This window comes from Microbacterium hominis NBRC 15708 (assembly GCF_001592125.1).
Taxonomy (GTDB): Bacteria; Actinomycetota; Actinomycetes; order Actinomycetales; family Microbacteriaceae; genus Microbacterium; species Microbacterium hominis.
On record NZ_BCWI01000022.1, the window covers coordinates 1 to 55,513 of the forward strand.

General features: G+C 70.0%; 52 protein-coding genes and 1 pseudogene. 16 read left to right on the forward strand and 37 right to left on the reverse strand.

The genetic code is table 11. The features are described 5' to 3' along the window. Positions 1-76: 76 nt before the first annotated feature. Genes MHO01S_RS14235 through MHO01S_RS14245 form a run of 3 tightly spaced genes read right to left on the reverse strand, consistent with a single transcriptional unit; the run spans position 77 to position 2,739 of the window. Positions 77-883, reverse strand: a complete 807-nt coding sequence (locus tag MHO01S_RS14235; protein WP_060960515.1) for an alpha/beta fold hydrolase — start codon at positions 881-883, stop codon at positions 77-79. A 39-nt stretch (positions 884-922) separates the two neighbouring features. Continuing rightward, complete coding sequence (locus tag MHO01S_RS14240; protein WP_060960516.1) at positions 923-1,225, reverse strand: DUF427 domain-containing protein; 303 nt, start codon at positions 1,223-1,225, stop codon at positions 923-925. Then, entirely contained in the window at positions 1,222-2,739 is a 1,518-nt protein-coding gene (locus MHO01S_RS14245; RefSeq protein ID WP_060960517.1) for an MATE family efflux transporter, read from the reverse strand. Before MHO01S_RS14245 ends, MHO01S_RS14240 begins: the two co-directional genes overlap by 4 nt. 142 nt (positions 2,740-2,881) lie before the next feature. Between MHO01S_RS14245 and MHO01S_RS14250 the strand changes: the two genes are divergently transcribed. Then, complete coding sequence (locus MHO01S_RS14250) at positions 2,882-3,802, forward strand: DUF808 domain-containing protein (protein ID WP_061782508.1); 921 nt, start codon at positions 2,882-2,884, stop codon at positions 3,800-3,802. A 144-nt stretch (positions 3,803-3,946) separates the two neighbouring features. Here MHO01S_RS14250 and MHO01S_RS16370 read toward each other — a convergent pair whose 3' ends face one another. Continuing rightward, positions 3,947-6,052 carry an HAD-IA family hydrolase gene (locus MHO01S_RS16370; RefSeq protein ID WP_082808092.1) on the reverse strand — a complete coding sequence of 702 codons (2,106 nt, stop codon included), beginning with the start codon at positions 6,050-6,052 and terminating at the stop codon, positions 3,947-3,949. 69 nt (positions 6,053-6,121) lie between these two features. Between MHO01S_RS16370 and MHO01S_RS14260 the strand changes: the two genes are divergently transcribed. Further along, positions 6,122-7,078, forward strand: a complete 957-nt coding sequence (locus tag MHO01S_RS14260) for a ribokinase (protein WP_061782509.1) — start codon at positions 6,122-6,124, stop codon at positions 7,076-7,078. Positions 7,079-7,084: 6 nt separating this feature from the next. Here MHO01S_RS14260 and MHO01S_RS14265 read toward each other — a convergent pair whose 3' ends face one another. Together MHO01S_RS14265 and MHO01S_RS14270 are read right to left on the reverse strand one after the other, a co-directional pair. Beyond that, entirely contained in the window at positions 7,085-9,982 is a 2,898-nt protein-coding gene (locus MHO01S_RS14265) for an aminotransferase class III-fold pyridoxal phosphate-dependent enzyme (protein WP_061782510.1), read from the reverse strand. A gap of 166 nt (positions 9,983-10,148) precedes the next feature. Beyond that, entirely contained in the window at positions 10,149-11,024 is an 876-nt protein-coding gene (locus MHO01S_RS14270; protein WP_060960138.1) for a LysR family transcriptional regulator, read from the reverse strand. An 82-nt stretch (positions 11,025-11,106) separates the two neighbouring features. On the opposite strand from MHO01S_RS14270, the gene MHO01S_RS14275 reads away from it, so the two are divergent. Beyond that, complete coding sequence (locus MHO01S_RS14275; protein WP_255266106.1) at positions 11,107-12,333, forward strand: MFS transporter; 1,227 nt, start codon at positions 11,107-11,109, stop codon at positions 12,331-12,333. Between the two features lie 30 nt (positions 12,334-12,363). Here MHO01S_RS14275 and helR read toward each other — a convergent pair whose 3' ends face one another. After that, a complete protein-coding gene (gene helR / locus MHO01S_RS14280; protein ID WP_061782512.1) occupies positions 12,364-14,598 on the reverse strand; it encodes an RNA polymerase recycling motor ATPase HelR in 2,235 nt (744 codons plus the stop codon). Between the two features lie 129 nt (positions 14,599-14,727). Between helR and MHO01S_RS14285 the strand changes: the two genes are divergently transcribed. Beyond that, a complete protein-coding gene (locus tag MHO01S_RS14285) occupies positions 14,728-15,777 on the forward strand; it encodes a zinc-binding dehydrogenase (protein WP_197425776.1) in 1,050 nt (349 codons plus the stop codon). On the opposite strand, the gene MHO01S_RS14290 is transcribed toward MHO01S_RS14285, so the two are convergent. Continuing rightward, positions 15,767-16,441 (reverse strand): Type 1 glutamine amidotransferase-like domain-containing protein, encoded by a 675-nt coding sequence (locus MHO01S_RS14290; protein ID WP_060960135.1) that lies wholly within the window; start codon positions 16,439-16,441, stop codon positions 15,767-15,769. The two genes, MHO01S_RS14285 and MHO01S_RS14290, sit on opposite strands and share 11 nt — an antisense overlap. 118 nt (positions 16,442-16,559) lie before the next feature. On the opposite strand from MHO01S_RS14290, the gene MHO01S_RS14295 reads away from it, so the two are divergent. After that, positions 16,560-16,991 (forward strand): NUDIX hydrolase, encoded by a 432-nt coding sequence (locus MHO01S_RS14295; RefSeq protein WP_060960134.1) that lies wholly within the window; start codon positions 16,560-16,562, stop codon positions 16,989-16,991. Positions 16,992-17,015: 24 nt separating this feature from the next. Here the strand turns inward: MHO01S_RS14295 and MHO01S_RS14300 are convergent, their stop codons facing one another. Together MHO01S_RS14300 and MHO01S_RS14305 are read right to left on the reverse strand one after the other, a co-directional pair. After that, positions 17,016-18,536, reverse strand: coding sequence for an SDR family NAD(P)-dependent oxidoreductase (locus MHO01S_RS14300; protein ID WP_082734205.1), 1,521 nt, complete (start codon positions 18,534-18,536; stop codon positions 17,016-17,018). Positions 18,537-18,609: 73 nt separating this feature from the next. Next, positions 18,610-19,284 (reverse strand): hypothetical protein, encoded by a 675-nt coding sequence (locus MHO01S_RS14305; RefSeq protein WP_060960133.1) that lies wholly within the window; start codon positions 19,282-19,284, stop codon positions 18,610-18,612. Between the two features lie 150 nt (positions 19,285-19,434). On the opposite strand from MHO01S_RS14305, the gene MHO01S_RS14310 reads away from it, so the two are divergent. Further along, positions 19,435-19,839: a DUF6855 family protein gene (locus MHO01S_RS14310; RefSeq protein ID WP_060960132.1), complete on the forward strand. Its 405-nt coding sequence runs from the start codon at positions 19,435-19,437 to the stop codon at positions 19,837-19,839. 139 nt (positions 19,840-19,978) lie between these two features. Here the strand turns inward: MHO01S_RS14310 and MHO01S_RS14315 are convergent, their stop codons facing one another. The 4 genes from MHO01S_RS14315 to MHO01S_RS14330 are packed head-to-tail and all read right to left on the reverse strand — an operon-like array spanning position 19,979 to position 24,831. Then, positions 19,979-21,673, reverse strand: coding sequence for a glycoside hydrolase family 13 protein (locus MHO01S_RS14315; RefSeq protein WP_060960131.1), 1,695 nt, complete (start codon positions 21,671-21,673; stop codon positions 19,979-19,981). Positions 21,674-21,713: 40 nt separating this feature from the next. Next, positions 21,714-22,622, reverse strand: a complete 909-nt coding sequence (locus MHO01S_RS14320; RefSeq protein WP_060960130.1) for a carbohydrate ABC transporter permease — start codon at positions 22,620-22,622, stop codon at positions 21,714-21,716. Further along, positions 22,622-23,530 (reverse strand): carbohydrate ABC transporter permease, encoded by a 909-nt coding sequence (locus MHO01S_RS14325; RefSeq protein WP_060960129.1) that lies wholly within the window; start codon positions 23,528-23,530, stop codon positions 22,622-22,624. Before MHO01S_RS14325 ends, MHO01S_RS14320 begins: the two co-directional genes overlap by 1 nt. Beyond that, positions 23,527-24,831 (reverse strand): ABC transporter substrate-binding protein, encoded by a 1,305-nt coding sequence (locus MHO01S_RS14330; RefSeq protein WP_060960128.1) that lies wholly within the window; start codon positions 24,829-24,831, stop codon positions 23,527-23,529. The genes MHO01S_RS14325 and MHO01S_RS14330 overlap by 4 nt, the downstream gene beginning before the upstream one ends. A 119-nt stretch (positions 24,832-24,950) precedes the next feature. On the opposite strand from MHO01S_RS14330, the gene MHO01S_RS14335 reads away from it, so the two are divergent. Next, positions 24,951-26,213, forward strand: a complete 1,263-nt coding sequence (locus MHO01S_RS14335) for an ROK family protein (RefSeq protein ID WP_061782513.1) — start codon at positions 24,951-24,953, stop codon at positions 26,211-26,213. Positions 26,214-26,651: 438 nt separating this feature from the next. Here the strand turns inward: MHO01S_RS14335 and MHO01S_RS14340 are convergent, their stop codons facing one another. Beyond that, positions 26,652-26,987 (reverse strand): DUF6804 family protein, encoded by a 336-nt coding sequence (locus MHO01S_RS14340; protein WP_060961165.1) that lies wholly within the window; start codon positions 26,985-26,987, stop codon positions 26,652-26,654. Beyond that, complete coding sequence (locus MHO01S_RS14345) at positions 26,984-28,045, reverse strand: zinc-binding dehydrogenase (RefSeq protein WP_061782514.1); 1,062 nt, start codon at positions 28,043-28,045, stop codon at positions 26,984-26,986. Before MHO01S_RS14345 ends, MHO01S_RS14340 begins: the two co-directional genes overlap by 4 nt. A 181-nt stretch (positions 28,046-28,226) precedes the next feature. On the opposite strand from MHO01S_RS14345, the gene MHO01S_RS14350 reads away from it, so the two are divergent. Beyond that, complete coding sequence (locus MHO01S_RS14350; protein ID WP_060961163.1) at positions 28,227-29,432, forward strand: ice-binding family protein; 1,206 nt, start codon at positions 28,227-28,229, stop codon at positions 29,430-29,432. 35 nt (positions 29,433-29,467) lie between these two features. Further along, on the forward strand, positions 29,468-29,635 hold the full coding sequence (locus MHO01S_RS16710) for a hypothetical protein (protein WP_167626536.1): 168 nt from the start codon (positions 29,468-29,470) through the stop codon (positions 29,633-29,635). Positions 29,636-29,695: 60 nt separating this feature from the next. Here MHO01S_RS16710 and MHO01S_RS14355 read toward each other — a convergent pair whose 3' ends face one another. The 3 genes from MHO01S_RS14355 to MHO01S_RS14365 form a co-directional block, all read right to left on the reverse strand. Next, positions 29,696-30,847, reverse strand: a complete 1,152-nt coding sequence (locus tag MHO01S_RS14355) for a DUF998 domain-containing protein (protein ID WP_060961162.1) — start codon at positions 30,845-30,847, stop codon at positions 29,696-29,698. 377 nt (positions 30,848-31,224) lie between these two features. Further along, positions 31,225-31,800 carry a dihydrofolate reductase family protein gene (locus MHO01S_RS14360; RefSeq protein ID WP_061782515.1) on the reverse strand — a complete coding sequence of 192 codons (576 nt, stop codon included), beginning with the start codon at positions 31,798-31,800 and terminating at the stop codon, positions 31,225-31,227. Between the two features lie 98 nt (positions 31,801-31,898). Next, positions 31,899-33,170 (reverse strand): alpha-hydroxy acid oxidase, encoded by a 1,272-nt coding sequence (locus MHO01S_RS14365; protein ID WP_060961167.1) that lies wholly within the window; start codon positions 33,168-33,170, stop codon positions 31,899-31,901. Positions 33,171-33,282: 112 nt separating this feature from the next. Here MHO01S_RS14365 and MHO01S_RS14370 point away from each other — a divergent pair, with 112 nt between their 5' ends. Then, on the forward strand, positions 33,283-34,089 hold the full coding sequence (locus MHO01S_RS14370) for a FadR/GntR family transcriptional regulator (protein WP_082734319.1): 807 nt from the start codon (positions 33,283-33,285) through the stop codon (positions 34,087-34,089). A 10-nt stretch (positions 34,090-34,099) separates the two neighbouring features. Further along, complete coding sequence (locus MHO01S_RS14375) at positions 34,100-34,636, forward strand: GNAT family N-acetyltransferase (RefSeq protein ID WP_060961161.1); 537 nt, start codon at positions 34,100-34,102, stop codon at positions 34,634-34,636. A gap of 12 nt (positions 34,637-34,648) precedes the next feature. Here the strand turns inward: MHO01S_RS14375 and MHO01S_RS16375 are convergent, their stop codons facing one another. From MHO01S_RS16375 to MHO01S_RS14405, 6 genes are all read right to left on the reverse strand, one after another. After that, positions 34,649-35,524 (reverse strand): GNAT family N-acetyltransferase, encoded by an 876-nt coding sequence (locus MHO01S_RS16375; RefSeq protein WP_082734318.1) that lies wholly within the window; start codon positions 35,522-35,524, stop codon positions 34,649-34,651. Positions 35,525-35,764: 240 nt separating this feature from the next. After that, positions 35,765-36,658 (reverse strand): lipase family alpha/beta hydrolase, encoded by an 894-nt coding sequence (locus MHO01S_RS14385; protein ID WP_060961160.1) that lies wholly within the window; start codon positions 36,656-36,658, stop codon positions 35,765-35,767. An 82-nt stretch (positions 36,659-36,740) separates the two neighbouring features. Then, a complete protein-coding gene (locus MHO01S_RS14390) occupies positions 36,741-37,733 on the reverse strand; it encodes a TerC/Alx family metal homeostasis membrane protein (protein ID WP_060961159.1) in 993 nt (330 codons plus the stop codon). A 214-nt stretch (positions 37,734-37,947) separates the two neighbouring features. Beyond that, positions 37,948-38,241 carry a DUF2277 domain-containing protein gene (locus tag MHO01S_RS14395; RefSeq protein WP_060961158.1) on the reverse strand — a complete coding sequence of 98 codons (294 nt, stop codon included), beginning with the start codon at positions 38,239-38,241 and terminating at the stop codon, positions 37,948-37,950. A gap of 44 nt (positions 38,242-38,285) precedes the next feature. Continuing rightward, positions 38,286-39,155, reverse strand: coding sequence for an NAD-dependent epimerase/dehydratase family protein (locus MHO01S_RS14400; RefSeq protein WP_060961157.1), 870 nt, complete (start codon positions 39,153-39,155; stop codon positions 38,286-38,288). Positions 39,156-39,213: 58 nt separating this feature from the next. Then, positions 39,214-40,464 (reverse strand): multidrug effflux MFS transporter, encoded by a 1,251-nt coding sequence (locus MHO01S_RS14405; protein WP_060961156.1) that lies wholly within the window; start codon positions 40,462-40,464, stop codon positions 39,214-39,216. Between the two features lie 47 nt (positions 40,465-40,511). On the opposite strand from MHO01S_RS14405, the gene MHO01S_RS14410 reads away from it, so the two are divergent. Further along, positions 40,512-40,967: a MarR family winged helix-turn-helix transcriptional regulator gene (locus MHO01S_RS14410; RefSeq protein ID WP_231735224.1), complete on the forward strand. Its 456-nt coding sequence runs from the start codon at positions 40,512-40,514 to the stop codon at positions 40,965-40,967. A gap of 19 nt (positions 40,968-40,986) precedes the next feature. On the opposite strand, the gene MHO01S_RS14415 is transcribed toward MHO01S_RS14410, so the two are convergent. Beyond that, positions 40,987-41,658 (reverse strand): TetR/AcrR family transcriptional regulator, encoded by a 672-nt coding sequence (locus tag MHO01S_RS14415; RefSeq protein WP_060961155.1) that lies wholly within the window; start codon positions 41,656-41,658, stop codon positions 40,987-40,989. Positions 41,659-41,772: 114 nt separating this feature from the next. Here MHO01S_RS14415 and MHO01S_RS14420 point away from each other — a divergent pair, with 114 nt between their 5' ends. After that, positions 41,773-42,795, forward strand: coding sequence for an NAD(P)-dependent alcohol dehydrogenase (locus MHO01S_RS14420; protein ID WP_197425802.1), 1,023 nt, complete (start codon positions 41,773-41,775; stop codon positions 42,793-42,795). A 43-nt stretch (positions 42,796-42,838) separates the two neighbouring features. Continuing rightward, complete coding sequence (locus MHO01S_RS16715; RefSeq protein ID WP_060961153.1) at positions 42,839-43,303, forward strand: DUF6326 family protein; 465 nt, start codon at positions 42,839-42,841, stop codon at positions 43,301-43,303. Positions 43,304-43,327: 24 nt separating this feature from the next. On the opposite strand, the gene MHO01S_RS16940 is transcribed toward MHO01S_RS16715, so the two are convergent. Next, complete coding sequence (locus tag MHO01S_RS16940; RefSeq protein ID WP_255266107.1) at positions 43,328-43,600, reverse strand: hypothetical protein; 273 nt, start codon at positions 43,598-43,600, stop codon at positions 43,328-43,330. A 71-nt stretch (positions 43,601-43,671) separates the two neighbouring features. Between MHO01S_RS16940 and MHO01S_RS14430 the strand changes: the two genes are divergently transcribed. Then, positions 43,672-44,073 carry a DoxX family protein gene (locus MHO01S_RS14430; protein ID WP_060961152.1) on the forward strand — a complete coding sequence of 134 codons (402 nt, stop codon included), beginning with the start codon at positions 43,672-43,674 and terminating at the stop codon, positions 44,071-44,073. On the opposite strand, the gene MHO01S_RS14435 is transcribed toward MHO01S_RS14430, so the two are convergent. The 7 genes and pseudogenes from MHO01S_RS14435 to MHO01S_RS16950 form a co-directional block, all read right to left on the reverse strand. Continuing rightward, on the reverse strand, positions 44,065-44,772 hold the full coding sequence (locus MHO01S_RS14435) for a GNAT family N-acetyltransferase (protein WP_231735223.1): 708 nt from the start codon (positions 44,770-44,772) through the stop codon (positions 44,065-44,067). The two genes, MHO01S_RS14430 and MHO01S_RS14435, sit on opposite strands and share 9 nt — an antisense overlap. A 166-nt stretch (positions 44,773-44,938) precedes the next feature. Next, on the reverse strand, positions 44,939-45,667 hold the full coding sequence (locus MHO01S_RS14440; protein WP_060961150.1) for an ABC transporter permease: 729 nt from the start codon (positions 45,665-45,667) through the stop codon (positions 44,939-44,941). After that, the gene (locus MHO01S_RS16380; RefSeq protein ID WP_082734317.1) at positions 45,668-46,390 is read right to left on the reverse strand and encodes an ABC transporter ATP-binding protein; all 723 of its coding nucleotides are present in this window, start codon (positions 46,388-46,390) and stop codon (positions 45,668-45,670) included. Positions 46,391-47,250: 860 nt separating this feature from the next. Beyond that, on the reverse strand, positions 47,251-47,874 hold the full coding sequence (locus tag MHO01S_RS16540; protein WP_167626537.1) for a hypothetical protein: 624 nt from the start codon (positions 47,872-47,874) through the stop codon (positions 47,251-47,253). 178 nt (positions 47,875-48,052) lie between these two features. Continuing rightward, positions 48,053-48,808, reverse strand: a complete 756-nt coding sequence (locus MHO01S_RS14445; protein ID WP_060961149.1) for an SAM-dependent methyltransferase — start codon at positions 48,806-48,808, stop codon at positions 48,053-48,055. A 17-nt stretch (positions 48,809-48,825) separates the two neighbouring features. Further along, complete coding sequence (locus tag MHO01S_RS16945) at positions 48,826-48,957, reverse strand: hypothetical protein (RefSeq protein WP_255266108.1); 132 nt, start codon at positions 48,955-48,957, stop codon at positions 48,826-48,828. A gap of 115 nt (positions 48,958-49,072) precedes the next feature. Then, positions 49,073-49,493: pseudogene (locus MHO01S_RS16950) on the reverse strand (DDE-type integrase/transposase/recombinase); the annotation flags it as partial. A 332-nt stretch (positions 49,494-49,825) separates the two neighbouring features. Between MHO01S_RS16950 and MHO01S_RS14450 the strand changes: the two are divergent. Next, entirely contained in the window at positions 49,826-50,092 is a 267-nt protein-coding gene (locus MHO01S_RS14450) for a hypothetical protein (RefSeq protein ID WP_060961148.1), read from the forward strand. Positions 50,093-50,304: 212 nt separating this feature from the next. On the opposite strand, the gene MHO01S_RS14455 is transcribed toward MHO01S_RS14450, so the two are convergent. Genes MHO01S_RS14455 through MHO01S_RS16955 form a run of 3 tightly spaced genes read right to left on the reverse strand, consistent with a single transcriptional unit; the run spans position 50,305 to position 54,287 of the window. After that, positions 50,305-51,330, reverse strand: coding sequence for a PIN domain-containing protein (locus MHO01S_RS14455; protein ID WP_060961147.1), 1,026 nt, complete (start codon positions 51,328-51,330; stop codon positions 50,305-50,307). A 30-nt stretch (positions 51,331-51,360) separates the two neighbouring features. Next, positions 51,361-52,482: a hypothetical protein gene (locus MHO01S_RS14460; RefSeq protein WP_060961146.1), complete on the reverse strand. Its 1,122-nt coding sequence runs from the start codon at positions 52,480-52,482 to the stop codon at positions 51,361-51,363. After that, positions 52,479-54,287 (reverse strand): translation initiation factor IF-2 N-terminal domain-containing protein, encoded by a 1,809-nt coding sequence (locus tag MHO01S_RS16955; protein ID WP_082734316.1) that lies wholly within the window; start codon positions 54,285-54,287, stop codon positions 52,479-52,481. The genes MHO01S_RS14460 and MHO01S_RS16955 overlap by 4 nt, the downstream gene beginning before the upstream one ends. Positions 54,288-55,513 lie beyond the last annotated feature (1,226 nt).

The window sequence follows — 55,513 nt, forward strand, 5'->3', positions numbered from 1 at the left end:
GAGCCGCTACGCGCCGGCCCGCCCGCGGCATGGCGGGTCGCACACGGCGTGGCGGCTCGGCGGGGTGGCGGCGGGGTTACTCGGCCAGGAAATCCAGGGCGGCGGCGCGGAAGACGCGCGAGCCGGGGGCGTTGAAGTGGTGGCGGTCGGGGATCTCGACGAAGCGGCCCTGCGGGCACGCCGCGGCGAGCGCCTTCGAGCCCTCGATGATGCCGTCGAGCGATCCGGTGGCGAACATCACCGGCTGCTGCGGCGCGTGCGCGGGGTCGGGGTCGACGGTCTTGGAGGACCGCATGCCCTCCGCGATCGCCAGCAGCGCGCGCAGGTCGTTGCCCGGCACCCGCTCGGTGAGCGCGATGTAGTTCTGCGTGACGCGATCGGTGACCGGGGTGCCGTCGGCGATGAGGGCGCGCACCTGGGCGAGGTCGAGGCGCGCGAGCGGGATGCCGTCGGGGACCCCGCCGAGGACGGCCCGCGGGATGCGCGGGGCGATGTCCTGCACGACCTCCCACCCCACCCGCGCCCCCAGCGAGTAGCCGACGTAGGACGCCTCGTCGACGAGGTAGGTGTCGAGCATCGTCTCGACGTCGCCGGCGAGCTGGCGGATGTCGTAGGCGCTCGGCTCATGCGGCTTGTCGCTCGCGCCGTGACCGCGCTGGTCGAGCGCGAGCACCCGGTAGCCGGCGGCGGTCAGGTCGCGCACCCACCCGGTCGCGACCCAGTTGTCCTTCGTGCTCGAGGCGAACCCGTGCACGACCACGACGGTCGGCGCGTCCTCGTCACCCCACGAGTACGTCGCGATGCGGTAGCCGTCGCCGACCATGAGGTACTGCGGGTCGGGCATCTGCGTGAGGTTCTGAAGGGGAGCGGTCACGGTATCCATCCTGCCGCCTCTGCGGTCGCCGCGACGCTGCGGTGCGCGTCAGTCCTCGACGCGCACCTCCTTCCAGAACGCGACGTAGCCCGAGAAGTCCTTGCCGACCCGGGCGATGCCGCTCTCGTACGGGTGCGGGTACGCCCAGGCCCGGTCGGCGAGCAGGCCGTCGGCGCCGCGCACCGAGTAGTACTGGCACTCGCCCTTCCACGGGCACGTGTAGGGAGTGGGACTCTCCTCCAGGAGATCCCAGTTCACGCTCGACGGCGGGAAGTACCAGTTGCCCTCGATCGAGATGAGATCGTCGCGGTCGGCCTCGGCCACCGTCGCATCGCCCAGAACTGCCTTCATCGCGTCCTCCGCTTCGCTCGGGTCCCACCCTTCCACCGCCGGGGCCGGGCCGCAACGAGGTCGGCGGCCGGCTGCTGCGGCAGCGGGATGGGCTGGGTGACCACGGCATCCACCACCATCGACCCGTCGGTGGGACCGATGACGGCGATCGGGGTCGTGAGGGTCGGCTCGTCGGGGTCGACCGGCATCCGCTCGAGGGCGCGATGGGCGCGGACGTAGGCGGGGATCAGGATGACCGCGGCGCCGATCCAGGCGAGCGGATTGCTCCACACCACGCCGACGAAACCGAAGAGGTGGCCGAGCACGACGGCGGCGCCGACGCGCATGACGAGCTCGACGAGGCCCGTGACCGTCGGGATGATCGTGCTGCCGAGGCCCTGCAGCGTGCCGCGCAGGATGAACAGCACGCCCAGCGCGGTGTAGCTGGCGCCGTTGATGAGCAGCATGAGCGCCGCGAGCTGCACGACCGTGTCGCTGCCGTCGCCGACGAACAGACGCACGAGCGGCGCACCGAAGGCGATGAGCAGCGCCCCGAGGACCACGGCGGCGATCAGCGCCATCCACACGGCCTGCACGACGCCGCGGCGGATGCGGTCGGGACGGCGCGCACCGAGATTCTGTGCGGCGTACATGGATGCCGCGAGCCCGAGCGACTGCAGGAGCGCGACGGCCAGGCCGTCCACGCGCGACGCTGTCGTGTAGGCGGCGACGGCATCGGCGCCGAGGGTGTTGAGCGCCACCTGCACCGTGAGGGTGCCGATCGCGATGATCGAGGCCTGGAAGCCCATCGGCAGGCCGAGGCGGAGGTGCTCGGTGAGATCGGCGCGGGTCACCCGCCAGTCGAGGCGACGCATGTGCAGCACCGGCAGCCGGCGCCGCACGTACTCGAGGCACAGCAGCACCGACAGCGCCTGGGAGACGACGGTCGCCAGCGCGGCGCCTCCGACGCCGAGCTCCAGCGGGCCGACCATGACGATCACGAGGGCGACGTTGAGGGCGCACGCGATCGTGAGGAACACGAGCGGGGTGCGCGAGTCGCCGATGGCCCGGATGATCGCCGACAGATAGTTGAAGCCCATGATGGCGCCGGCGCCGAGGAAGCTGATCTGGGCGAACACGGTCGCCTGCTCCATCAGCTCGGGCGGGGTCTGCAGCAGGTGCAGCGCCGGGCCGGCGAGCAACGGCGCCGCCACGGTCAGCACGAGCGTCGTGAGGGCGGTGAGGACGGTCCCCGCCGCCACCGAGCGTCGCACCGCGCCGAGGTCGCGCGCGCCGAACGCCTGCGCCGTCGGAATGGCGAACCCGCTCGTGAGGCCCCATGCGAAGCCGAGCAGCAGGAACAGCAGGCTTCCCGTCGCGCCGACGGCGGCGAGGGCGTCGACGCCGAGGTGACGGCCGACGACGATGGCATCGGCGAACTGGTAGAGCTGCTGCACGACGTTGCCGATGAGCAGGGGCACCGCGAAGGCGAGGATGACGCGCCAGGGGCTACCGGTGGTGAGAGAACGTGACATACGACCGGGTTCGAGACGGGGGCGGAAACGGCGAAAGGCGCTCCGGAGGGGAGCGCCGGGTCTCAGGCTATCGAATCGATTCGGAGGATGCAAGCCCCGGCATCCGCGAGCCGGATCGTGCGCGGCCGGTACTGTTGCTGGCATGTCCGTGGGTCTGCTCGCCGTCGTCGATGACATCCTCAGCGCGGCGCTCAAGGCGTCGGCGAAGTCGGCAGGCGTCGTGATCGATGACGCCGCCGTGACGCCGCAGTACGTGCAGGGGCTGTCGCCCGCGCGCGAGCTGCCGGTGGTGGGGCGGATCGCCCTGGGATCGCTCGCGAACAAGTTCCTCATCATCATCCCGATCGCGATGGTGCTCACCGCCTTCGCCCCGTGGGTGCTGCCGTGGCTGCTCATCGTCGGGGGTGCGTACCTCTGCTTCGAGGGCGCCGAGAAGGTGCTCGAGTGGTTCGGCTTCCACCACGGCGGTCACGACGACGAGGGCGGGCGCGACGAGAAGCGCCTGGTCAGAGGTGCGATCCGCACCGACCTCATCCTGTCGACCGAGATCATGCTCATCGGCCTGTCGAACGTCGACCCGGAGCTCGACTTCTGGCTGCGCCTCGCCGTGCTCGCCGTCATCGCGCTCGCCATGACCGCGCTGGTCTACGGGGCCGTCGCGCTGCTGGTCAAGATCGACGACATCGGCCTGAAGATGGCCAAGAGCTCGTCGGCGCGCGTGCGCCACACCGGCATGCGGGTGGTGCGGTCGATGCCGGGCGTCTTCCGCGTCATCTCGATCGTCGGCACCGTCGCGATGCTCTGGGTCGGCGGCCACCTCGTGCTCGCGAACCTCGGCGAGGTCGGCTGGCACGCGCCGGTCGAGCTGCTCCACGCGGTCGAGCACGCGCTCGAGCCCCTCGGGCCCGTGGTGGTCTGGGTCGGCGACACCTTCGTGTCGGCCGTCGCGGGCCTGGCCGTGGGTCTCGTGATCGTCGGCATCGCGCTGATCATCGGCAAGGCGTTCGGCAAGAACCTCAGCTTCAGCGAGGGCCACCGCGCCCCGCACGGCGAGACCGACTGACGGCGCCACCCCGCGGCCGAGCGGTCGCGGGGCGCGGCCGAGAAACCACATCCATCCCGAGAAAACGTCGGCGCCGTGGTTTCTCGGGGCGGATGTGGTTTCTCGCGTGAGCGGGCGCGGCGGGGGCGGGGGCGGCGGGCGGGGTCAGTCGAGGGTGATGAGAGGGTCCGCGCCGTCCGAGCGGGTGACGTGGATGCCGCGGGCGTCCGCGACCGTCCACGTGGGCGCCGCCTCGGCGGCGTGCGGACCGATGCCGATCACGCGCATGCCCGCGGCGAGTCCGGCGGCGATGCCGTTGGCGGAGTCCTCGACCACGATGCAGCGCGCGGCATCCACCCCGAGCGCGGCAGCGCCTGCGAGGAATCCCTCCGGGTCGGGCTTGCTGCGGCTCACGTCGGCGGCGGCGATGACGACGGGCGGCAGCGGCAGCCCGGCCGCCCGCATGCGCGCGGTCGCGAGCTCCGTGGTCGCCGAGGTGACGAGGGCGTAGGGCAGGTCGGCCGCGGCGAGCGCGGCCAGCAGGGCGGCCGCGCCGGGGATCGCAACGACCCCGTCGGTCTGGGCCGTCTCGAGGGCGAGCAGCGCGGCGTTCTCGGCGAGGTTGACCTCGTGCGGGCGATCCGGCAGCAGGAGCGCCATCGAGTCCTGCCCCTGGCGGCCGTGGATGATCGACAGGGTCCGCGCCGGGTCGACGCCGTGATCGAGCGACCACTGCGTCCACAGCCGTTCGACGACGGCGTGCGAGTCGACGAGGGTGCCGTCCATGTCGAGCAGCACGGCCGATGCCGAGGTGTCGATGCGGGGGACGGATGCCGGGACGCGCAGCACCTCCCAACCTCCCCCGAGGGGCGGCACGTGCCAGCCGGCGTCGACGGCGCCGGAAGCGGCACGGCGGATGATGGCGCGGTGGGGGGAGGTCGTGTCGACGACGTGCACGAGGACGCTGCCGTCGTCGCCGCGCTCCCCGCGGGTGGCCAGGCGCAGGTGGGTGGCGCCGGGGGCGCCGTCGGCGGCCGGACCCTCGACCGCGACCTCCTGCCAGAAGGGGGCGACCGGCAGCGTGCCGACGTCGGGCAGCACCAGGCTCCACCCGTCCGCCGTGTCGTCGAGGACGAGCCCCGCGGAGGCGAACGGCTCGGCGCTGACCGCGAGCCGGTCACGCGCGGTCCACGCATCGCGCGGCACGGCACCGGCGGTCGCGGCCGGAGCGGTCCCCGCCGGCGCGCCTGCGCCCGCCCCGGCAGCGGGGGTCGCGGCATCCGCGCCGCCCGCGGCATCCGCGACCTCGACGGCCGCGACGAACGCCCAGAACGCGCGCAGCGTCGCCTGGGTGTCGAGCGTGGCGCCCTGGTAGGCGATGACGAGGTCGTGCTCGGGAAGGACGAGACCGAACTGCCCGGCGGCGCCGTCCAGCCGGAACCCGTGACGGCCGCGCCACACCTGGTAGCCGTAGCCGACCGCCCAGTCGTTGACCTCGCCGTCGGCGGCCACCGGACCGTCGAACGCGGCCGTCTCCGACCAGGGGCGCGACAGCTCCTCGACGTACCAGGCGGGTGCGACCTGCACGCCGTCGAAGACGCCGCCCGCACCCAGCATGATCGCGGTCCGCGCGAGGTCGTCCACCGTGAGGTGGAAGCCGGAAGCGCCGTGCTCGATGCCTCCGTACGGCGACATCCAGCGCTCCCCGATGCCGAGCGGGTCGAGCAGCCGCGGGCGCAGGTAGGTCGTGAGCGGCTCGCCGGTGAGGGCCGTGACGATCGCGGAGAGCGTGTGCGTGGCCGGGGAGTTGTACGCGAAGTGCGTGCCGGGCGCGAACGCCGGAGCCTCCCGGAGAAGCACGAGCGGGTCCGCGCCGATCCGGTCGATCTGCTCCGCGGAGTGCCCGGTGTTCATCGTGAGCAGATGGCGCACCGTGATGCCGTGCGGGTTGTCCTCGCCCACGGCGATGCCGGCCGAGTCGTCCAGTCGCAGCCGGCCCTCGTCGGCGAGGAAGCCGATCGCGAGGGACGTGTACGTCTTGGATGCCGAGTACACGAGCGCCGGCCGCTCCAACCGGTACGGAGCCCACGCGGTCTCGAACGCGACCTCTCCGTGGCGGGCGACGAGAAGCGCGTGCGGGTCGAGGCCCTCGGCCGCGAGCCTCTCCGCGAGCGCCAGCACCGCGGCCTCGGGGATGCCGAGCTCGACAGGGGTACGACGCGGAAGCGGCCGGGACGAGAGGGGGCGACGGGACTGCGGCGAGGAAGTCATCTCCCCCACTCTACGAGCCGCCCCGGACGGGCCGGCCGCCGCGCGGGGCGCTCCCCGTAGAGTCTGAGGATGAGCCGGATCGTCGTCCTCGGCAGCGCCAACATGGACCTCGTCGTGCGACAGCCGCGTCTCGCGCGGCCGGGCGAGACGCTCGCGGGCACGTCCTTCGCCACGGGGCCCGGCGGCAAGGGGCTCAACCAGGCGATCGCCGCGGCGCGGGCCGCCGGGTCCGCGGACACCGTCGCGTTCCTCGGGTGCGTCGGCGACGACGCGTTCGGCCACCGGCTGGTCGCGGCGCTGCGCGCGGCGGGCGTGGATGCCGACGGCATCCGCACCGTGACCGCGCCCGCGGCGGCCGGGTCCACCGGGGTCGCCGCCATCAGCGTGACCGACGACGGCGAGAACGCGATCGTGGTGGTCCCGGGGGCGAACGCCGACGACGCCCTCACCGACGCCGACCGGCGCGCCATCGCGGGAGCGGCGTTCCTCCTCGTGCAGCTGGAGCGCCCGCTGACGCTCGTGCGCGCGGCTCTGGAGCTCGCGCGCGCCGACGGTGTGCGGACGGTGCTCACCCCGGCGCCCGCCGTGCCCGCGGCCGCCGAGCTCGTTCCGCTCGCCGACATCGTCGTCCCGAACGACGGCGAGGCCGCCGTGCTGCTGCGGGCACTGGACCCCGAGGCGGCGGTGCGCGACGACCCCGAGGCGGCGGCCCGCGCGCTCAGCGCCCACGCCGCGGGCGGCGACGGCAGCGGCATCGCCGTCGTCACGCGGGGTGCGGCCGGGGCGATCGTCGCCCGGGGCGGCACCCTCCTCGCGCCCGTCGCCGCCCGCGCCGTGCACGCCGTCGACACCACCGGCGCCGGCGACACGTTCGCGGGAGTGCTGGTCGCGTGGCTCGCCGACGGCGCCGAGCTGACGGACGCCCTCGCGGCGGCGAGTGCCGCGGCATCCCTCGCCGTGACCCGCCCCGGCGCCGCGGCGGGCATGCCCACCCGCGACGAGATCGTCGCGGTCCTGCGGGGCTGAGCGCGCTCAGTCGCCGAGCGTGCTCAAGACGGTGTCGAGGGCGGCGAGGAACCGACGCGCGTCGGGCTCGGTCAGCACCAGCGGCGGCTTGACCTTCAGCACGTTCTGCCGCTCCGACGCCGGCTGCACGATGAAACCGTGCTCGCGCAGCAGGTCGCACACGCGCGCGGCCTCCGCGCGGGCCGGCTCGAGGGTGTCGCGGTCGCGGACCAGCTCGATGCCGAGGTACAGGCCCGTGCCGTGCACCGCGCCGATGAGCGGATGCCGCTCCGCCAGCGCGCGGGCCCCGTCGGCGATCACGCGGCCGACCCGGCGCGCGTTGTCCTGCAGCCCCTCGGCGTCGATGATGTCGAGGATCGCCGATCCCGCGACGGCGCTGACGGGGGTGCCGCCGGCCGACGAGAAGAAGGTCCCCTCCCGCGCGAGCGCGTCGACGATCTCGCGGCGGGTGAGGACGGCTCCCAGCGGGTAGGCGTTGCCGGCGGCCTTGGCCACCGCGACGATGTCGGGGTCGAGCCCCTGCAGCGTGCTCCCCCAGAACGCGTCGCCCAGGCGCCCGTAGCCGACCTGCACCTCGTCGGCGACGACCAGGCCGCCGTGGGCCCGCACGGCGTCGGCGACGGCGGTGAGATAGCCGCGGGGCGGGATGACGCCGCCGGCGTTGCCGAGCACCGGCTCGCAGATGAACGCACCCGCGGGGCGGCCCTCCGCGGCCAGGGAGCGCGCGAGGTCGGCGACCTCGCGCGCGTAGGCGGCCCCGGCATCCGGCCCGCGGTGGCGGCCCCGGTAGGCGTTCGGGGCGTCGACGAGGTGCACCCAGTCGGGTCGCGAGTCGGCGGCGTGCGGATTGTCGAACGCCGACGTGCTGACGGCGTCGGCGGCGCTCGTCCACCCGTGATAGCTCTCGCGCACCGCGATGACATCGCGCCGGCCGGTCGCGACGCGGGCGAGGGTGAGGGCCAGATCGACGGCCTCCGAGCCGCTGTTGACGGGGATCACCGTGTCGAGCGACGCGTCGGGGGCATGGGCGACGAGCCGCGCGGCGAACTCCGCGAACGCGTCGTAGAGGAAGCGCGAGTTGGTGTTGAGCAGGTTCAGCTGGCGGGCGACACGGTCGGCGAACTCGGGGTGGGCGTGACCGATGGCCGAGACGTTGTTGACGAGGTCGACGTACGCGCGGCCCTGCGTGTCGACGAGCAGCGCGCCCCAGCCGCGCTCGATCTGCGGCGGCTCGGCGTAGAACCGTTCCGCGGCGGCGCCGATCGCCTCCTCCCGCACCCGTCGGGCGCGGCGGGTCGCAGCCACCGGGTCGGCCACCCGCGGCACGCCGAGGATCGGCGACGGATCCGCGGCGCCCGGCGTCTGGTCCTCCCCGTCGGCGTCGACGAACGGGGCGGCCGGTGCGGCGTCGCGCAGGCGCCTCGTGATGCGCAGACGCCCGAGGCCCGGCTCGGCCTCGGCGACACGGCCGAGCACGGCCCCGGCCTCCACCGCCTCGCCCGCCGCGACCTCGGCGGCGAGGTCGACCCCCTCGATCCGCAGGACGACGCCCGCGTCGTGGAGCTCCACCGCGCCGGCGCCCACGTCGACCTGCGTGAAGCCGCGGAAGGGCGCGGCGACCGCGGCGCCCGGACGCGTCCACAGCTCGACGCAGCGCGCCCGCGTCGCCGCGGACCGCGTGGTGTCGGTCGACACGCGGCTCAGCCGGCTCTCGCCGTAGCGGAGCACGGCGATCGGCGCATCGTTCAACGCCTCCCTCACGAGCTCCTGCTCGATGCCGGGCACGGTCCAGCGGCCCCGATCGAGAAGCGGACTCCGGATGCCGAGATCCACGGTGGCCGCGGCATCCCCCCGCGCCAGCACGGGCCGGTAGGCGACGCCCCGGCGGTGCGGCCGCCCGGCCGCGAGACGCAGCTGCGCCGTCACCTCGGACGACGGCACGCGCGCCGTCCGCGCGAACACCTGCCACTCGTGCTCGACCCGCTCACGCGCGTAGTCGTTGCCCGGGTCGATGCGCAGCTGGCTCCACCCGCTGACGGCGAGCACGGCACCGCGCAGCACGACGAGGGGCCAGAGGGCCTCGAGCTCGGCGTCGGCGAGGTGCGCGTGCGCATCGAAGCCGGCGACGGCCCGGCCGACGATCGCGAGGTCGTCGGTGCGGCCCATGAGGTCGGCGAGCAGCATCGCGAGCTCGGCGGCCCGCCACGACGTCGCGACGTCGCCGAGGTCGATCACCCAGTGCCGCCCCCGACGGTCGCGCATGACGTTGTCGGCCGTCAGGTCGCCGTGGATCACCTGACGCGGGAGGTCCGCCGCGACACGGTCCAGCTCGGCCGCCGCACGCCGGGCCGCGGTGAGGCACTGCTCGCGCCGATCCTCCGGCAGGTCGTCGATGAGCTGTTCGACGACGGCGAGCGCGTTGCCCAGCTCCCATTGCAGATTGCGGTCGGTGTCGTCGGCATCCAGCCCCGCGAACGCGGTGGTGACCTCCGCGACCAGCGCGCCGAGCTCCTCGGCCTGGGCGCCATCGGCGTCGGTGACGTCGGACAACGGGCGGCCGTCGACGATCTGGAACCCGGCCACGCGGGCGATCTGCCCGTCGGCGCAGACGATCTGCGTCGTGCGGGCGGCGTCTGCCGTCGTGAGCACCTCGGGCGTGAGGAGCCCCTGGGCGCGCAGGCGGTCCGATGCGGCGATGTGCAGCGCGACCGCGGCCGCGTCGACGGTGGGGTGGAAGATCTTGACGAGCAGACCCGCGCCGTCGGCGCCGCGCACCAGGAAGTTGCGATCCTGCTGACTGCCCAGCTCGGTCAGCTCGCCGTCGACGCCGTACTCGCGACAAGCGAGCACCCGCACCTCGTCGAGGTCGACGTCGGGTCGGGCCAGCAACCAGTTCTCGGTCATCGGGAGCACGTCCTTCGGATGAGGGCGGTCGAAACGGATGCCCGTCCATCGCGCGACGGCCGGGCACCACGATTCTGGCGGATGCCGCCGCGTCCGTGTGTCCGGATCGTCGCCCGTCGTCGGTCAGTCGGTCCGCCGCGCGGGGCTCGCGGATCGGGCCGGGTGGCTACGGAGCCGCGAGCGCCGCCACCAGCGCGGTCGCGTAGGGGGCGCCCTGCGCCGTCGGGCTCCACGCGATGCCCAGCGCCCGCACGCGGCGCGGCCGGAGGGGCAGGTAGACGACCCCCGGATCGTCGCGACCCGGGGTGCGCGGGAGGATCGAGACGCCCAGACCGCCGGCGACCAGGCTGCGCATCGTGTCGATCTCGCTGCTCTCGAAGGTCACGTTCACGGCGACGCCCGCCTCGTCGAGGATGCCGGTGACCACCGCGCGCAGCTCGGCGATGCGCGAGAAGCCGATGAAGTCGCGACCGGCGAGGTCGCCGACCTCGACCCCGTCGGCCGCCGCGAGCGGGTGCCCCGCCGGGACGGCGATGCACAACGGCTCCTCGGCGAGGGCGAGCCAGCCGATGTCGTCGGACGCCGCAGACGGCGCGATCGGCGCGGTGCTCAGCGCGACGTCGATCGCATCGAGCGCGAGCCAGCCGTAGAGATCGCGGGCGAAGCCCTGCCGCAGCGAGACGCGCACGTCGGGCCGGAGCGCGCGGAAGCGCTGCACGACGTCGGGCACCATCCACCGTGCGACCGAGTGCAGGAACCCGACGCGCAGCAGCCGCCCCTCCTCCGCGATGAGCTCGGCGTGACGGCGGGCCGCGTCGAAGGCGTCGAGCACACCGGCCGCGTCGGCGCGGAAGGCGAGGCCGCCGGCGTTCAGCTCGAGTCGCTTGCCGTGCCGCGCGAACAGCGGCATCCCCACCTGCGCCTCCAGGCGGGCGAGGGCGCGCGAGACGTTCGACTGGTTCACGCGCAGCTCGGCCGCGGTGTCGCGGGTGTTCTGCGTCTCGGCGAGGGAGAGGAAGATCCGCAGTGCCTGCTCGTCCATGGGCCTCATTATGCGCCAGACGCATCACACGGGCCCGTCAGATCATTTCCGGACACGACACCGGCGGGTCACGATGGAGCCCATGGCCGCCAGCGTGCTCGACCGCACCCCCACCGGCTCGATCGCGCGCCTGGCCGCCGGCACCCCCTCCTACCGCCGGGTCGTCGGCCTGCTGGCCGCCGGCGGCCTCGCGAACTTCGCGATCATCTACTTCCCGCAGCCGCTGCTGCCCGCGATCGCGGCGTCGTTCCGGGTGGATGCCGGAGCGTCCGGGCTCGCGATCTCCGCCACGACCGCGGCCATGCTGCTGGGACTGCTGCTGTCGGGCCCGCTCTCCGACCGCATCGGGCGCGTCACCGCGATGAGCGGCTCGCTCGTGCTCGCCGGAGTCCTGTCCGTCGCCTGCGCCGTCGCGCCCACGTGGGAGCTCTTCCTCGCCCTGCGTGCCGCCGGCGGCCTCGCCCTGGCCGTCCTGCCCGCCGTCGCACTCGCCTACCTCCGCGACGCCGTGCGCGACGACGCGCACGGGCGCGCGAACGCGCTGTACATCTCCGGCACCGCGGTCGGCGGGGCCGTCGGGCGGCTCGCTCCGCTGCCGCTCGCGGCCCTCGGAGGCTGGCAGACGGTGAGCATCGTGCTCGGTGGCGTGAGCGTCGTCGTCGGCGCCCTGGTGTGGATCGCACTGCCCCGCGACGGCGCGGCGCCCCTCCCCCTCCGACTCGGCGACCTGCTCGGCGGCACGGTCGCCTCCCTGCGCGACCCCGTCATCCTGGCGGTGTGCGCCGCCGGTGCGCTCGCGATGGCGACGTTCGTCGGGCTGTACAACGCCGTGCCGTTCCGCCTCGACGGGCCGCCCTTCTCGCTCGGAGCGGCGGAGGTGTTCGTCTACCTCGCCTATCCCCTCGGCATCCTCGCGCCGGGCCTGTTCCACCGGATCTCGCGCCGCCGCGGTCGCGCACTGACATCCCTGCTCGGCGCCGCCGCCACCCTCGGCGCGATCGGCCTGCTCGTCTGGCCGGACGTCGTCGCGGTGTTCGCGGGACTCGGGCTGCTGACCGCGGCGTTCCTGGGCACGCACTCGGTGCTCAGCGGCTGGGTCGTCGCCCGCGCCCAGGCGACCGGGCGCAGCACGTCGCGCGCCTCGAGCGCCTACCTGCTCACCTACTACCTGGGCAGCACCGTGGCGGGGACGGCCTCGACCCACCTGTTCGCCGGCGCCGGCTGGACCGCGGTGATCGTGCTCGCCGCGGCGCTGACCGCGGCATCCGCGGTGCTCTTCCTCGGCCTGCGTCTGCGCCGCGCCGGCTGAGCGTGCCGGCGCTCCCGCGCGCAGCCGGTGTCACGAGAGCACGACGAGGCGCTGGGTCGCGCGGGTCATCGCGACGTACCGGTCGACGGCGCCGGTGATCCCCCCGCCGAACCGGTCGGGATCGACGAGCACGACGAGGTCGAACTCGAGGCCCTTGACCCGCTGCGGATCGAGCGACGCCACCCGCGGTCGTGATGCGAACGCGGGCGCGCCGATCACCACGGCCGTCCCCTCCGCGCGGTCGCGCTCCCACGCGTCCAGCACCGCCTCCAGCTCGTCCCGCGACCCGTAGGCGACCGGAATCCCGGTGCGGCGAATCGACTCCGGGACGTTCGCATCGGGCAGCGCGGCGCGGATGACCGGGCCGGCGACGTCCATCACCTCCTGGGGCGTGCGGTAGTTGACGCTCAGCGACGTGACGTTCGCCCGATCCAGGCCCACCCGCGCGAGCCGCTCACCCCAGGTCTCGGGGAAACCGTGGCGCGCCTGCGCACGATCTCCGACGATCGTCACGCTCCGCGAAGGACACCGGTGCAGCAGCATCCGCCACTGCGCGTCGGTGAGCTCCTGCGCCTCGTCGATGACCAGGTGCGCGAACGGCCCGGCGTACGGGTCGCGCTCGGATGCCGTGGGCTGCGCGAGCGTGCCGCGCAGATCCTGCCCGCGCAGCATCGACATGATCCGCAGGTCGCCGTCGTCGGCCGCGATCAGGTCGCTCACCACGTCGGACATCACCCGGCGCTCTTCGGCGGCCGCACGGCGCGCCCGCCGCTCGCGCACCTCGCTGCGCGGATCTCCGACGCCGCGGCGGGCCGCATCGAGCAGGGGCAGATCGACGTCGGTCCACGCGGGCGGCGCACCGCGCGCGACGAGCACGTCGACGTCCGCGGCCGCCAGCCAGGGTGCGCAGCGTCGCAGCAGCTCGGGCGTCGAGAGAAGCCCGCGCAGCAGCGCCTCGGGATCCAGCAGCGGCCAGGCCCGATCGAACAGCGCCCGCAGCTCCTCGTCGTTCTCCAGCGTCTCGCGGGTCGACTCGTCCTCCTCCCAGCCCGAGCCGTACGCGTCGAAGTCGTCGCGGGGACGGGACGCCTCGCCCCAGCCCTCCCCCCAGGCATCCGCCGACCCGCCACCGCCGTCGCGCAGGTCGTCGTCGATGCGGTCCTCGAGCAGGTCGAGCAGGCGATCCCAGGCCCGCGCGCGGTGCGCGTTGTGCGGCAGCTCGTCGGCGTCGGCGAAGATCTCGGACCACTCCGCGGGCCCCACCACGACGGTCCCCCACGCGGTCTCGATCGCGGTCGCACGCGTCGGCGGGCGCTGCCACCGGCGCACCGCGGCGTCGACGGCGTCGACCACGCGACCGTCGCCGAGCAGGCGCCGGATCTGCGGATCGGCCTCCTCCGCCGCCTCGGCGCCCCCGGCGACGAGATCGTCGACGGCGCAGACCAGCGCGCCGTCCTCCCCGAGGCTCGGCAGCACGTCGTCCACGTAGTCGACGTACGGGCGGTGCGGGCCCACGAAAAGCAGCCCGCCGTGTCCGGCCCGCATCCGCGCATCGTCGTAGAGCAGGTACGCGGCGCGGTGCAGCGCGACGACCGTCTTGCCCGTCCCGGGGCCGCCGTCGACGACGAGCGCGCGCCGGGAGTCGGCGCGGATGATCGCGTCCTGGTCGGCCTGGATCGTCCCGAGCACGTCGCGCATCCGGGGCGAACGGCTCGCGCCGAGGCTCGCGATGAACGCCGACTGGTCGTCGAGCGCGCCGCTGTGGTCCACGCCGTCGTCGGCGAACACCTCGTCCCAGTAGTCGACGATGCGTCCCTCCCGCCAGCGATAGCGGCGCCGGCTCGTGAGACCGAGCGGACGCGCCGCGGTCGCGGCGAAGAACGGGGCGGATGCCGGGGCCCGCCAGTCAGTCAGCAGCCGCTCCTCCGCGGCATCCGCGAGACCGAAGCGCCCGATGTAGGTGACGGTTCCCGCCGCATCGACCATCCGGCCGATGCAGGCATCGAGGCCGAAGCGGCGGAGGATGCGCAGCCGCGCCGTCAGGCTCTGCACCTCGAGGTCGCGTTCGAGCGCCCGCTGGCCGCCGCCGACGGCCTCGCGCTGCAGCGCCGCCGTACGCTCCTCGGTGCGCCGCACGTCGGCGGCGAGGGCCCGGGCGATGGCGGCGAACTGCTGCTCGTCCCGGCCGATGAGCAGCGGATCGGCCTTGCGGTGCAGCCGTGACGGCAGATCGAACACGCTCTCCGAAGTGTTTCCCGTCGGCATCCGAATCCCCTTCTCGCGCCGCAAAAGACGGCGCGACCTGCGATTCTGCCCCACGGAGGGGCCCTTGCGGCAAGCCCCCCTCCGCGCGGGATAATGGAAAGGGCAGGCCGGATGGCGTGAAATGTACTCATGCGAGCAACCGTCATGTTCGGCGCCGGAGACGTCCGCGTCGAGAACGTCCCCGATCCCGTCGTCCAGCAGCCGACCGACGCCGTCGTGCGCATCGTCCGCGCGTGCGTCTGCGGCTCCGATCTGCACCCGTACCATTCGATGGCCGAGTCGTCGAAGGGCCGGCGGATGGGGCACGAGCTCATCGCCGTCGTCGAGGAGACCGGCGCCGAGGTGACGGCGGTGCGCCCGGGCGACTTCGTGATCGTGCCGTTCGTCTACTCCGACAACACGTGCGTCTTCTGCCGGGAGGGCTTCCAGACCTCGTGCCTGCACGGCGGGTTCTACGGCAGCGGGCGCGTCGGCGGCCTCCAGGCCGAACGGGCCCTCATCCCCCAGGCCGACGGCACCTTGGTCGTCGTGCGCGACGTCGATCCGGATGCCGCATCCGACGCGCTGCTCGCCTCGCTGCTGACGCTCTCGGACGTGTACCTCACGGGTTATCACGCCGCGCATCTCGCCCGGGTCCGCGCCGGGCAGACGGTCACCGTGATCGGCGACGGCGCCGTGGGCCTGTCGGCGGTGCTGGCCGCCCGAACCCTCGGGGCCGAGCGGATCATCCTGATGGGTCGGCACACCGACCGCACCGATCTCGGCGTGGAGTTCGGCGCGACCGACGTCGTCGCGGAGCGGGGAGCCGAGGGGATCGCCCGTGTCCGCGACCTCACGAACGGCGAGGGCAGCCACGTCGTCATCGAGGCCGTCGGCCACATGCCCGCGTACGAGCAGGCGTACGGTGTCGTGCGCCCCGGCGGCGTCATCTCCCGCGTCGGCGTGCCGCAGTACGAGAGCGCACCGGTCGGATCGGCGTCGCTGTTCGGCAAGAACATCACGCTGACCGGAGGGGTGGCCCCGGTGCGCGCCTATCTCGACGACACGATCCCGCTGGTGCTCGACGGCACGATCGATCCCGGCCGCGTGTTCGACCGGATCATGACGCTCGACGAGGCGCCCGCCGCCTACGCCGCGATGGACGCGCGCGAGGCGCTGAAGGTGATGCTCACGCGTTGAGCAGCTCCCAGGTGCCCTCGGAGATCACCTCGACCGCGCCGTCGACGACCCGGATGGCCGTCTGGTCGTCGATGGCGTAGGCGCGCGCCCCGAGGGCGGCCGCCCATCGGTGCGCCGCCGCGGTCGTGTTCCCCGTCCAGCCCGGGTAGTCGAGGTGGGGGAAGATCGAGAAGTCGACGAGGCCGAGCGTCTCGTCGGTGCCGCCGGGGTCGCGGTCGACGAACTCCGGGCCCACGCGGGGTGTGAGCGCCATGCTCCCCGCACTGATGCCGACCCAGACGGTGTCCTCGAGCTCGGGCAGCAGATCGCCGAGCCCCGAGGTGCGGATCCACTCGGCGAGGTACACCGCCTCACCCCCGTCGACGAGCAGGGCGTCGGCCTGGCGCACCCACGGCATCCACCGCTCGGGCGCGATCGTCGGCAGTGCGGTGAGCTCGAGCACCCCGACGGAGCGCCATCCGAGTTCGACGGGACTGGGGATGCCGTCCGGCCAGGTGCCCGCCGTGGATCGCCAGACCGTCTCGGGCGAGCACATCGGCTGCCCCCACTGGGCCGTCGGCACGAACAGCGCGGAGCTGTCGGCGATGGGTTTGCCGAGCATCTCCTCGAGGGTGCGGCGGATGCTGTCGTTGGTGACCCCGCCCGAGGTCAGCAGGAGCTTCATACGCCCAGTCAACCGTCTGCGGCGGCGCACGGCCAGGGGCCGCCCTCGCCGGGCGCGCGGGCTCAGCGCACCCGCGACGCCGCGGCGGCACGGGGTCGTCGACTGTTAGCGTTCGAGGGTGACCTCGACACCGGATGCCTCCGCCGCCCCGACCGGATCCGCACGCTCGATCCGCGTCTCCGCCGCCGTGATCACCGACGCGGACGGCCGCCTGCTCCTCGTGCGCAAGGCGGGCACCCGCGCGTTCATGCAGCCGGGCGGCAAGCCCGAGGCCGGTGAGGATGCCGCGCAGACGCTCATCCGCGAGCTCGCCGAGGAGATCGGGCTGCGCCTGACCGGTGCCGACCTCACGCCGCTCGGCGAGTTCACCGCGCCCGCCGCGAACGAGCCGGGCTTCGCCGTCGTCGCCGACGTCTTCCGCGTCGACATCGGCGATCAGCAGCCGGTGACGGATGCCGAGATCGAGGAGCTGCGCTGGGTCGACCGGGCCGCGGCATCCGCTCTGGAGGTCGCGCCGCTCGCGGCGGCCTACTTCCTGCCGGAGCACTGAGCGCGCCGACCGGTCAGCGGCCGGTCACCACGGGCTCTTGCGGTAGTCCTTGAGGAAGATGCCGAACAGGTCTTCGCCCGCCTCGCCCCGCACGATCGGGTCGTAGACGCGGGCCGCGCCGTCGACCAGGTCGAGCGGTGCGTGGAAGCCCTCCTCGGCGAGGCGCACCTTCGTGTAGTGGGGGCGTTCGTCGGTGATCCAGCCGGTGTCGACGGCCGTCATGAGGATGCGGTCGGTCTCGAACATCTCGCGGGCGCTGGTGCGCGTGAGCATGTTCAGCGCCGCCTTGGCCATGTTCGTGTGCGGATGCCCCGGCCCCTTGTATCCGCGGCTGAACACCCCCTCCATGGCCGACACGTTCACGACGTACTTTCGCCGCGCCGGCGACGCCGCCATGGCGGGGCGCAGGCGGGAGACGAGCAGGAACGGCGCGGTCATGTTCGCCAGCTGCACCTCGAGCATCTCCAGCGGCTCGACCTGGTCCACCGACTGGGTCCAGCTGTTGATGTGGTTCTCGTCGGGCACGAGACCGCCCGCGTCGATGGCGGTGCCCGCCGCCAGGCGCTCCAGCGACGACGAGCCCGCCGCCATCGCCTCGGCGGTCAGCTCGTCGGCCGTGCGGGCCGCGGCTGCGAGGATCGGATGGCTCGACACCGACTGCGCGAGCGCGAGGGGATGCGCGTCGTTGGTGTGGCCGAAGGTCAGCAGCTCCGGCAGGGGTCCCGTCGGCAGCGGCGCGAGCTCGGCATCCACGAGCGGCTTGTAGGCCCCGGCGGAGCGGCGCACGGTCTGCGCCGCGTTGTTGATGAGGATGTCGAGCGGTCCGTCGGCGGCCACGGCATCCGCGAGACCGATGACCTGGGCGGGATCGCGCAGGTCGATGCCGACGATCTTGAGCCGGTGAATCCAGTCGGCGCTGTCGGGGAGGGCCGAGAAGCGGCGGACGGCGTCGCGGGGGAAGCGTGTCGTGATCGTCGTGTGCGCGCCGTCGCGCAGCAGCCGCAGAGCGATGTACATGCCGATCTTCGCGCGGCCGCCGGTGAGGAGGGCTCGCCTGCCGGTCAGGTCGGTGCGGGCGTCGCGCTTGGCGTGACTCATCGCCGCGCAGTCGGGGCACAGCTGGTGGTAGAACGCGTCGACGGTCGTGTACAGCTCTTTGCAGATGTAGCAGGCGCGGGGCTTGATCAGCTCGCCGGCGATCGGCGCCGCCGTGCGCGCCGCGAGCGGGATGCCGCGGGTCTCGTCGTCGATGCGGTCGGGGGCGCCCGTGGCGGTGGCGGCGACCACCGCGCGGTCGGCGTCGGCGATGCGCTGGCGCTTCTCCTGACGGGACAGGCGCTTGACGTCCTTGTACATCTTGCCCGTCTGGCGGCGCAGGGCGATGTACGCGGGATCGTCGCGGTCGAGGTGGGATGCCGCGTCGATGACGCGCAACGCGATCTCGAGCTCGGCCGGGTCGATCGTCGGCGCGCTCGGGTCGGTCGTCGGCGGTGCCGAGGCGGAGCTCTCGGGGGTGTTCGCGGGGTCGGCGGGACTTTCGGGCACGCCAGAGTTTACCCGGCCACGGCCGGGTCGGGTGTCGGTGTGCCCGGGCCGGAGGCGGCGCGGCGGTCGAGTGTCAGCCCGCGATGCCGAGGAGCTGCTTCGCGGCGGCGACCGCGGGGCCGCCGGAGATGCGCGGATCCTGGTTGAGGGCACCGGAGGTGATCGCGACGGCGAGCCCCGGCACGTCGACGTTGGTCACGAAGATGCGCAGGTCGCCGGTGTTCTTCGTCAGCCAGGCGATGCCGCCGCGCGCCTCGAGCGCGGCATCCGCGACATACTCGGAGCCGATGGCGGCGATGTCGTCCTTGGCGGCGACGTCGACGGCGCCGTTGTTGGTCGTGACCGTGATGCTGACATTGTTGACGTCGTCGCCGATCGCCGAGATCCAGTCGCACTGCACGGTCTGGCCGTCGTTGTCCGCACCGTTCGGCTCGAGCCCGTCGAGCGCCGAGCCCAGCAGCGACCCCATCGCGGCGCAGTCGGGGTAGCGGCCGAGCACATCGGCGAGCGCCATGGTCGGGACCGACGGTGCGCTGCCCCCGCCCGCGTCACCACCGCCGTCGCCTCCGTCGCCGTCGCCGGGATCGCCGGTGCTGCCGGTGGGCGTCGCGGCTCCGACGGCGCCCGAGCCGGAGACCGACGGCGATGACGCGACGTCGGCCGCGGCGGCGCATCCCGCGAAGCCGAGAGCAGCGGCGCCGAGAAGGAGGACGAGAGCGGTACGGGGTACGAAGCGGGGGGCTGTCACCCCGGCATCCTAGCCAGCGTCACGAACCCGCCACGGAAGTTCTCCACAGCCCCTCGCCTCGGCAACCTGGGCTCGACCGCTGCCGCGATCGTTGACTCGGCGCCGGTGCCGTGCGAGCCTGACGGTCAAGCACGCTCGCGGGAGGCAGCCATGGTCGAAGGCACGAAGCAATCCCCCTGGGATCTGACCACCGCCCCGGGCACATCCCGCTACAGCATCTACCGGGATGATTCCGCCGACCCCCCTGTGCTGTTCTGCCACGTGGGCACCACCTGGCTCACCTACCACGCCCGTGCCGTCGAAGATCTGACGCAGTGGCTCGCGGCTCAGGGGGATTGGGTTCCACTCGGAGCCGCGGATGAGAACAAGCCGGCATCTCCCGGAACGATCGAAGCATGGGCTCGGGAGCCCACGAACCCTGTCGGTGGGTGGTATGGCCTGCGCAAGGGGTATCGAGGACGGTTCGCCATGTACGTTCCTCCGCTCTTGGAGCGGCTGGGTCTGATCGAACTGACGCACGACCCCCGCAACAACAAGGCGCGCGCGATCGTCTGATCGTGCAGGTTCGCGCGGCCCGCCCGCGGCGCCCGAACTGCAAGGGATGCCGGGCGACACGCCGCGGCATCCGCTCACCCGGCGGCGCGCCGCCCGAGAGACCGTGCAGTTCGGGCGCCCCTGAGGTCACCCCGCCGGCTCAGGCCGCGGCGACCCACACGGTCGTCTCCCCCGGCACGACGCCCCCGTCGATCGGCGCGCTCGACAGCACCACACGCTGCCCCGAGGCGAGGGGCAGCGCGAACGGCTCCACGCCGAACACCGTCACGACCTCCCACCCGTTCGGGCGGCGGAAGCGCAGCACGTCGTCCCGGCCGGTCTCGACCCATTCCAGGTGCTCCGGCGCGAGCAGCTCGTGCCGCAGGGCGAGCGCGCGACGGTAGAGCGAGAGCGTGGATGCCGGGTCGCCCTCCTCCGCCTCGACCGCCACGTCCGCGAACCACCACGGCTGCGGCAGGTGCGCGCCGCCCGAACCGAAACCGAACGAGGAGCCCTCGCGGGTCCAGGGCAGCGGCACGCGGCATCCGTCGCGCCCGTACTGCTCCTGGTGCGTGCGGAAGAAGGTCGGGTCCTGACGCTGGTCGGCGGGGATCTCGGCCACTTCGTGCAGGCCCAGCTCCTCGCCCTGGTACAGGTATGCCGATCCGGGCAGCCCGAGCAGGAACAGCGACGCCGCGCGCGCACGCCGCAGTCCCCCGACCCGATCGATGACCGCTTCGTCGGCGCCGGCTTCGAGCCAGCCCCCGCCGTGTCGGTTCGGCACGGCGCCGTCGATCTCCTCGACCCGCGGCAGTGCGTAGCGCGTCGCGTGCCGGAACACGTCGTGATTCGACAGCACCCACGTGCTCGACGAGCCGGAACGGGCCGCGAGGGCGATGTTGTCGGTCACGATCCGGCGGAACTCGCGCGCGTCGAACGACGCGCGCAGCAGGTCGAAGTTGAACGACTGGCCCAGGCTCTCCGGGCTCGCGTACTTCGGCACCCGGTCGGAGGCGACCCAGGCCTCGGCGACGGCCGTGCGCGGCGGGTCGTACGCGTCGAACACGCGGCGCCACTCGGCGTAGATCTCGTGCACGTCATCGCGGTCGAGCAGCGGGTGCGAGCCGTCGACGGGCAGCGCCGCAAGCTCGGCCGCGGACGGCAGCGGCTCGCTCAGATCCTTCGTGAGCATGTGCGCGACGTCGATGCGGAAGCCGTCGACCCCGCGATCCGACCAGAACCGCAGCGTGGTCAGGAAGTCGGCGCGCACCTCCGGGTTGCTCCAGTCGAGGTCGGGCTGCTCGATCGCGAAGCTGTGCAGGTACCACTGCCCGTCGGCGACGCGCTCCCACGCCGACCCGCCGAACGCCGCGGTCCAGTCCGTCGGCGGCTCGGATCCGTCGGGGCCGCTTCCCTCGCGGAAGATGTAGCGCCGCCGTGCGGCCGATCCCCGACCGGCGGCGAGGGCCTCCTGGAACCACGCGTGCCGGTCGGACGTGTGGTTCGGCACGATGTCGACGACGATCCGGATGCCGCGGGCATGCAGCGCCGCGACGAGCTCGTCGAAATCGTCGAGCGTGCCGAGCCGCGGATCGACGTCGCGGTAGTCCGCCACGTCGTAGCCGCCGTCGGCGAGCTCGGAGGGGTAGAAGGGACTGAGCCAGACGGCATCCACACCCAGCTCGGCCAGGTAGTCGGCGCGCGACAGGATGCCGCGGAGGTCGCCGATGCCGTCGCCGTCGGCATCCGCGAAGCTGCGGGGGTAGACCTGGTAGACGACGGCCTGGCGCCACCAGTCCCGATCCTCCGGGCGGGAGAGCGCGGGGCGGTCGGAGACGGAGAGCAGGGCGGACATGCGGGACCTTTCGATAGGAGAGGGGAGGTGAGAGACGGGATCAGCCCTTGACGGCGCCCTGGGTGACGCCCTCCATCACCCAGCGCTGGGTGAAGAGATAGGCGAGGATCGCGGGCGCCATCGCCATGAGGTACGACGCGAACGACACGTTGTAGTTGTTGCTGAACTGCGTCTGGAAGAGGTTCTGGCGCACGGGCAGCGTCTGCAGCGCCGGGTCGGAGATGATGAGCGACGGCATCATGAAGTCGTTCCAGGCGTAGAGGAACGCGAAGATGCCGACGGTCGCGCTCATCGGTGCGAGCAGCGGGAAGATGAGCCTCCAGAACGTCTGCCAGGTGGTGGCGCCGTCGATGCGCGCGCTCTCCTCGAGCTCGATCGGGATCGACCGCAGGAACGCCGTGAACAGCAGGACGCTGAAGCTCAGCTGGAACATCGTGGCGAGGATGATGACCCCGAACGGGTTGTCCAGTCCGACCCGGCCGGTGAGCTGGATCTGCGGCAGCGCCACGACGGGGAACGGGATGAACATCGCGGCCAGCAGGTAGAAGAACGAGTACCGGAACAGCCGCCGATCCCAGTTGCGCACGATCGCGTACGACGCGAACGCGGCCAGCAGGATCGTCGCGACGACGGTGCCCGCGGTGACGAACAGGGAGATGCCCGCCCCGACCGGGAACGTCGTGAGGTTCCACGCCTCGACGAAGCCGTCGAAGCTGAACGGCGCGGGCAGCGAGAACGCGTTGCCGTCGACGGCCTGACCGGTGGTCTTCAGCGACATCGAGATCGTGACGTACAGCGGCAGCAGCACGGTGACGGCGCAGAGGATCAGGATGACCGTGGTCGACCAGCTGACGCGCTCACCGCGGGTGGCGGGGCTCTTGCGACGGCGGTCGTCCGCGGGCGCGAAGGCGGCGGCATCCTCGGCAATGAGGGCGGGTTGCGTGGACATCAGAAGGCGTTCCTTCCGCGAGTCAGCGAGAGCTGGAGCAGGGAGATGAGGATGGCGACGACGAAGAAGATGGTCGCGTTGGCCATCTGGTAGGCGTAGTCGCCGCCGTTGAAGCCCGCGATGATCGTCATCGCGACGCTGCGGGTGGCGGTGCCGGGGCCGCCGTTGGTGAGTCCGACGATGATGTCGTACGCGTTCAGGAAGCCCTTGAATCCGAGGATGACGTTGATGACGACGTACCCGGCGACCAGCGGCAGGGTGATGCGCACGAGCTGCTGGCCTTTGGAGGCGCCGTCCAGCGCCGCCGCCTCATAGACGTCGCCGGGCACGGCGAGCAGGCCGGCGATGTAGATGAGCAGCGTTCCCGGGATCGCCTGCCACGCGGTCACGATCACGATCGCGACCCAGGCCAGGTCGGGATCGGCGAGCAGGCTCGTCGACAGCGCCGGGATGCCGAGGGCCTCCCCGACCGACGGCAGCGAGTTCGAGAACAGGAAGTTGAAGACGTAGGCGATGATGATGCCCGAGATCACCATGGGGATCACGAACACGGTCCGCAGGGCCGTCTTCAGCCGGATGCGGGCGGTGAGGCCCACCGCGAGCAGGAACGCCAGCACGTTCACGACGATCACGGTCGCGATCGAGAAGCCGATCGTGAACAGGTAGCTCTGCAGGATGGCGGGGTCGCTGAACAGGGCGATGTAGTTGGTCAGCCCCGTGAAGTGCCACTCGCCGATGCCGATCGAGTCGGTGAAGCTGAAGAAGATCCCCACGACGCCCGGCACCGTGATCGCCAGCGTGAACAGGACGAGACTCGGGAGCAGGAAGAAGTAGTAGATCGGCTCGACGCGCCGGTGGCTGCGCCGGGCGGTGCGGTCACCGGCGGTGACGATCGTGGACGTGGTCATTGCCCGGACTCCTCTGTCTCGGTCGTGGGGGCGGGTGCGCGGAAGGCGAGGCGCGCCCAGTCGGCATCCATCGTCCGCAGCGTCGCCTCGGGGCTCGCGCCCAGCACGACGGCCTGCACGTAGTTGAAGACGGGGATCGTCTTGGGCACCAGCACCGACGGCCCCTGGTAGACCTTGCCCGCCGTGTAGAAGGGGATCATTCCGGCGATGCGGGGATCGTCCGGTGCGGGCGCGTCGGTGGTGGGGGTGAAGCCGAGCTGCGCGGCGTTGTAGGCCTCGATCGTCTCGGGGCGGTACAGGTACTCGAGGAAGTCCCGCGCGGCATCCTTGTGGCGGGAGCCCTCCGGGATCATCGCCGCGAGGTCCATGTTGACGCGCACGCGGAGGTCGGCCGGATCGTCGGTCATCGGCAGCGGGAACGTGCCGAGGTTCAGGTCGGGCGCGGTCTTCGCGATCTCGCTGAACGCCCACGGTCCCTGCAGGTACATCGCCGCCTCGCCCTTCGCGAAGGCGAGGTTGCCGTCGCCGTAGCCGCGACTGGCGGCATCCGCGTTGACGAACTGCGACGTGAGCTGCGTCATCTTCTCCAAGGGCGCGGTGAAGTCCTTCTGGAACGAGGTGGCCGCGTCGGGACCGACGGCGTCGCCTTCCGCGGCGAGACGGTTGAAGAAGTCGACGACGTCGACCGAGCCGCCGACCGAGTAGTCGTACCAGCCCTGTCCGACCGTCCAGTCGTCCTTGAAGGTCGCGTAGAACGGGGTGATGCCGGCCGCCTTCAGCTTCGCGCAGGCGGCGAGCAGCTCGTCCCACGTCGTGGGCACGTCGATGCCGGCCTGCGCGAAGAGGTCCTCGTTGTAGATGACGGATGCCGCCATCACCGAGTACGGCAGCGCGCTGACGCGACCCGGGCACGAGCCGTACTGGTCCATGAGGGCCTGCAGGTCGTCGCGGGTCGTGGAGGCCGCGGCCGTACCGCTCAGGTCACTGAGGGCGCAGCGCTGCACGAAGCGGGCCGTCTCGTAGTTGTAGTTCGCGAGCATGATGTCGGGCGGGTTGCCGCGGACGAAGCTGGCCGAGACGACGTCGACGCCGGAGGTGTCCATCTCGACGCGCACACGATCCTGCGACGCGTTGTACCGGTCGACCACGCCGTTCATGAAGGCGAGGGCCTCGCGCTTGCTGAAGGTGAAGCGGATGGTTTCGCGCCCGTCACTGCTGCACCCCGCGAGGAGGGTGCCCGCCAGGGCGAGAGCGACGCCGGCGGCGACCGCCCGCAGCGCTCGAGAGGTTCTCACAGACACCGTCGTCCTTCCGTCCGGCGGCGCATGCGCCGCCTCTCGAGATTCGATCCAGATTAGATTTAGTGGTCGAATCAATTGGATGGCAATACTCTGACAGAACACCCGCGGAGAGGTCAAGAGTGAATCAGACGGTCGTCGAGAGCGGCACGGGGCGCGCCAGCGTCGACAGCGTGCTCGACTTCGCGTGGGATGCCGGGGCCTTCACCGCGACCGACGCCATGCAGGCGGCGTCGCTGACGCGATCGACCGCGATCGAGGCGATCGACACCCTCATCGAGGCGCAGGTGCTGCGAGAGCTGCCCAACGCCCGCGATGCCGACCAGTACCGCGCGGGGCGCCCGGCGCGGCGATTCGAGCTGCGCTCCGATGCCGGCGTCATCGTCGCCCTCGACGCCGGTGACACGCATCTGACCGCCGCGATCGCGGATCTGGCGGGCGAGACGATCGTCCGCTCGCAGATTCCGCTGTCACCGGCGCAGAGCGTGGACGACCGTCGTGCGGCGATCGTGGGGCACGTGCAGGCGACCCTCGCCGACGCCCGGATCACGGCCGACCGCGTGCTGGCGCTGTGCGCAGGGGTCGCCGCACCCGTGACGCGTCGCGGCGCCTCGCCCCCGCATCCGGAAGGCTTCTGGGAGCGCACCAATCCGGGGCTGATCGACGCGCTGCACGACTGGGCAGACGTGGTGGAGGTCAAGAACGACGCACAGCTGGCCGCTGCCGCCGAGGGCACCGACGGCGGCGCGGTCGGGTGCCGCGACTACGTCGCCCTGCTCGCGGGAGAGCGCCTGGGCGCCGGCGTGGTCGTCGACGGACACCTCCTCCACGGCGCGCACGGCGGGGTCGGGGAGATGTTCGCGTTCGACTACATCCGCGACGTCGACTCGGCTTTCGGGCTCGGCCCGTCACTCGAACGGCACGCGCGCGAGCTCATCTCCCGGGCGGTCGCCGGCGAGGCGGAGGCCCGCGAGGCGGAGGCCGGGCGGGCGGGCGCCGGAGAGCGGCGTGCCGGGCTGGCCGCCCTCGACCCCGCCGCCGTGCACGGGCGGGAGGTGCTGGAGCTGGCCGCCGCCGGCGATCCGCTCGCCCGCGAAGCCGCGGATGCCGTCGGTCGCGTGCTCGCGCGCATCGTGGGCGTTCTCGGGAACATGTTCGACCCCGAGCGCGTCATCGTGTGCGGGGCGATCGCCGACGGCATCCAGCCCGTGCTCGATGCCGCGCAGCGCACGCTCGCCGCGCAGATCCACCTCCCCGCGCCGGCGCTGCTGAGCTCGACGCTCGGTGGCGACGTCGTCATCCGGGGCGCGCTGGCCCGGGCGCGCGAGTGCGCCCGCACCGTCGCCCTCCCCCGGCGCGTCGCCCGGGCCGCCCGCCCCGCCTGACCCCCGCCGCCGGCGGCAGGGCTCGGTGTCGCGCGGCCCGGCCTGGCCTGGCTCGGCCTGAAGCGGAGCCCAACTGCAAGGGATGCCGGGCGACACGCCGCAGCATCCGCTCACCCCGCGGCGCGCCGCGCGACAGACCTTGCAGTTCGGGACGCGGAGGATCGACGGGCGCGGCGAGCCCTTGCAGATCGGGCGCCGCACCGGCGCCGACGCGGACCGCCACCAGCCATCGCACGCCGCACGCACCCAACCTGTCCCGCCCCGCCGCCCGGCCGCGCCCGACCTGACCCGCCGCAGCCTGAAGCGGAGCCCAACTGCAAGGGATGCCGGGCGACACGCCGCAGCATCCGCTCACCCCGCGGCGCGCCGCGCGACAGACCTTGCAGTTCGGGACGCGGGAGGATCAAGGGCGCGGCGAGCCCCTACGGCCTGGCCGGATCAGTCCCGCGGGGTCTTGATCAGCGCGCCGGCGACGAGGAAGACGATCGCGGCCGCCGGCTGCACGAGCGACCAGACCACGCCGTCGAACCCGAACGGAAAGACCGGGTTCCACACCACGGCGATCACGGCGAACACCGCCGCCCACACCCACTGACGCACCTGCACGGCGAACCAGCCGACGATCAGCGCCAGGATCGCGACGACGAAGAGCACGACGATCCCCCAACCCGCCGTCAACAGCACGGGCGCGAGGAACAGCACGGCGGCCGCGATCAACGCGGGGGCGAGGGCGTTGCGCTGGAACGTCGGCTCGCTCGGCTTCGCGCCACTCATGCGGTCGCCTCCGACACGGCATCCACCGCAGGATCGATCATCGTCATACCGGCAAGCGTGGCACGGTCGAAGGCGGGCAGCAGCGCAGCGGCCTCGGCGAGCGAGATCGTGCGTTCGATGAGATCCTGCGGGCGCAGTCGCCCGGCCGCGATGAGCTCGAGCATCGCCGGATAATCGACGGCGGCCATGCCGTGGCTGCCGAGCAGATCGAGTTCCCAGGCGATGGCCCGCGCCATCGGCATCCCCGACAGCCCGGTCTCCGACGGGAGCAGCCCGACCTGCACGTGGCGACCGCGGCGACGCAGGCTCAGCACGGCATCCGTCGCGGTCTGTTCCGCGCCCACCGCGTCGATCGACACGTGTGCGCCTCCCCCGGTGATCCGGTGGACGGCGTCGGGCACATCCGTCCCATCGGCGAGCACCACGGCGTCGGCGCCCAGAGCGGATGCCGCGGCCAGCGCCGCCTCCGTCCGGTCGACGGCCACGACGTGCGCCCCGAGCGCGCGGGCGATCATCACGACACTCAGCCCCACCCCACCCGCACCGACCACGACGACCCACTCACCGGGCTGCAGCCGGGCGCGGGCGGTCAGGGCGCGAAACGCGGTCGCAAACCGGCATCCGAGTGAGGCGGCCGCGGCGAACGACACGTCGTCGGGGATGCGCACGAGGTTGGTGTCTGCGGCGTGAAGGGCGACGCGCTCGGCGAACGAGCCCCAGTGCGTGAACCCGGGCTGCTGCTGGTCGGGGCACACCTGCGCGTCGCCGGCGCGGCACCACTCGCACGCCCCGCAGCCGCAGACGAACGGCACCGTCACCCGGTCGCCGACCGCGAAACGCTCCACCCCCGCGCCCGTCTCCACGACGACCCCGGCCAGCTCATGGCCCGGAACGTGGGGCACCGCGATGTCGTCGTGGCCCACCCACGCGTGCCAGTCACTGCGGCACAGGCCTGTCGCCCGCACCTCCACGACGACGCCGCCTGCGGGTGCGACCGGGTCATCGACCTCACGCACCTCCAACGGCTCGCCGACGGCATCCATCACCACTGCACGCATCCGGGCCCTTTCGTCCCTTTCACGCTAGCCGGTGACGCGGCCCGTCCATTCCTGACCGTTTGGCACCAATCGTTGCCGTTTCCCCAGATCCGCGCGGGAAAGGAGCATACTGCACAGACAGGAGATCATCCCCACGTCGTCGACGGCTACCCTGTCCTCCCCCCTTCAGACAGGTGCCGCCATGGCCACATCCCGCTCGTTCCCTCCTTTTCTCACGGTCCTCACCGGCCTCGCTCTCGCCGCGTCGCTGGCGATGATCGCCAGCTCGTCCGCGTCGGCGGCAACGGTGATCGACGGCCCGGTCGACCTCGGCACGGCCGCGCCCTACGGTGTCCTCGGCGCCAGCGCCGTCACGAACACCGGACCCACCGTCGTGAACGGAGATCTCGGAATCTCCCCGGGCACCTCGATCACGGGCTTCGGGGCCGCGCCGGACGGCGTCGTCAACGGCACGGTCCATCAGACCGACGCTGTGGCCGATCAGGCGCAGAGCGACGCCACGACCGCGTACGACGTCGCCGCCTCGCTGAGCCCCACCCAGACGGGCATGACGGAGCTCAACGGGCTGTCGCTCACGCCGGGTGTCTACTCCGGCGGCGCCCTCGGCCTGGCCGATACGGGTGAGTTGACTCTCGCCGGCAGCGCGGACTCCGTGTGGGTCTTTCAGGCCGCCTCGACGTTGACGATCGGCTCGGGCACGCGCATCATCATCACCGGTGGCGCCAGCTCGTGCAACGTGTTCTGGCAGGTCGGCAGCTCGGCGACCATCGGCACCGGTGCGCAGTTCCAGGGCACCGTGCTCGCTGACCAATCGGTCACCGCCACCACGGGCGCGGTCGTCGTCGGACGACTCCTCGCCCGTAACGGCGCCGTGACGCTCGACACGAACACGATCACCGCGCCGAGCGGCTGCCCGACTCCCGGAACGCCGTCGGAGACCATCGCTCCGGTGATCACCTCGGCCGGGCCGACCGGCGCAACCGCCGGGACGCCCTACTCCTACACGGTCACCGCCACCGGCAACCCCGCCCCCACGTTCACGGCAACCGGCCTGCCTGTCGGGCTGAGCCTGGACGGCGCGACGGGCGTCATCTCGGGCACCCCCACGACACCGGGCACATCGACGGTGACGATCACGGCATCCAACGGCACCTCGCCGGACGACACGACCGTCGTTCAGTTCACCGTCGCCCCGTCGGCGACCACGCCTTCGGCGAACCCCCTCTCCCCTCCGGCGGGTGGTGACGTCGGCGGCGACCAGCCCCCCTCGGAGCTGGCGGCGACGGGCGGCGACTCCACCGTGCCGCTCGCTGCGGCAGGCCTCCTTCTCGTGGGCGGCGTCGCCCTGACCACGATCGCTCGTCGACGTCGGTCACGACGTATCTGAGTTCCCCCCAGCCCGCTGAACATCGAAGGAACCCCATGAAGACCGTCATCGTCCTCCTCGCCATCTGGCTCATCCTCAGCATCGTCGGCTTCGCCATCGAGGGGCTGTTCTGGCTCGGGATCATCGGCATCGTGCTCTTCCTCGCCACCGCGGCCTTCGGCGCTGTCCGCCGCTCCGCCGGCAAGGCCAAACGACGCGCCTGATCCACCGGTGGCGTCCGTCCGCCCACCGGGTGTCACCGGCACGTCCGGCGGGCCGCCCGGTCAGACCGTCGCCACGGTCCCGTCCGGCTGCGCGAGCGGAGCGGACGCGAGGGGTGCGGCCGGTGCGGCGGCATCCGCGTACGCCCTCGCCTGGCGCACGAACAGCATGAGCCACGCGAACAACAGGCCGGCGATGATGAACTCCGACCCGGTGAGGTTGTAGTAGTCGACGGGTACCCAGAGGGCGACGGCGACGAGGATGCCCGCGACCACCAGCACCGAGAAGACCGCGATGTCGCGGCCGATCCCGGGCACGAGCGTCAGCAGGCAACCTACGAGCACGCCGAAGACGACGACCATCCCGGATGCCGCGCCCACGTGAACCGGGAAAGCCACGGCATCCGGAACGAACCCGGCGACCATCAAACACAGGCCGATCACCGCGAGCAGCCACGCGAACAGTCGTGCACGCCGCTGCGCGGTCTCGACGTGCGCGCGCAGTCCGATCTCGAGATCGTGGGCGACGAAGTTCGCGAGCGCCGTGATCACCGCACCGGTCGTGATGAGGGAGAGGTTGAACTGGTAGCCGGCGTATCCCGACTCGTTGCCCAGTTCGGAGAAGTGGAACCTCCACCAATCGCCCTGTGAGGCGCTGACCATGCTCGCCAGCGTGCCGATGAACAAGACGAGAGTGGCCAGGGAGGCGACCCCGGTCGAGGTGACCCGCGCGCCCGAGGCCGACGCGACGTAGGTCATCGCTCCGACGGCAGCGGCGGCGAGGGCAGCGGCACCGAACGGGTCGATCGTGAGGCCGCGGAATCCCAGCTGGAACAGCTCCGCGACGGCCACCACCACCAGCGCCGCGAGCATCATCATCGCGGCCGACAGTGCGATCAGGTCGGTGGCCCGCTTGGCGCGCGGCAGAGTGTTGCGCCACGCGAGATATCCACGGCGCCGTTCAAGGGCGAACGAGACGGCGAAGGCGGGACCGGCCGCGATCGCCGCGAGCAGCGCCGCCAGGCTCCCGACGGATTCGCCGCCGCCGAGCGGCATCCGTACCCCACCCATGACGAGCACCGTCGCCGCCGCTGCGACAAGAGCGGCGCCCAGCGCCCACCGTGTCGCTCGGGCCTCGACCGTCGGGGAGAAGCGGGGCGTCTCGGATGCCGCGTGGTGCGTCCGTCGCGCGGGAGACGTCCGCCATCTGCTCACGCGTCGAGCTTACTTTCGGCCCCGCCCGCACCGTCCGCCGCCGGGCCAGGACTTCGCTGGCCTGCCTCCGGCGGCAGGCGGCCGGTTTGCTGCTTCCCACCCATGACCCGAACTGCAAGGCCACCGCGGGGACACGCCGCGCGGGCGCGCGGCGCACCGGCGTGTCGCCCGGCATCCCTTGCACTTCGGATGGCGGGGTGTCGGCGCTGCCCGGGCGCTTGACGCCGGTTCGGGCCACCCCACCCAGCGCACCCCACCCCGAACTGCAAGGCCACCGCGGCGACACGCCGCCCGGGCGCGCGGCGCACCGGCGTGTCGCCCGGCATCCCTTGCATTTCGGATGCCGCCGCGCCCCACCCACCCCACCCCGCAGGCGCTCAGCGCGCGGGCCGCACCACGCGGTAGCGCAACGCCTGGATGCCGCGGGCCCACCGGTGGCTCGAGACGAGTTCGAGGCTCGTCGGACCGACGCCCCGCGGATAGAACGGGGTGCCCCCGCCGAGCAGGATCGGGTACACGACGCTCCGATACTCGTCGACGAGTCCGGCCGCGGCCACCGCGGCGGCCAGGGTCGCACCCCCGATCGCGACCTCCCCGACCTCGTCGTCGTCGCGCAGGCGCGCGACCTCCGCGATCAGGTCGCCGCGCAGCAGCGTCGTGTTGCGCCCGGGGGCGGCATCCAGCGTCGATGACACGACGATCTTCGGCAGCTCGTTCCAGACCTCGGCGAACTCGCGCTCGAGCGGATCGAAGGTGGGCGCGACCTCGGGATCCTCCCAGTACCGCATCGTCTCGTAGAGGCGGCGCCCCAGGAAGTGAGCGCTCAGCCCGCGGACCTCCTCGAGTGCCGCCCGGAAGATCTCCGCGTCGGGCACGCCCCAGTCGAAGCGACCCTCGGCATCCGTGATGTAGCCGTCGAGCGAGTGCGACATGGAGAACACGATCAGTCCCATGTTCCGCTCCTTCGCGTCGGTGCCGTCGCTGTGCGCCCGAGGCTACACCGAGCGCCCGCGGCGCGACACGGGGTCGGCCGCCGCGGCCAGCCTCCGATTCACACGGATGCCGCGGTCAGCACGCTCCCGTTCGCCGCGCGCGGCACGAGGCGCTCGAGCTGGGTCACGTGGCGCGGCTCGAGCTCGGCGAGGGTCGAGACGCCGAGCAGCTTCATGGTGCGCTCGATCTCGCTGCGGAGGATCTCGATCGTGCGGTCGACGCCCTGGCGTCCACCGGCCATGAGCCCGTACAGGTAGGCGCGGCCGATGAGGGTGAACGTGGCGCCCATCGCGACCGCGGCGACGATGTCGGCGCCGTTCATGATGCCGGTGTCGATCATGACCGTGGCGTCCTTGCCGACCTCGCGCACGACCTCCGGCAGCAGGTGGAACGGGATCGGCGCCCGGTCGAGCTGGCGGCCGCCGTGGTTGGAGAGGATGATGCCGTCGACGCCGCGGTCGATGAGCCGCTTCGAGTCCTCGACGTTCTGCACGCCCTTGACGACGATCTTGCCGGGCCACAGGCTGCGGATGACGTCGAGGTCGTCGTAGCTGATCGTCGGGTCCATCGCCGCGTTCAGGAGCTCACCGACGGTGCCGCCGGTGGTGGACAGCGACGCGAACTCGAGCTTGGGCGTGGTGAGGAAGTCGATCCACCACCACGGGCGCGGGATCGCGTTGATGATCGTGCCGACGGTCAGCTGCGGCGGGATCGAGAAGCCGTTGCGCTTGTCGCGCAGGCGCGCGCCCGCGACGGGCGTGTCCACGGTGAACTGCAGGGTGTCGAAGCCCGCGGCCGCCGCGCGCGTGACGAGTCCGTACGAGATCTCGCGCTCGCGCATGACGTACAGCTGGAACCAGTTGCGCCCGTGCGGGTTCGCGGCCTTCACGTCCTCGATCGAGGTCGTGCCGAGCGTCGAGAGGGTGAACGGGATGCCGGCGGCGCCGGCGGCTCCCGCCCCGGCCGTCTCGCCCTCGGTCTGCATCAGCCGCGTGAAGCCGGTGGGGGCGATGCCGAAGGGCAGCGCCGAGGGGCCGCCGAGGATCTCGGTCGACATGTCGACCTCCGCCGCCGGCCGCAGGATGTCGGGGTGGAACTCGATGTCCTGGAACGCCTGACGTGCGCGGGCGAGCGACAGCTCCCCCTCCGCGGCGCCGTCGGTGTAGTCGAAGGCGGCCTTCGGCGTGCGGCGCTTGGCGATCGTGCGCAGATCGGCGATCGTGAGCGCGGCATCCAGTCGCCTCTTGCGCGCGTCGAGCTCGGGCTTCTTGAACTGCATGAGTTCGAGCAGCTCGGCGGGCTTGGGCAGCTGGCGCTTGATGGGTGACATGACGGCCTTTCGGATGCGACGACGCACGGTCATGGAGAGGTCTGACCTCTAGCGCACGGTATTCGACGCGCCCTAGGCTGTCAAGCGGCGACGAAAGGCGGCGCGATTCGCGATGACGGACGACAGGACGGCATCGCCGTGGCGACCGGTGAAGAAGGCCCGCGCCCACGAGCTGGTGATCGAGGCGATCGAGGACCGGATCCTCTCCGGCGCGCTCCAGGTCGGCGACGCCCTTCCGCCCGAGCGCGAGCTGTCTGCCAGCCTCGAGGTCAGCCGCGCCGGCGTGCGCGAAGCCGTGCGCGTGTTGGAGGCGCAGGGCGTCCTGCGATCGCAGCCCGGAGCGGGCGCCACCGCGGGGACGTTCGTCGCCGCCCTCCCCCGCGACGCGCTGACCCGCTTCCTCCGGCTGCACGTCGCGCTGTCGAACTTCACCATCCAGGACGTCACCGACGCCCGTGTCGTTCTCGAGCGCGCCAGTGCCGCCTCGGCCGCGCGCCGGCTCGACGACGCCGCGCGGACGCGGATGATCGACGCGCTCGACCGGATGGATCAGCCCCACTCGTCGCGGGACTCCTTCAACGACGCCGACACGCAATTCCACCTGGCGATCGCCGAGGCCTCGGGAAGCGCCCTGTCGGCGGCGCTCACCGCCGCCATCCGCAGCGCGATGAAGGTGCCGATCCTCCGCGCCGCCGAGCGCACCGAGGAGTGGCCCGAGGAGTCCGACCGGCTGCGCGCCGAGCACCGGGCGATCTTCACCGCGATCGACGGGGGTGACGCCGATCGGGCCGCCGATCTCGCGGAGACCCATATCCGCCGCGCGGCATCCGTGCTGTTCGGACTCCCGACGACCGCGGGAAGCGTGCCGGTCGGCCGACGGTCGGAGGCCGACGGGCCGATCGTCGCACCCCGCCGGTAACGTGGAGGGAATGCCCCACGCCCCGCTCGTGACCCTGCGCGCCCGCACCGCCGCGGACGTCGACGCGCTCTACCGCCTCAACGCCGACCTGGAGACGTGGGAGGAGCGCACACCGTCGCGGCCCTCCCCGTTGATCCGGTCGGCGTTCGAGAAGCGGCTCACCGACACGGCGAGCGGACCGGGCACGCGCAGCATCGAGTTCGTGATCGATGTCGGCGGCGCCGCGGTCGGCAGCGTGAGCCTGTTCGGATTCGACGACCTCGCCCGTCACGCCGAGATCGGCATCGCCGTGCTCGCCGAGCACCGGGGCCGCGGCATCGGCAGCGCCGCCCTGGCGAAGATGGTCGCCTTCGCATTCGTGCGCTGCAATCTGCGACGCGTGCACCTGCAGGCCATCAGCTCCAACGTCGGTGCGATCCGCGTGTACGAGAAGGCCGGCTTCGAGGTCGAGGGCAGGCTGCGCGAACACGCGTGGGTGCGCGGCGCCTATGAAGACATGGTCGTGCTCGGCCTGCTGCGCACCGACTGGGAGCGCACCGACCGCTGAGGTCCCGGTCCGCTATCGCGCGGCGTCGTGCGCGGGCGGCACGAGCGTGCCCTGATGGAAGCGCAGCCGCGGCGTGGCGCCACCGACGTCCCAGAGCGACGAATGGCGACTGCGTCCCGACGGCGTCGTGAGCCGGTAGGTGATCAGCACGAGATCCGCGGACTGCTGCCGGAACTCCCATTGGTCGGTGGGAGGCTCGGCGCGTCCGCCCTCCTCGGCGAGCGCGGCCACCACCTGGTCCCGCGTCCACAGGATGCCGGAGCGCCCGATCTCGACGAACGTCGGATGCAGCAGAGCGCTCACCCGTGCGGGATCGCGGCGCACGTCCGCGCGCAGCAGCGCGATCTCGGCATCCTTCACCGCGGCCCACTGCGGTACGCCGTCGTGGCGCACCAGGCGGACGACGTGGATCGGATGCCCGGCCATGGTGCGATCGCGCTCGACACCGTCGCGGACGAAGCCGTTGCGGCGGTAGAAGGCCTCGGCCCGCGGGTTGTCGTCCAGCATCCAGAGGTGGGCGGGGTCGGTGCCGATCGCGGCATCCAACAGGCGCTGCCCGACGCCGGCGCCGGAGAGCTCGGCGAGAACGTAGATGCCCTCCAGCTCCCGCGGCGTGGGACGGTCGTCGTCGCGACCACCGGAGGCCGTGGACCAGCCGACGACACGGCCGTCGACCTCGGCCACGAAGACGTCCGTGGTGTCGTCGGCGACGATCGCCGCCCAGCGCTCGACGCGCGGCTCCACACGCAGTCCGGCGAGGAGGTGAGCCGGCAGTTGACGCGCGTAGGCCTCGCGCCAGGCCTGCACGTGCACCTCGGCGATGCCGCGGGCGTCGTCGACGGATGCCGGGCGCACGGGCAGATCGCGCCGGTCGAAGCTCGTCCTCATGCCGACATGGTCCCAGACCGGTGCGGCCGCGACTTTTCGACACTCGCGTCATGATTCACGCGAATGCCCATCTCATGAGTGCGGCGGTGATGGTTTCCCGCCGTGTTCGGGCCTCGATGAGCTGGGGGGCTCGTCACCCGCAGACGCCGCCTTCCCCAGAGGCCCGTGCTGCGGGGCGGGGTGGCGTTCCGCGCCACCCCGCGGCCCGAACTCTCCGCGCCCCCGACCCGCGGGCACCCGTCACGTGGTCAGCGCGGCGTCGACGAGCTCGAACACCGCCGGGTCCCACGTGAGCGCGCGCTCCCACGGAAGATCGAAGCCGTTCGCGAAGAAGATGCTGTGCACGTCGTCGTCCACCGTGTGTCGGCGCACCTGCGGCAGCACCGCGGCGGGGACGTCGGTGGCGAGCGCGCTGCGCAGCGACACCAGGCCGTCGTGGGGCCACAGCCGATCGGGCTCGCGGTACGCGCGGAAGTGGCCGCCGCCGATGACCGTGACCGCGACATCGTCCAGCACACCCTGCTGGGCCGCGTTCCACTCCGCAAGGAAGTGAGCCGACACCTCGGCGGCCGCGCCCTGCGAGTTCTGCGCCGCGTACCCGGGCGACGCCTCGAGGATGCTCAGCGTCGGCGGATCGTCGTGCGCATCGGCCGTGGTGATATCGCCGCTGAGGACGTCGCCGAGCAGGGAACCGTGCCAGGGCGTTCCCAGGGTCACCAGGTGTGACACGGCGGGTCCTCCGCGTCCGATCTCGCGCAGCGCCGCCCGGCAGAACAGTCCGCCCATCGAGTGCGCCACGAGCCGGACCGACGAGACGCCGTGCTCCTCGGCCAGCCACCCGAGGAACGCGGCCAGCCTCACCCCGGCGGCGTCGATGTCGCCGACCGCGTTGATCGTCATCGCGGCGGGAAGGACATCGGCGACGTCGGAGAACCCCTGCCAGCCGGTGTCTTCGCGCACCTCGCCGTCGCCGATGCGCGCCGGCGCCGTGAACACCGCGGCGTGCCGCTGCAGCAGATGGGTGCGCAGGGCCGTCGACGTGTTGCCGGCGGCGAGACCCTCGCCCGCGGCACGCTCCGCGCTGGTGTACGGGGTGACGGCTGCTCCGCCGGACACGAGCACCACAGCATCCACGTCGACGTCCTCTCCTCGGGCGACACCAGCCTAGATCCCGGCGCGCCCGAGGCGCGGAGGTCTCGTGCCCGACCCGCCGCGCTCAGGCGACGTCGTGCGGCTCGACCGCCAGGCGGTCCCGACGCGTCTTGGCGAGGCTGGCGATCGTCGCGACGGCGATCGTGGCGGCGATGACGACGAGCGAGAGCCAGATGGGGATCTCGGGGATGATCGTCACGTGCTCGCCGCCGTTGATGAACGGCAGCTCGTTCTTGTGGAGCGCGTGGATGAGCAGCTTCACACCGATGAACGCGAGGATCACCGCGAGGCCCTGCGCGAGGTAGACGAGGCGCTCGAGCAGTCCGCCGATGAGGAAGTACAGCTGGCGCAGACCCATGAGCGCGAAGGCGTTCGCCGTGAAGACGAGGTAGGCCTCCTGCGTGAGCCCGTAGATCGCCGGGATCGAGTCGACGGCGAAGACGAGGTCGATGAAGCCGATCGCGACGATGACGAGCAGCATCGGGGTGACGAAGCGGCGGCCGTCCTTCACGACCGTGAGCTTGTCGCCGTTGTACTCGTCGCTCACCGGCAGCACCCGGCGGACGAGGCGCATGAAGCGGCCGTCGGCGGGGTTGGACTCGCCGTGCGCGAACGCCTGGCGGTAGGCGAGGAACAGCAGCAGGGCACCGAACAGGTAGAACACCCACGAGAAGTTCTCGATCAGGGCCGCACCGACGGCGATGAACGCGCCGCGCATGATGAGGGCGATGACGATGCCGATCATCAGCACCTTCTGCTGATAGATCTTCGGCACCGCGAAGCCGGTCATGACGATGAGGAAGACGAACAGGTTGTCGATCGACAGGGCCTTCTCGGTGAGGTAGCCGGCGAAGTACTCGCCGCCGTAGGTCCACCCCGAGACCACACCGACGCCGACGCCGAACAGCAGCGCGAGGCCGATGTAGAACGCCGACCACCGGGCCGACTCGCCCACCGTCGGCTCGTGGGGCTTGCGCACGTGCGCGAAGAACTCCCACACGAAGAAGGCGATGGTGACGGCGATCGTGATGATCCACACGAGCGGCGTGATGTTCACAAGGGTCTCCCGAAGAATGGCGTGACGTGGTCGACGCCAGAGTCTCCTCCATCCCTGATCGGGACCGGGCGGCCCGGGCCGCATGCGACCGTAATGACGAACCGTCCGTCTCGGAGTACTCCCCCTGGACTGGAGTCAGAGTAGGGCAGCGGGGTGACGCGAACCTGGGAAGTCGCCGGATGGCGACGGATGCCGCGTCGGTGCGGCATCCGCGTCACGACGCCGTACGGATGCGCACCTCGCGCTCCATCCGCTTCTCGTGGCGGGCGCGTCCCTTCACCGCCTCGGCCTCGCGGTTCTTCGCGGGCGCGGCGGTGACGAGCGCGTCGAGGAGGCGCCGCGTGGCCACGGCGATCTCGTCGACCGCGGCGTCGAAGGCTTCCGCGTTCGCGCGCGACGGACGGGTCGACCCGCTCACCTTGCGGACGAACTGCAACGCGGCCTCGCGGACCTCGTCATCGGTGGTGGGAGGTTCGAAGTTGTGGAGCACCCGGATGTTTCGGCACATGCCGAGAGCGTAGACCGCAGCGGACGCGGCCGACAGGGCCTCGTTCAGTCGGCCGCGGGGGCGGCGTGGCCGGTGCGGATCTCCTCGATCAGAGTCGGGCGCGCGGGCGTCCAGCCGAGTGCGCGCGCCCGGCGGCCGTACCCCTGCTGGTCGAGCATGAGGGCGTCGGCGAAGGGGGTGCCGAGGCGCTCGCGCGATGCGGCGGCGCCTTCGGGCACGACCGGGCCGTCGGCGAAGGCCTCGCCGATTTCGGCCACCGTCGGGTTGTGTCCGCTCAAACCCAGCACGCGTCCGACGGGGGCCGGGCCCTCGATGACCCGCGCGTAGAGGTCGGCGAGGTCGTCGACGTGCACGGTCGCCCAGTGCTGCGTGCCGTCGCCGACGACGGTGAGGCGACCCTCGGCATCCCTCGGGGCGTCGGCCAACGACGCCGGGATGCCGCCGCCGTGCCCGTACACGATGCCGGGCTCGACGATCGTGAGCGCCAGGTCGGCGTCGGCGAGGCGGGACTCGACCGCCTCGCGCCAGGCGACGAGGGCGGGCGGGGCGAACGGCGTCTCCTCGGTGAGGTCGGTGGACGGGCCGTGGATCCAGAGCCCGCCGGTGTGGATGTACGGCTTGCCGGTGCCGCCGAAGGCGGAGATCACGGCGTCGGCGACGGCGCTGTCGAACTGCGGCGAGCTGCCGTCGCCGGGCGCGGCGGTGTGGATCGCGGCATCCGCGCCCTTGAGGACCGGAGCGAACCAGGCGGGGTCGGTGATGTCGCCGACGACGGCGGTCGCACCGGCCGCGGTGGCCTTCTGCGCCGACGACGCGCTGCGCACGGGCGCGATGACCTCGTGGCCCCGCTCCCGGAGAGCGGCGAGAACGGAGGAGCCGATGTAGCCGGTGGCGCCGGTGAGCACGATCTTCATCCCGCCATCGTAGGCACGTCCGGGGGAGGCAGGGGCGGTCGGGGAAGGTGGCCCCCGCTCACGTCGTGCGGGGGCGGGCGGGGCGCGCGATCGCGAAGAAGGCGAGGGCGACGACTGCGGCGGCGAGCATGACCACGGCCAGCGGGACAGCGGTCGTCGACCCACCGAGGCTCACCAGCGGCGAGACGAGGGCGGCCAGGCCGAACTGCAGCGCCCCGACCACGGCCGAGGCGGTGCCGGCTGCCTTCGGGACGGCCGCGAGGGCCAGCGCGGTGCCGTTGCCGAGCACGAAGCCGAGGCTCCCGGACAGCAGGAACAGCGGCACGGCGAGCAGGGCGACGGGGGCGGCGGTGACAGCGAGGACGGCGAACGCGACGGCGGCGACGAGCACGCCGCCGAGCCCGGTGCCGAGCACGGCCCGCACCGAGCGCGTCGCGACCAGCTTCGCGGAGACGACACTGGTCACCATGAGCACGAGGGCGTTGATGCCGAACGCGATGCCGTAACCCGCACTGTCGAGCCCGATCATGTCCTGATAGACGAAGGGCGAGGCCGAGATGTAGGCCATCATGGCGGCGAACGCGAAGGCGAAGCTCGCCGCGTAGCCGATGAAGGTGCGCGAGAGCATCTCACGCGCCCCGGACGACGATCCGCGGCGCTCGGCGCGGAGGGCGTCGCGCCGCTCCTTGAGGTGGGTCTCGCGCACCACGACCAGGACGGCGACGAGCATCACGACCGCCAGCCCCAGCACGATCGCGAGCAGTCCCCGCCATCCGACCGCCGCCGTGAGCACGCCGCCGACGAGCGGTGCGATCACGGGCGCCACGCCGCCGACGATCATCATCAGCGAGAAGGCGCGCGCAGCGGGCCGTCCGGTGGCGAGGTCCGAGATGATCGCACGACCGATGACCATGCCGGCGGCACCGCCGAGCCCCTGCACGAAACGTGCGGCGATGAGGACGCCGACCGTCGGGGCGAAGACGGCGATGACGCTCGCGGCGACGCACAGCACCGCGCCGGCGACGAGCGGGGCGACGCGTCCCAAGCGATCGGAGAGCGGGCCGAAGACGAGCTGACCCGCGGTGACTCCCAGCAGGAACGACGTGAGGCTGAGCTGGACGGCGGTCGCGGAGGTCTGCAGATCGGCGGCCATCTCCGGGAAGGCCGGCAGGTAGAGGTCCGTCGCGAAGGGCGCGATCGCGCTGAGCAGACCCAGCACCACCAGCAGAGCGGGCGTGATGGGGCGGGATGCGTCGGAGTTCGCGTCCGGGAGGGCGACGCGTTCGGCGGTGGATGAAGAAGAAGTCATAGTTATGAAACTATAACTAATTCTCACGGCGGAGGTAAGCTGTCCGAGTGACGTCGGTGCCGGATGCCATGTGGGGTGATTTCGCCGAGCTCGTGCTCCGCGTGGCCCGCGAGCTCGATCCGCACGGCGTCTCGGCCGGGCCGGACGTCGTCGCGCTCACCGGCACGGAGATCCTCGCGATGCGCTGGATCGACGGACATCCGGGAACATCCCCCAGCGCCACCGCCGTCGCCACGGGGCTGCGGCGCAGCAACCTCAGCACCGCGCTGCGGGAGCTCGAGCGCAAGGGGATGATCGAACGGCGCGGCGCGCCGGACGACGGCCGGCAGGTGCAGCTGTTCCCGACCGACCTGGCCATCGAGAACATCGGACGACTGCGCGCGTGGTGGTCGCAGAGCCTGGCGCGCGCGCTGCCGGCGGATGTCGACGAACGCGAGCTCGACGCCGCGATGCGCCTCCTCACGCGCATCGACGACGGAATGCACCCGCCGACGCAGCCCTGAGGCCGACGCCTCCGCGCCGTCAGGGCTTCGGGCGGAGCGCCTCGAGGGCGGCGAGCACGAGATCGAGGCCGAAGAGGAACTCCTGGGACGGGTCGTACCCGATCGCCAGGAGGTGCGCACCGGACTCGTGCAGCGAGGGATACAGCTCCGCCGGCACCTGCGGCAGATACACCTCCTCGGTCATGTCGGCGAGCTCCTCGGCCGTGCCGAACGGCAGGCTCGCCTCCTGCAGCGCGTAGCCGTAGACATGACTGCTGAGCAGCCAGTTCGCGTGGGTCGCCATCTCGACCGAGAACCCGGCGCGGCGCAGGCACGCGGTCACGGCCTCGCGGTGACGGAGGTTCGCCGGCCCGGGCGACGTGCGCGACTCCATCAGACTGATCGCCCACGGATGCCGGGCGAGCACCTCGTGCGCAGAGACCGACTCGGCGCGCATCGCGACCGTCCAGTCGACATCGAGGGAGGGCAGCGCGATCTCGTCGAAGACGACATCGATCATCGCGTCGAGCAGCTCCTCCTTGTTAGCGACGTAGTGATACAGCGACATGGCGCCGGCGTCGAGCGCGGCGGCGAGTGCGCGCATGCTGAGTCGCTCCACCCCCTCGCGGTCGGCGATGCGCATCGCCTCGGCGACGACGCGCTCCTTGCTGAGACCGGCGCCGACAGGCGTGGGCGGGCGTCGTCGCGCCATCGATCGGGCTCCTCATCGCATCGAAGGACTTGACAATCGTACAGCGTACGTCCGATAGTACGGTGTACGACGTACGGTGTACGAAACCGCCGCTCACGACCACCAGGAGATCTCATGACCACCCCCGCCTCACCGGATCCGTCGGCTGCCGTGACCTCTCCGAGGCGGATGCAGGCGCTCGTGCAGGAGCGATACGGGACGCCGGAGGTGCTGTCGCTCGGGGCCGTCGAGGTCCCGTCGCCCGGCCGGCGGGAGGTGCTCGTCGAGGTCGGCGCCGCATCCGTGCATCCGGGTGACTACTTCGTGATGACGGGCCGGCCGCGCCTGGTGCGGCTGGCGTTCGGGCTGCGGCGGCCTCGCCGGCGCACCCCGGGTATGGATCTGGCCGGCGTCGTCCGAGCGGTGGGTGCGGAGGTGACCTCGGCGCACGTCGGAGACCGGGTGTTCGGGTGGACGACGACGGGCGCGCTCGCGGAGTACGCCACCGTCCGCGAGGATCATCTCGCGCCGGTTCCCGCGGGCGTCTCCGCGGCAGACGCAGCCGCGGTCCCGACATCGGGGATGACGGCGCTGCAGGCGCTGCGCGACGTGGCGCGGTTGACGGCCGGGCAGACGGTGCTGATCACCGGGGCCTCCGGCGGCGTGGGGTCGTTCGCGGTGCAGATCGCGAAAGCGCTCGGCGCCGAGGTCACGGCCGTCTGCAGTGGGCGCAACGCCGAGCTCGTCCGCCGCCTCGGCGCCGATCACGTCATCGACTACGAGACGACCGACGTGACCGGCGGGAGCGCGCGGTTCGACGTGATCCTCGACAGTGTGGAGGCGCAGCCGCTCGCGGCGATGCGGCGGATCCTCACCCCGACCGGAACGCTCATCCCGAACAGCGGTCGCGGCGGCGCCTGGATCGGGCCCCTCGGTCGCATCGCCCGCGCGCGTCTGCTGTCCGCGCTGACGCGCCAGCGACTGCGGCCGTTCACCTCCCTCGGCCGCCGTGACGATCTGGTCGCGCTCGCGGAGATGCTCGCGAGCGGCGAGATCACGCCGGTCGTCGATCGGAGCTACGCACTGGCGGATGCCGCCGACGCCCTCCGCCGGGTCGCGACCGGGCACACGCGCGGCAAGCTCGTCGTCATCCCGTGACTCGGCATCCCTGGACCACACCCACCACAGCCAAGGGGAACCCATGTGCACCACGCTCAAGACCCGCGCCGCACTCGACGTCGCATCGATCCCCACACCGGTGAAGCTCGCCGCCGCCTGGACCAGCTTCATGTTCCTGTACGTCTACGTCGACGTCTTGAACTTCTACAAACCGCATGTCGTCGCCGGCATCCTCGACGGGATGGTCTGGCAGTTCGAGGTGAACCCGCCGCTGCTGACGGGGATGCTCGCCTCGGTGATGGTCCCGGCGGTGATGATCGTACTGTCGGTGACCCTCCCGCCGCGGGCGAACCGCATCGTGAACGTCGTAGTGGCGTCGCTGTACGTGCCGTACTCGGCGTTCAACATCGCCGGATCGACTGCCGAGTGGCTACCGTTCTACGTGCTGTCCATCGGGGCGGAGCTGGCGCTACTGGTGTTCATCGTGCAGCGCGCGTGGACCTCAGTTTCTCGCCGCGAAGCGCTCGTGCTCCGCACCGATCGGTGATTCCGGACGCCGCGGACATGACCCTCATCGCCAGGTGGCGGTGTCGGGATCGATGTCCGCGGCGCCCGGGCTCTCGTCGATCGCGCGGCTCAGCCAGCGGGCTGGCCCCGGGCGCACCGCGGCTTGAATGCCGTGATCCTGCTCACCGATCATGCCTGCGTGATCGTCGTCGAGGTCGTGCAGCTGGGCGATGGGCTGCGCGAGTTGCGAACCCTGCACCCGCAGCTGGCGCAGTCGGCGGCCCAGGCGACGGCGAGGTGCCGGTCGGGCTCGCTCCAGGATTGAGGGGGAGAGCATCTGCCTACGCGGCCAACGGAGGTGTTCGCGCGGCGGCCCCGCGCGTCGGAGGGCCGGGGGAGAATGGCGTGATGACACGTCGCGCGAAGAAGCCCACGGCCACCATCCCCTGGATCGTGATGGTGCCGTTCGCGGTGTCGGGCGTCATCCATCTCGTGCGGCCGGGCGTGTTCACGCCGATCATCCCGCGCGTGCTGCGGCGGTGGGATCGGCCGCTGGTGATCGTCTCGGGCCTCGCCGAGCTGGCGTGCGCGGTGGGGCTGATCGTGCCGTCGACGCGCGTCGCCGCCGGGCGAGCGAGTGCGGTGGTGCTCGCCGCCGTCTGGCCCGCGAACGTGCAGATGAGCGTGGACCTCGGCCGCCGGGCAGCGCGCCGACGCACGCCGAAGGCATGGGCCGCGTTCGCCGTGTCGCTGGTGCGGCTGCCGCTTCAGGTCACGTTGATCCGGCGGGCGCTCGGGAACTCACACTGAGCAACGCTCGAGGGTGACCCACTCCTCGTCGCGGAGGTAGCCCAGCGCGTCGTTCGCGCGGATGATCGCCTCGTTGTCCGCCGAGCCGCCGGTGCGGAACCGGGTGAATCCTTCGCCCGCGAGAGCAAGGAGGGAGGCAGCCTTCACCGCCGTGGCGATGCCCCGCCGGCGCCACTGGGCGTGAACGACGGTGAAATCGGTCTCGGCGTGCGTGCCCTCGATGTCGAGGAAGGTCATCGCCACCAGCTCGCCACTCGGAGGGAAAGCGCCGAACCCGCGACGCGCGGACGACGGTGAAGCGCGATGCGGATCCAGGGGCGGATGCTGCGTCGCGATGCTTCCTGGGTAGTCCTCGATGGTCGAACGGTCCAGCTTGAGCACGGCGTCGATGTCGGCGGTGACGAGCTCACGCGTCGAGATGCCGGCGGCCGCTGCCAGCACGCCCAGCTTGTGTTCGTCGATGCGATCGACGTCGAGCTGTGCCCCGAAGGAACGAGCCGCGACGACCCAGCCTATCCGCTCCAGCTCGTCACGCCTCGGGTCACGAGCCTGCAGAACGATGGTCTCCCCCATCACTTGATGGTCGCATACGCGCGTTGGTATCGACGCGGACCGGCTCCAAAGCAGCTCACGAGCTACGTACTCGGAAGCCTGGCGATGATGGTCTGGAGCATCGTCTCGGGCACCCCGCGCCAGCATTTGACCCCGTTCAAGCTCTTCGGTCGGTCCGTCGGGATCTACACGATCATGGTGCTAGGCGCGACGCCAGCAGGCGCTCTCGTAGCATCCACTCAAGAGCGAGAAGAGGCCATCCCGTCGCAACCCTCGATTCTGTACGCGAACCAGATCCGACGAAAGTGGCCCACTAACGCTCGCGGCTAACGCGATCCGCAGACTTCAGTATCGACACGGCGACGATCGACGCGACACACGACCACAAGATCGCAGCCAACAGCACGAGCCATGAAGGATTGCGCAACATCTGCACCTGGTACGTCAGTGGGTTGATTGCCGCAACGTAGCGAACCCAACTCCCGTCCAGCGGAACAAAAATCGGTGCAGCAAGAATAACCGGGAGCGTGGTGACCGTAACCAGCAGATCTCGCGTCGCGTAGGAGTCCACCCGGCCACCGACGGCCGCGCCCAGAGCACTCCAGCCGAGAACGAAGAGCAGCCCGACCCCTGCGATCATCAAGATTGACGGAGCACTGGGCATAGCGCCCGGCAGCACAATGTAGGCAGACACCGCGAGAAGGAGGAACTGAAGAAGATACACGGCAGATGTGAACATGAGAATACTCAGCAAGTACCCCTTGGCCGAGCCTCCTTGCAATACATACATTGCGAAGACGCCCCACTTACGATCATTCGCAACATCGCTCATGCTCGCAGTTGCGGCGCGAAACGACAGCAGACATGCGAGGCCGGTCAGTACAAATGTTCCGTACTGGTCGACCTGGTCGCTGAGCGAGCTTTGCAGGCTGGCCGACAAAAACAGAAGATACGCGATCGGCTCTATGAACCGGCCAAGATACGACGTTCTCCAGTTCCACAGCGAAGCGAAATGATACTTAGCCAGAATAACCGCGCGCATCTACTCGGCATCCCCTCGAAGCGCCCTGTAGGCTTCCCATAGATCCTGCGAAGGAACTGGCGAGAGTGATAAGAAATCGCTGACCGGCAGGTCCGCAACGACCCTTCCCTCGGCCATCGCTAGCACGCGAGTGCAATGTGTGCTGAACCGGGATGTCTCATGTGTACTGATAAGTGCAGACGCTCCATCCGAACGCCGCGAGTCCAGGTAGTTGAATACCACCCCGATGCCTTCAGGATCCAGTCCAGTGGTGGGCTCATCGAGAATCATGAGGCTCGGATTGCCGGCCATCGCTCGTGCGATCTGCGTGCGCCTCAGCTCGCCCCCTGACAGCGTCTCAGCAGTATGGTCGAGATGATCGCGCAATCCGAGCGCGGTTGCGACCTCTTCGACAGAACTCCTGGTCTCGCGCCGAAGATCCGGGCGCCTCAGCTCGAGGCCCAGTGCAATATTCTGTCGCACAGTCAAAGACCAGTCGACTATTTCCCGTTGCGGGCACCACCCAATCTGTGCGCGCTCGACGCCAATGCGTACGGAACCCTCAGTTGGGGCCAGAAGACCGCCAAGCATGTCGAATAGAGTGGACTTACCCGCTCCGTTGTGCCCGACAACCGCTACGATCTCCCCCGCCCCAAGACTGAGATTGACGCGGTCTACAGCAGGACGCTCTTTTCTGCGGAAGCGCTTCACGAGACCTTCTGCTTCAACTATCGGTGTGTTCATCTTCTACTCCCACAGCTTTTGGGCGATGTGCTTTGCTCGCTCAGGTGGTGTCGTTTTACTCGATGCCTCAAGGCGGAGCATGCTTCGCGGCAGAGCTCGATCAACCTCCTCGCGACTCGCCCCAGTGAACCAACCGACATTTGTGGTCTCGCTGATTCCCCATTGCACCGGTCCAACTGATTCCGTCGACGACAGAAGTACCAGTTTGTCGATTCGGCCGCCACAAGAATTGTGGGTCCCGAGTAGATCGATTGGTCTCACGAGGGCGACTAGTCCTGTGTCACTCGAAACGGTCAGCCGATGCTGGACTCGATCGAGCATCGGAACCGCTTGCCGCAGTCCTTCTCGCCGCAGCCCAACTGGCGACTCAAATGTCAGACAGCTCATGCTGCCAACGTCAACCACCATAACACTGTCGCTAATAAGTTGCGCTCCGTGTTCTCGGCATAGAGCAAGCGCTGTGGCGGTCTTGCCGACGTAGTGGTCGCCAAGCAGCCCTACCACCATTCCATTCGGGGCGCGAACGATCGCACCTGGAAACACCGCGAGTCGGGATGCGAGCGTTGTCGTTGCGAAAGGCGGAAACGGCGAGACCATGCCCGACCAGTCCGTAAAACTCGCCGCTGTATTGCGCCTTGAGTCGACGTGATCGACAACCGCTATATGCTTGCGCAATCCGTCACGAGCAAGTGAGCTGGCGAAGAAGCCCCGCGATGGCCAATCTTCGTTGCCGATAACCACACTGACGTCTGGCGCTCCCATTGGATCCGTCAAGTACTGTCCGTAAAAGAACCTGAGTTCTTCTACGTCGGCGGCGCAACAGTCCACCTGGACAGTCGTCCCCCAAAAGTTCAGGTGTGTCAACACCCTGACCTCCCTGCTGAGCAGAACGCTTCGATCGCATCGGCGGCGCGCCCCTTGTCCCGATCAATATCGAGCGCGACACGCAATACCCCGCCCGAATCCGCCTCAGTCTCGAACTTCACGCCGTGAGAGAGCGACACCAGCCATCGAACTCGCGACGGAGGAGCAATAGACCAACCAAGCTCACGCGGATGAACAGAGACAGTCCGCCCCCAGGGCGTCTCATGGTGTCGCGCGTTGGTGAAGCTGTCGAGCAGCACGCCACTGCTGGCCGCCGCTCGCTCTCTTATCCCGACGGGGCGAGTGAACGGATGCACGCGGTTTTCGCGATCTATCGGTGACGTGTCGTCGCTCAGGAACATCCACCCGCGTCTTATCAACTCGAACGCAAGCGAAGACTTCCCGACTGTCGATGGTCCATGAATCAGCACAGCCGAATCAGCGACGACGGGGTGAGCCACGGCTGCCGCGTGCACGGTCACGAATCGAGAGGCGAGCGGCCTCAGGCCGAACGGCGGGACAGGAGTTGGCGTCGTCACCGTTTGTTCTCCCTTGAGCGAGGCCACTATCACGTCCTCGACGAACACAGTCACACAGCGGTCTTCGGCGGGTGCGGTCATGTATGCATCACCATCACGCGTCGTTAAGGCTACCGATACGTCTTCGGATTGCCGATTGTCCGTTCGATAGTCTCCGAAGTAGTACGCCAGGTGCTCGATGTCATGATCGCTTGGGACGGTTACCGCAGTTACGACGCCCCAGAAGTCGAAGCTGATCTTCCGTTTCGCATTGGCAGGACTACTCCCCATGGACATAGAGGGTGGATCCGGTATGTACCGAAGAAGTGAGCGTTTGGAGTTCACCCACAACCGTTGAGTTCACCTGAGGTGCCATGTCCGATCTGTAGGGCGAGAAGATCATGTCGCATCGCCTGTCGCGGGGGTAGCTCTCGGCGATGCGATCGAACAGCGGGGCCACCCACTCGATCTTGTGCGGTCTCTCCGCGATCGCGTCACTTCCTACCTCCCCGACTTGCGAGATGACCAAGGGTGTTCGGGGGTCCAATCGCGGCCTGAGAACCATGAACCGGTTGGCTTCGTAGTGCTGGCAGCCGTAATCGAATCGCGCTCCGAGATCCACCATCATCCGATCAAGGAAGGACGTGCCGGGAAGCGCCTTCACGCGGAACGCCTGCGTATTCAGCAGCATCCACGAGGTGTCGACAAGAAACAGTGGGTGCCCGTAGGTGAGGAAGCAAACATGACCGAGTCCGCGGACATCGTTCACTACGGTCTCAATCTCTTCGGCCATTCGAGCGTAAACGTCGCTCGCCACACCTCCGCTGAAGTAGACGTCCGCTAGGTTGCGCACACTCCCTGTTGCCAGCGCTCTGAGCTCAGAATCGAACGCCGTCAGGTGCAGTACAGTCATCGCGCTCCTCAGGATCCGATCGGCCTCGACCGTTCGCTGATCGAACCCACCGATGCCGAGGCCGACAAGATACAAATCGGCCTCGGCATCGGGTACGCGAAGATCCTCTCGAGGGCTCCGCATTGTGACTGAATCCTCTTTCAGAAGACGTTGCCCTGTCGGTGGGCACCACTGGCCTTGAACGTCTCCTCGATCGTCGGAATGTACGCCGGGAGAAGGACCTTCTCGGCGTTCTCAACCTCGATCTCAACGGTCTGCAGTTCCTCGTTCATCGCTTGGCCCTTCGCTAGTTCTGCCTCGAAGCGACGCCTTTGGCAAGCGCACTTCTCTTGATGTCCCGCCCAAGGCGCGACCCAACCACCGTATGCAGAGTCTCATGCACATCCAAATCAGACGCCCTCGCCACATTGCGTTGACCGTCACGGCCATGAAGTTGTCTGAACTCTCGCCGCCTATTCCGATCGAGGGCGTAGCGCCGATCTCGGCGAGTAGTTCGCCGTAGCGAATTGACGTCAATTGACACGTGGCGTCGCTGCGAAATCGGGGTCGCCGTGATGATCGCCGCGACTTCACCTCGCTATCTCGATCGCGCCGAGGAGCATCACGGTGCGCATGTGTGATGCGTATCCCCCTGCCCGATCATCCGCGAGTAGGCGTCGATGATGAAGCAGACATACGCGACTCCGGCCCAGCTCGGCACGAAGGTCAGATCAGTCGCCCAGAGCCGACACGCTGCGTTCGCGGGTAACTCCCGCGTCACCCGGCGCGGGCGACGCGCAACGACAGAATCGGGGCAGAGAGATCTCACGAACTGTGGGGTCACCGCCAGGGTCGATCTTCCGCATTGTGCGACTCATCCTCAGCGCCTGCTATTGCGGTGACGATATGTCGAGTGTCAAGTGAGCGCCGCCTCGGTCGCGTCAACGGTCGTCCTTCCAGCGTCAAACAACAGGCTGCCCGCGACTGGGTCACCGACGGCTACCGCGCGACCGGCAAAGCGGACCCTAGGGTAATCGCATGACGACGGACGGCTTCCACCGCTTCGCAGGCCTGGTGGGCAAGTACATTCAGCGTCACGGCGACGAGGAGCAGGAAGCGCAGCAGAAGCTCGGCGGCCTCCTCTAGGTGTGGTGAAAGTCGATGCACGACCGTGACGGCGTGATGTCCCGCGAGGACGGTTCCGACCTTCGCGGGGATGAGCTCAGGTTGCCGAAGCTCCCGCCGACCGAGCGGAGCGTCGCAACGAAGAACGATCCGCTGCTACACGTCACCCCCGCGCAGCAGGCGGACCACGCCATCCTCACGTTCCACAACCTGACGCGCGGATTCGACAGCACGGTGGTCAACGACAACCGCCCCCGGAGCCCTACACCGGAAACTCCTGTCGAGATCGACCCCGCGAGATGAGATGCGGATGCGTTGTGCGTGGGGAGGTCAGCATGAACGTCGACGCTCAGAAAGCCGACTGGAGACATCTGGTCCGCGAAATGATCGTGGACGCGACCGAGACGGCGCCTACATCTACTGTAGGTTCCCGTTCGAGATGGCCGGGATCGCCGCGATTCCACGGTAGTTGGCAGTGGCTTCGAGCTCGATTTTCCACGCGAAATGGCAGATTCTTAGCGTGTGCTTGCGAGGTCGCCCTCGACTGATACGAGGCGCAGCGATGCGACCTCATCGACACGGGCCCTGGACGAGTATGCGTCCCCGTTCAGCTCCAGGAACCAGACAGCGTCATCTCGGTCAGTGGCGTACTCACCCGCGTCTTCATCGAGGATCTCGATGCTCTCAAATTTGACGAGGCAGGTGGCCGCCGCGGCGTAGTTGATCCAGATCTCGCGGGACTTACGCTCGACCTGGACACGCTCCGCGTGGACATCGAGCGTGAGCACCTCCGAAATGTCAGCGGCGTCGAAGCCCGCCCGCTTGGCGAGTACGTGAGTGAAATCGTTCGGCGTCCCGCCTGCAAGGAGGGCTCCTTCAATAGCGTCGTGAAGCTGACGTTCCTGGATGGCGTCGAGTGCTCCCTCCTCGTCCAAGAACTGCCCCGGTACTTTGAAGTCGGCGATGCTCGCGAGGATCTGAACTTTCCACTCGACTTCCAGGCCATCAATCTCCTCGAACAGTTGACGCTGGCGCTGGGGCCCGAATGCGCGCTTGTCCGCGGACAAGAAGTACGCGTAGGGGTCCTCCGGCTCTGTGGTGAGAAGCAAGTCCAGGAAGCTGAGCCAGAGCAGGGCGTCACGGTATCCATTACCGTCGCTATCGAATGGGGCTGATCGGGCGATGGCCCGAGCTGCGATGTCCCGGTGGTCAGGCTGGGGGTAGTCGATAACCTCGGCCCCGATTTGATCAAGCCGCGCCCGCAGGTGCTTTTCGTAGTCGCGAGAGAAGACTTGTGAAGCACTGATTGCTCGCGTGACCAGCTCCCGGGCAGCCGGAGGCCACTCCTTCAATGATCTCGTCGCCGCACGTTCGCGCATCGATGCCGCGTCGCGATACCTCGCTGCCGCCTCATCAACAACCAGCTCGGAGACATACAGGTCGAGCATGCCTGCAATGACTGCATCCGCGACCGCATCCCACTGGCGTCCACGCAGTAGCGGATTGCCGACGATCACATTGGCATCGATGAACAAGAACACACCTTTACCCTAGCGACAGCGATCTTCGTCCTATCTGACGGCGCCGTCGCCAGACTGCAGCAGCCGAAGTTCAAGGACGCGCTGCCACTTGACCACGTCGGTTGCGTCTTCTGGCCGAAGCGTTCGCATGTGGGCGAGGCGGTTGCGGATGGGCATGATTTGTGCGCCGAAGCGACGCCAGAACGCGGCGTTGAGGCCGAGGTCTCCGATTTCCGCTCTGTCCTTCAACTGCAGCAGCTCCCCGAGCGAGAGCCACTCGAGCGGGTCTCGAAGGTGTTTGATGGTGGTCGCCGCGAGGTACGCCTCCTCTGTCGCGCGCTCCAACACCTTCTGGGTGAGGCTCGCGTTGAGGCACTGCTGCCGCCAACTCCCGCCCCACGCGGCCACCGCGCGCTGACGAATCTCGCGGCGGATGATCCGCTCGATCTTCCAGAGGCCCGCGCTGACATCGCTGAGCTGGTACTGAGGATCCAGATCATCGGAGAGAACGTCACCGAGTGCTGACTTCAGGGGGTCGAGATGTGCAACGAAATTCCAGCTTCGACTCACGCCGTTCGGGGCGGTGATTCCGGCTCCGTCGAGAGCCTCCAGCTCTCGCGCGGAAAGCGTACTCAAGGCGCTGTCTCCGGTGAGCATGCTTTCGTAGAGGGCTCTGTCTAGCGACGCGCAAAGCTCGGGTCCGAGTTCGCTCAATGCACTTCGTAACAGCGGCGTGGGATCCGCGCCGTCCTCTACGCATGCTGGAAATCCTTCCGGCCCCTTCGATTTGACGACTGGCGCGTGCGCGAAGCTTGCGTCATCGAGGAGCGAGCTACCCACGACCGCGGGGTACGCGATTCGAGGCGCCCTCGAGAGCAGCACGACACGGGTGCCGGCGTCGACGTCGGCGAAGACGCGTTCTCGTAACGCGCCCATCGCGACATCGGGGTTGGCAACCGCGAGAGTCTCCATCCTGTCTACGAGGAGCGTGCCTTCAACACGCTCCCAGTCGGGCTTCATGTAGTCGTGGACGGTCTGCACCCTCGGGTGCGACGAGGTCAGAGCGCGGCGGGCGGGTTCATTGGTGGACCCGAGTTGCAGGAACACCACACGCAGCTGCTCAGCCTTCTGGTGGATGAGATCCACCCATCCTGAGTAGTCGACGGCGCTCACACCAGCTCCAAGATGACGCTCGGCTGGTATTCCCCGTCGCGCTCATGAATCAAGCCGAGATCCTTAAGTCGGCGCACGGCGACATGCTCGCTGGGGGCGAGTTCTTTGAAGTCCCCAGGGTCGTCCATCAGCAGCTCGAGCATGACTGCCTCGGTCGCGTAGTAGCGCTTGACGTGCTGGACCATCTCTTCGATGTTGCCTTGAACGCGGCTCTTCCAGTCGTCCAGTTCGCTCAGCACCGCTGAGCGGATCATGGTGCGTTGGAAGACATCCGTGGGTAGGTGTGCGACAACTGCAGAGCTGAGGTTTCGGTAGAGATACGCGTGTCCGCCGGACGCCTCGTGGAGAGCTTCCAGCGCGCCAGGCTCGATCTGTATCCCCATCTTTCCGCCCACGGTGCTCGCGAGCTCGTCAGCTTCCTCACGTTCCAGCGGCTTCACATAGACAGCCTTGGCCCACGAGAACAGCGGGTTGGGGCGCCCATAGAGTCGACCACCTTCGACGATGGCACTGGTCAGCCCAGAGAGAACGAAGGTGAAGTTGTCGGACTCTTGAACGATGCTGCGCATCGCAGCCAGCAGCTGGGCTACGCGCGGCATATCGCCTTCTGCAATGTCGATCCGGTCCGCGGGAGTCAGATACTCGATCTCGTCCAATAGCAGAAGAATCCGGTAGCCGTCCTTCCACAAATGCTTGAGGATAACCTGCAGAGCGTTCCTCAGCTCGAGGATGGATGGCCGATCGGGCAGCTGCGAAAGCTCCTGGGTGCGAAGCCCGTGAGTCTTTAGTTCAGCGATCAGTCGGCGGCGCAGATCGCTGACAATGTCGTCGGTGGGGTCCTCCGGTGGCGAGGGAAAAGCTTCGAGATCCATCAGCACGGTCACGATGTGATCGTCGTGGAGTTCTTCCTTCAGCTGCATGAGGATGCTCGTCTTGCCGGACTTCCGCAGCCCGAAGAGTCCTGTCACCTGCTGGTTGAAGACATCGTCGCGCAGCGATTGCAACAAGGTGCGACGGCCAAAGAAGCTCGCCCCGAAGACCGGAGTCGTCATGTAGAAGAGATCCCGCGCGTAGATGTGGTTGCGCAGCAGCGTGATGAGGGACAGCTCATCCTCATCATCGGTCAGGAAAGGGATGGCAAGCTTCGACGGTCGAGACCAGTCATTGAGCTTGATCGCGAGTCGCTGATCTGGCGACCACATGAAGAAGATGTCTGGCGTGACAGGCTGGTCCTTCTTCGCCACCTCGCGAGCGGCTGCCTCGAACGTACGGACCTGCAGGTCCTCGTGCGGACTGTAGAACAGCATCACTTCTCGCGTGAATCCGAAGCCAGCTTCGATTGCGCCGCTGAATCGTACGTGCACGATCACGCAGTCTTTGAAACCATCCTGTTTGCATAGTCCGGCATACACGACCTGTGACCCGAGACTACGCAGCGCGTCGAGGTGATCATTAAAGGCCGGAAACCGCTGCCCGGTCTTCTGGATGTTCTTGAGCAGATCGGGGTGACGCGGCACGGGCACTGCGCCCGCGCGCCACCCGTGCTGCCGTGACGACGGCGCAGTGGGATCGAAGGTGGGGCTGTCCACGTAGGGGTCTATGTGGTCACGGCGCATGGGCGAGGGCCGAGGTGCGGGCAGCGGTGTGCGCACTCCGAAAGTCGCTCTCACCTTCGCAGCAACTGGCGCTTCGATGGTGGATGACGGACTCTTCACGTACTCGCCAAGGATATTCAACCGCGCAAGTACCGTTGTGGCGTCGACACCGAGCTCGCTCGCGAGTTCGTGAACTCGAATCTTGGCCATGGATCCCCTCTCGGCATGCTCCTTTGCCAACATCTTTGCGCGCCGTTGCCCGTGAGGCGGCGCGCCATGCCCATCAGATTCCAAGGGTCTGCAAGCTCGCCAGATCCTGTCGATCATTGCCGAAACCGCGGAGAGGATCGGCAGGTCTCCGACGCCTGGCACTTTGGTCGGGCGGTTCGGCGCGAAGCCAACAGTGCCTGCATTCTCTAGCCGGACGCTCCCGGCAAGCTGCCTCCGCCGGGAGAGGCAACGGCGTGTTCATCCGTGGTCCGCCGCTGGTTGCGGTTGTCGACGAAAGAGATCTCCGTCACGCGATACTCGATGCTGTTCATGATCGGTTGGAGCTTCCGGTCGCGAAAGTTGACGGCGACACCCCAAACGGCTGAGCCAACTCCCTCTCCGCCATGGCCTACCGCTCCCGCGTCACGTCCAACCAAGACCCCCGCCAGACCGGCGACGCCACCGTTACGAGGGCTGACGCACGACAGCTCCGGTCGCCCTGGCGCGAAGGAGGGAGCATCACAAGGCCGACCGGCCGTGCTCAAGCTACCCAGCGAGCCACCGCCCGCGTCCCTATCGCGAACGAACTCACCCACAAGATCACATCGCCTCCACGATCGCTCGGCCCATCGCTGCGGGTTCAGGGCCGCCGCCGGCGACCACCACGCGAGTGGGATGGACCATCCGACGCCGAAGCGGGTCACGCGATCACCGCGTCAGTCCTCGCGAGCGGGTGACTCCCTGGCCGCGTGCTCACGGATCACTTGCGCCCACTTTGAGTGTGGCCATTGCGCTTCCACGGCTGCGGTGGCCGGGTCGGCGATATCGAGTGAGCCGCGATCGTGTGTGAATTTCACTGCGCCGAGTTTGCGAAGGTGCCAAATGAAGAGGCGCATGTCCGCTCGGGTGTCCACGCCGAAGCGGCTCGCAACCTCACGCCACAGTGGCCCCTCACCTGTGGACGCTCGTGTCGCCCGGATGAAGTCACACACCTCCTCTCGGTGCGCTTCCGCTAGCGCACCCACGTACGCCTTCACAGCCCGACGCTGCTGCAGTAGTCGATCTGCGCGGTCCGCAACGCCAGCGGGAGGCGTCCTTCCGGGAGCAGTGCTGACGACATGAACCGCCGCCCTCCAACGCTCGCTACCCCGGAACGGACCAGCGGCCCTCAACGCGGCCCGCCATTCGTCTAGTGACGCGTCTTCCGCTGTGAACGGTGAGCCGAT

What these genes read in the sequence shown, in the direction of transcription:
- MHO01S_RS14235 (WP_060960515.1), bottom strand. Translation starts at nt 883, where the DNA reads ATGGATACCGTGACCGCTCCCCTTCAGAACCTCACGCAGATGCCCGAC.
- MHO01S_RS14240 (WP_060960516.1), bottom strand. Translation starts at nt 1,225, where the DNA reads ATGAAGGCAGTTCTGGGCGATGCGACGGTGGCCGAGGCCGACCGCGAC.
- MHO01S_RS14245 (WP_060960517.1), bottom strand. Translation starts at nt 2,739, where the DNA reads ATGTCACGTTCTCTCACCACCGGTAGCCCCTGGCGCGTCATCCTCGCC.
- MHO01S_RS14250 (WP_061782508.1), top strand. Translation starts at nt 2,882, where the DNA reads ATGTCCGTGGGTCTGCTCGCCGTCGTCGATGACATCCTCAGCGCGGCG.
- MHO01S_RS16370 (WP_082808092.1), bottom strand. Translation starts at nt 6,052, where the DNA reads ATGACTTCCTCGCCGCAGTCCCGTCGCCCCCTCTCGTCCCGGCCGCTT.
- MHO01S_RS14260 (WP_061782509.1), top strand. Translation starts at nt 6,122, where the DNA reads ATGAGCCGGATCGTCGTCCTCGGCAGCGCCAACATGGACCTCGTCGTG.
- MHO01S_RS14265 (WP_061782510.1), bottom strand. Translation starts at nt 9,982, where the DNA reads ATGACCGAGAACTGGTTGCTGGCCCGACCCGACGTCGACCTCGACGAG.
- MHO01S_RS14270 (WP_060960138.1), bottom strand. Translation starts at nt 11,024, where the DNA reads ATGGACGAGCAGGCACTGCGGATCTTCCTCTCCCTCGCCGAGACGCAG.
- MHO01S_RS14275 (WP_255266106.1), top strand. Translation starts at nt 11,107, where the DNA reads ATGGCCGCCAGCGTGCTCGACCGCACCCCCACCGGCTCGATCGCGCGC.
- helR (WP_061782512.1), bottom strand. Translation starts at nt 14,598, where the DNA reads ATGCCGACGGGAAACACTTCGGAGAGCGTGTTCGATCTGCCGTCACGG.
- MHO01S_RS14285 (WP_197425776.1), top strand. Translation starts at nt 14,728, where the DNA reads ATGCGAGCAACCGTCATGTTCGGCGCCGGAGACGTCCGCGTCGAGAAC.
- MHO01S_RS14290 (WP_060960135.1), bottom strand. Translation starts at nt 16,441, where the DNA reads ATGAAGCTCCTGCTGACCTCGGGCGGGGTCACCAACGACAGCATCCGC.
- MHO01S_RS14310 (WP_060960132.1), top strand. Translation starts at nt 19,435, where the DNA reads ATGGTCGAAGGCACGAAGCAATCCCCCTGGGATCTGACCACCGCCCCG.
- MHO01S_RS14315 (WP_060960131.1), bottom strand. Translation starts at nt 21,673, where the DNA reads ATGTCCGCCCTGCTCTCCGTCTCCGACCGCCCCGCGCTCTCCCGCCCG.
- MHO01S_RS14320 (WP_060960130.1), bottom strand. Translation starts at nt 22,622, where the DNA reads ATGTCCACGCAACCCGCCCTCATTGCCGAGGATGCCGCCGCCTTCGCG.
- MHO01S_RS14325 (WP_060960129.1), bottom strand. Translation starts at nt 23,530, where the DNA reads ATGACCACGTCCACGATCGTCACCGCCGGTGACCGCACCGCCCGGCGC.
- MHO01S_RS14340 (WP_060961165.1), bottom strand. Translation starts at nt 26,987, where the DNA reads ATGAGTGGCGCGAAGCCGAGCGAGCCGACGTTCCAGCGCAACGCCCTC.
- MHO01S_RS14345 (WP_061782514.1), bottom strand. Translation starts at nt 28,045, where the DNA reads ATGCGTGCAGTGGTGATGGATGCCGTCGGCGAGCCGTTGGAGGTGCGT.
- MHO01S_RS14350 (WP_060961163.1), top strand. Translation starts at nt 28,227, where the DNA reads ATGGCCACATCCCGCTCGTTCCCTCCTTTTCTCACGGTCCTCACCGGC.
- MHO01S_RS16710 (WP_167626536.1), top strand. Translation starts at nt 29,468, where the DNA reads ATGAAGACCGTCATCGTCCTCCTCGCCATCTGGCTCATCCTCAGCATC.
- MHO01S_RS14360 (WP_061782515.1), bottom strand. Translation starts at nt 31,800, where the DNA reads ATGGGACTGATCGTGTTCTCCATGTCGCACTCGCTCGACGGCTACATC.
- MHO01S_RS14365 (WP_060961167.1), bottom strand. Translation starts at nt 33,170, where the DNA reads ATGTCACCCATCAAGCGCCAGCTGCCCAAGCCCGCCGAGCTGCTCGAA.
- MHO01S_RS14370 (WP_082734319.1), top strand. Translation starts at nt 33,283, where the DNA reads ATGACGGACGACAGGACGGCATCGCCGTGGCGACCGGTGAAGAAGGCC.
- MHO01S_RS14375 (WP_060961161.1), top strand. Translation starts at nt 34,100, where the DNA reads ATGCCCCACGCCCCGCTCGTGACCCTGCGCGCCCGCACCGCCGCGGAC.
- MHO01S_RS16375 (WP_082734318.1), bottom strand. Translation starts at nt 35,524, where the DNA reads ATGAGGACGAGCTTCGACCGGCGCGATCTGCCCGTGCGCCCGGCATCC.
- MHO01S_RS14395 (WP_060961158.1), bottom strand. Translation starts at nt 38,241, where the DNA reads ATGTGCCGAAACATCCGGGTGCTCCACAACTTCGAACCTCCCACCACC.
- MHO01S_RS14400 (WP_060961157.1), bottom strand. Translation starts at nt 39,155, where the DNA reads ATGAAGATCGTGCTCACCGGCGCCACCGGCTACATCGGCTCCTCCGTT.
- MHO01S_RS14405 (WP_060961156.1), bottom strand. Translation starts at nt 40,464, where the DNA reads ATGACTTCTTCTTCATCCACCGCCGAACGCGTCGCCCTCCCGGACGCG.
- MHO01S_RS14415 (WP_060961155.1), bottom strand. Translation starts at nt 41,658, where the DNA reads ATGGCGCGACGACGCCCGCCCACGCCTGTCGGCGCCGGTCTCAGCAAG.
- MHO01S_RS14420 (WP_197425802.1), top strand. Translation starts at nt 41,773, where the DNA reads ATGACCACCCCCGCCTCACCGGATCCGTCGGCTGCCGTGACCTCTCCG.
- MHO01S_RS16715 (WP_060961153.1), top strand. Translation starts at nt 42,839, where the DNA reads ATGTGCACCACGCTCAAGACCCGCGCCGCACTCGACGTCGCATCGATC.
- MHO01S_RS16940 (WP_255266107.1), bottom strand. Translation starts at nt 43,600, where the DNA reads ATGCTCTCCCCCTCAATCCTGGAGCGAGCCCGACCGGCACCTCGCCGT.
- MHO01S_RS14430 (WP_060961152.1), top strand. Translation starts at nt 43,672, where the DNA reads ATGACACGTCGCGCGAAGAAGCCCACGGCCACCATCCCCTGGATCGTG.
- MHO01S_RS14435 (WP_231735223.1), bottom strand. Translation starts at nt 44,772, where the DNA reads ATGCTGGCGCGGGGTGCCCGAGACGATGCTCCAGACCATCATCGCCAG.
- MHO01S_RS14440 (WP_060961150.1), bottom strand. Translation starts at nt 45,667, where the DNA reads ATGCGCGCGGTTATTCTGGCTAAGTATCATTTCGCTTCGCTGTGGAAC.
- MHO01S_RS16380 (WP_082734317.1), bottom strand. Translation starts at nt 46,390, where the DNA reads ATGAACACACCGATAGTTGAAGCAGAAGGTCTCGTGAAGCGCTTCCGC.
- MHO01S_RS16540 (WP_167626537.1), bottom strand. Translation starts at nt 47,874, where the DNA reads ATGACCGCACCCGCCGAAGACCGCTGTGTGACTGTGTTCGTCGAGGAC.
- MHO01S_RS14445 (WP_060961149.1), bottom strand. Translation starts at nt 48,808, where the DNA reads ATGCGGAGCCCTCGAGAGGATCTTCGCGTACCCGATGCCGAGGCCGAT.
- MHO01S_RS16945 (WP_255266108.1), bottom strand. Translation starts at nt 48,957, where the DNA reads ATGAACGAGGAACTGCAGACCGTTGAGATCGAGGTTGAGAACGCCGAG.
- MHO01S_RS14450 (WP_060961148.1), top strand. Translation starts at nt 49,826, where the DNA reads ATGCACGACCGTGACGGCGTGATGTCCCGCGAGGACGGTTCCGACCTT.
- MHO01S_RS16955 (WP_082734316.1), bottom strand. Translation starts at nt 54,287, where the DNA reads ATGGCCAAGATTCGAGTTCACGAACTCGCGAGCGAGCTCGGTGTCGAC.